We start from the raw sequence: 57,671 nt of genomic DNA, 5'->3' as shown, positions 1-57,671 counted from the left end.
TGTACGGGCACGACCAGGTCGACATCGCGCAGCGGCTCGCGGCGCTGTACGAGGGCTCGCTCGACGATCCGCGCGGCGCCGTCCGGGCGCTCGAGATCGTCCAGGCCGTCGAGCCGGACGACCTCGACGCGGTCGCCCGGCTCCTGCGGCTCGCCGAGCGGCTGAACGACTGGCCGAAGGTCGCGCGCCTGATGGCGATCCTGATCGAGGTGGAGGGCGACGACGACGAGGCGTCGCAGATGACCCGGCGCCTCGCCGAGATCCTCGACCAGCAGCTGGGCAAGAGCGACGAGGCGCTGGCGCTCCTGGAGCGGCTCGCCGATCAGGGCGACGAGCCGTGCCGAGAGGCGTACGTCGCGCTCGGCGATCGGAACGGGTGGAAGGGGATCGTCGCGACCAAGCTGGTCGCCTGGAACGAGTCGATCGCGCGCGCGGGGCGCGAGGTCGCCCTGCGCGGGGCCTTCGAGCGCTTCGTGGAGGTCGGTCGCCAGAAGGACGCCGCGCGCGTGGCGATGGAGCTCGCGCGCTCCCGCACCGCCGACGCCGGCCTCGCGGAGAAGCTCGAGGCGATCGCGGTGGAGCTCCAGGATCGCGAGGCCCTCACCGTCGCGCACGAGCTCCTCGCCAGGGATCTCGCGGGCGCGGCCCGGGCGGCCGAGCTCGTGCGGCAGGCCGAGGTCCGGGTCTCCGTGGGCGCCGATCCGCTGGAGTCGATCCACCACGGCGAGGGCGCGCTCGCGAGCGTGCCGACCGCCGAGGTCGAGCCGCTGCTCCAGCGGCTCGCGGCGCTGGCCGAGGCCCCGGGCCTCATCATCGATCTCTTCGAGCGCCAGGTCAGCCGGTGCCGCACGCCGGCCGATCGCCTCGCGGCGCTCGTCCGCGCCGCCCAGATCGCCTGCGAGCGCGGCGCCATCGACCGGGCGAGGAGCTTCTTCGAGCTGGCCCTCGGCGGCGGCGTCCAGGAGGAGACGATCGCCACGCTCGAGCAGGTGGCGCGGGCCGACGACGAGCGGTCGCGGTCGACGGCGCTGCGCACGGTCCTCGCCGAGGCGCTCGCGGCCGGCGGCCAGGGCTCGCGCGACGGCGGCCGCACCCGGGCGGCGCTCCTGCGGCGCGCGGCCATGATCGCCTACCAGGATCTCGGCGACGTCGACCGCGCCTTCGGCTGGCTGGGCGGCGCCGTGCTCACGCAGGTCGACGACGCTTCGCTCGACGCGCTCGAGGCCCTCGGGCGCGAGGTGGGCGACCTGCCGCGCGTCGGCGCGACGCTGGACCGCGCGCTCGACGAGGTCTTTGACGGCCCGCTCGTGCGCAAGCTCCTGCAGCGCCGCGCCAGGCTGCGGCGCGACGTGCTCGGCGACCGGCAGGGCGCCGCGGCGGACCTGAAGAAGCTTCACGACCTGTCGCCCTCGGATCAGGACGTGATGAACGACCTGTCGGGTCTCCTGCTGGAGCTCGGCGATCACCGCGGCATGATCCAGCTCTACGAGGACCAGATCCTCCGCGGCCGCGATCCGGCGCAGCGGGCGGAGCTCGCGCGCAAGGTGGCGCGCCTCTGGGAGGAGGAGCTCGGCGAAGCGCGCGAGGCGGCGGACGCCTGGCGCCGTGTCCTCCGCATGAAGGCGGGCGATCCGGACGCGACCGCGGGCCTCGAGCGGGCCAAGACCGGCAAGCTCAAGCGCACCCCGCCGCCTCCTTCGCTGCCGACGCGCGCGCCGGGCCCGCCGCTGACCGAGCCGCCGCTCGCGCCCCGGGCGCCGGCGCTCGAGACGCTCGGCCTAGAGGCTGGCGCGGTGGCGGCGGTGAGCAACGGCTACGCGGGCTCCGAGGCGCACGACGGCGTCGAGGCGCAGCCGGCCGCGGAGGCGCAGCCCGTTGCGGAGGCGCAGCCGGTCGAGGCGTACCCGGCGGCGGAGGCGTACCCGGCTGTGGAGGCGTATCCGGCTGTGGAGGCGTACCCGGCTGTGGAGGCGTACCCGGCTGTGGAGGCGTACCCGGCTGTGGAGGCGGTGTACCCGGCTGTGGAGGCGTACCCGGCGGCGGAGGCGCTGTCGGCTCCCCAGGCGCAGCCCGCGGACGCCGCCGCCTCGCAAGCGCTGCCGGTCGAGCCGGAGCAGCAGGTCTGGGCCTACGGCGTCGCTGCGCACGCCGACGCGGCTGACGCCGGCAGCGGCGCGGCCCATGGCGATGTGGTCCTGCGCGAGGGGCAGAGGCTCCCTCTGGATAGCGCTACCCAGGTCCTCCACGTTGCTCCGGCTGCGTATTCCGATGCGCCAGCCGCTCCCGCGCAGGGGTCGGAGTTCGACGCTCACGCAGGGACGCCGACGCTCGGCGACGTCGACAACGGCGAGGCCCATCGAGCGCACGATGAGGCGCCCCTCTCGGCCCCTGCGCTGCCCGTCGCGCCCGCTGCCCCCATGGCGCCTGTCGCGCCGCCCTTGCCTGGCTCCGACGCGATCGACGTCGACACCGACGTGGAAGACGTGGAGTTGCTCGACGACGACCCTGGTGCTCGCTAGCTCTCCCCCGCCGATCCTGCCTCCGGCGTTACGACCGGGCGATACCGTCGCGGTGATCGCCCCTTCCAGCCCGTTCGAGCACGTCCTCGCGCGGGTCGGCATCGGCTGGCTCGCCCAGCGCTACCGTGTCCTCTTCGACGCGGGGGAGGGGCCTCCGTTCGACGGCGACGGCCGGCGCAGCGGGCCGCCATCGCTGTCGGCGCCCTCCCATCACGGGCTGTTCGCGCGGGCCGGGTACCTGGCCGGCAGCGACGCCCGGCGCAGCGGCGAGCTCGCCCGCGCGCTCTCGCACCCCGACGTCAGGGCCATCTTCGCGGCCCGCGGCGGCTACGGCGCGAACCGGTTCGTCCACCGGCTCGACTGGAGCGCCCTCGCAGCGCGCCCCCGCTGGATCGTCGGCTTCTCCGACGTCACGGCCCTCCACGTCGAGGCAGCGCGCGCGGGCGTGGCGTCGCTCCATGGCGTCCATGTCACCGCGCTCGGGCGCGGCGACGCCCGCGCTCGCGCCGCGCTGATCCGCGCCCTCGAAGATCCGCTGGGTGAGCGCCGCTTCGACGGCCTCACCACGCTGCGCGCCGGCGTGGCCGAGGGGCCGCTCTTCGGCGGCAACCTGGCCCTGCTCCACGCCTGCGCCGCCGCGGGGCGGCTCCGGGTCCCGGAGGGGTGCATCCTCCTGCTCGAGGACGTCACCGAGCGGCCCTACCGCATCGATCGCATGCTCGCGACGCTGGAGGTCGGCGGCCACCTCGCCCCGGCCGCGGCCGTGGTCCTCGGCGACTTCGATCAGTGCGCGCCGGGCCCCGACGGCATCACGGTGGACGAGGTCCTCCGCGACAGGCTGCTCCCGCTGGGCATCCCGGTCGTCGCGGGGCTGCCGATCGGCCACGGCCATCGCAACGAGCCCGCCATCCTCGGCGGCCACGCGCGCGTGCTCGCTCACGGCCCCGACGCCGCGGTCACGCTGGCGGGCGCCTGAGCGCCCGCGCGGTCACGCGATCACGCGGTTACGCGATCACCAGAAGACGCTCTTCCGCTCCTTCAGGCCGCGGTTCAGCATCGACTGGATCCGACCCTTCACGAGCGCCACCTTCTCCTGGATCACCGCGTCGTCGTCGTCGGGGTCGCCGTGGAACGTCATCGGCTCGCCGAAGTAGATCCGGTATCGGGTCGGCAGCGGCAGCTGGCCGCCGGGGAGCAGCAGCTGTGGGATGATCGGGAACGTCGGCATGCCGAGCGCCTTCGAGACCGACTCGAGGTTGCCGAGCGAGATGTACTGTTCCTCGCCCCCGATGACGGCGATGGGCACGATCGGCGTGTCGGTCTCGAGCGCGAGCCGCATGAACCCGAGCCCGAAGTCGAGCAGCTGATAGCGGCTGGAGAACCCCTTCGAGATCCCCTTCGTCCCCTCCGGGAACACCAGGATCGCCGCGCCCATGTCGAGCAGCCGGCGCGCGTTCTCGGGGACGCCGACCACCTGGCCCACGCGCGAGAAGAAGGTCGCCACGAACGGCAGCGTCTGCGTCCACTTCTCGACCATGCTCCGCATCACGCGCGGCGGCTCCGCGTCCAGGAACAGCGAGGCCGCGATGAGCATGCCGTCGAACGGGAGCTGGCCCGAGTGGTTCGCGATGAGGAGCACACGGCCGGGCGGGACGCGCTCGATGCCGAACACCTCGGTCCGGAAATAGAAGCGATGAAAGAACGCGGCGACCCCGACCGCGTACTTCGCCCACTCCCGGTCGAGCCCGAACGGGTCGACCCCGTCCGCCGCGTGAGGCAGCGCGACCCGGCGCAGCCGGTCCTCGAAGTCCTGACCGAGCAGCCGGATGGTCGCGTCGTCGATCGTGCCGCGCAGGCTGTCGACCCCGACGCGCGCCAGCGGCAGCGCGCTGTGGGTGACGAAGTGGCTCAGCCTGGCGAGCGTCGTTCTGCTGGCCATGAGCGGCGGACGATAGCAAAACTCGCGTGCGCCTGCACCGGCACGAAGGGCTTGACCATCGGCCTCCTCGAAGCGACCGTCGCTCCGATGAGCGAACGAATGCTCGGTCGAGGCCGCCGTCCCGCCGCGGACACCGATCCGTCCCTCCGGTCCATCCTCATCACCGGCATCTGTGGTCGCCTCGGGCGGCGCCTGGCGCGGCGCCTCCACCGCGAGCGGCGCGTGATCGGCGTCGATCGGCGCAGCTTCGATGGGCGCCCCAAGGACATCGAGCATCACCAGATCGACATCCGCCGCAAGAAGACCCAGGACATCTTCCGCCAGGAGCAGCTCGCCGCGGTGGTCCACCTCGGGGTCATGCACGATCCGCGGGTGAGCCAGATGGAGCACCACAGCTGGAACCTCGCCGGGTTCCAGCGGCTGCTCGAGTTCGTCGCGCAGTACGACGTGCCCAAGCTCATCGTGCTGTCGAGCGCGAACGCCTACGGGCCGCGCCCCGACAACCCGCAGTTCATCACCGAGGACGCCCCGCTGCTCGGCGGCGCGTCGTTCAGCGAGATCCGCGACCTCATCGAGGTCGACATGCTGGCGCAGTCGTTCTTCTGGAAGCACCCCCAGACCGAGACGGTCATCCTCAGGCCGGTCCACATCCTCGGCTCCGTGCGGAACGCGCCGTCGAACTACCTCCGGCTCAACGTGATCCCGACCCTCCTCGGCTTCGACCCGATGGTGCAGGTCATTCACCAGGACGACGTGGTCTCCGCGATCCTCGCGGCGCTCCGCCCCGGCGTGCGCGGGATCTTCAACCTCGCGGGGCCCGCGCCGCTGCCGCTCTCGCGCGTCATCGAGATGACCGGCCGGGCGCGCGCGGCGATCCCGCACTTCGTCATGCAGACGATCATCCCGCGGCTCTGGCGGTTCAGGGCGACCTCGTTCCCGGCCCCCGAGCTCGATCACATCCGCTACGTGTGCATGGTCGACGATCGGCGGGCGCGCGACATCCTCGGCTACACGCACGAGCACGACATCCAGGAGACCGTGCAGGCGGTCGACGACATCACCTGAGAGGCGTCATGAAGCGAGCGACCCGGATCGAGCGGCTCGTCGACTACTACGAGGACTTCGCGCCCGACTACGTCTCCACCTGGAAAGACATCCAGCACTACGAGAAGCCCGTGCGCGCGTTCCTGCGCGAGGCGGTCGCCGAGGGCGCCCGCGTGCTCGACGCGGGCTGTGGCCCGGGACACCTCTCGCGCGATCTCCCGCCGTCCGTCGAGGTCGTGGGCTTCGACATCGCCGAGGGGATGCTCGAGATCGCGCGCGAGAAGCGGCCCCAGGGCGCCTATCACCGGCACGACTACCACCTCCCGATCCCCCGCTCCTGGGGGCGGTTCGACGTCGCCCTCGCGCTCGGCACCCTCGAGTTCTGCGACGATCTCCCGCTCGTGCTCCAGAACCTGGCCGGCGCGATGCGCCCCGGCGGCCGCTTGCTGGTGAGCATCGTCGAGCGGAGGCCGAACGTCCGGCTCCACGATCGCCACGCGCGCCCGCTCTCCGACGCCGAGCTGACCGGCGTGAAGATGTATCTTTACACCTTCGCCGAGCAGACGGACGCCATCCTGGCTTCTGGCCTGCTCCCGCGCAGCTACCGGCTCCACCCCGGCTGGCGACACACCGAGTACGACGTCGACGTGCTCTACGCGCTCTGGGACCTCGAGGTCTCACGCGGCGGCCGGTGATCACCCTGGACAGCGCGGCGAGCCTTTCCGCGCCGCGCTGTCCAGGGTATCTCGTGGAGAGTCGTGGAGAGGAGAGCCACGGTTCGATGGACGTGAAGCTCGGCGGCACCTTCCTGACCTGCGCGATGGGGCCGCTGCACCACGCCGGCGCGTGCATGCAGGCGAGGCGGGTGCCGGAGGGGCTCCGCGAGCTGGCGCCGGAGGGGCTCCTCGGAGGCTTCCAGCGCGGCGTCGATCAAGCCGCGAAGCTCGCGGGCGTGCGCCGGGAGGACGTCGAGCGCCTCCTCCCGATGGCCGACGTGCGCGAGGCCATCGATCGGCTCGGCGAGAGCCAGTCCGAGGCGCTCCTCGCCTGGGACGTCTACGCCGGGCGCATCGGCGGGCTGCTCGAGGGCGTCGCCGAGGTGACCGACCACGGTCGGGCCCCCGACGCCGGCATGTGGCTCGAGCGGCTGGCGAACAAGGTCCGGCGCGATCGCCCGTTCGCGGAGCCGCTCCAGGTGCTCGCCGAGGACATCGCGCAATGGCAGGCGATGATCGGCCGCTGCCGCAAGCTGCTCGACGAGAGCGGCGGCGGCGCGCTCGCCAAGGCGTATCACCGGCGGAGGCTCCGCAGGATCGCGTCGATCGTGGTGTCGGCGCTCGTGATCGTCGCGGCGCTGTCGGTCATCGTGCGGCTCCGCGCCGCCCGCGCGCGCGTCGATGCCGTCCTGGAGCGCCCGGAGGTGTGCGCGGTCCGCGACATCGCGGAGGACGATCTCGGCCGCGCGGCGAGCGAGCAGCAGCGGCGCGTGGCCGCGCGGCTCGAGCAGTGCGCCGCGGTGGAGGCCCGCGAGGCGCGCGAGCGCGAGGAGCGGCTGCGCGCCGAGGAGCGGGCCCGCGAAGAGCAGCGGCTGCGCGCGGAGCGCGACGAGAAGTGCGCCGCGCTCGCCGTGCGGTTCAAGGCGGGGGCGTTCTCGGACGACGACGGCAAGATCGCCGGCGTGGAGAAGGATCTGCTCCGGCGGATCGCGGGGCGGAGGCTCCTCGCCACCGACGTCGGACCGGCCGGTCCCGCGCTGCCGTGCGAGGGCGCGCGCGGCGGCGACGAGCTGCGCGCCGCCTTCGCGGACGCCCTGGTCGCGTCGGTCTGGACGTGGGCGCCGGCCGCCGATCCCGGCCCGAAGCTCGGCGATTTGCTCGTGGCGCGGCGCGCGGAGCTGCCCCCCCGCGCGCAGACGATGCTCGCGGTCCGGACCGGATACGAGTCCAAGCGGGCCATCGTATCGGGCGATCCGGCGGCGCTCGAGCGGGCGTCGCGCCTGTGCGCGCTCACGGTGAAGCTCGAGATCGCGAGCGGGGCCGGCTGCGCGGCGCTGGCGAGGCTGGCCGTCAAACCCGCGCCGTGAGCCGGCGGTCCGAGGGATCGCGGCGTGAGCTGCGCTGACCTCGGGGCCGCCGGTCGAGCGCGTCGTCGCGGACGCTCATTCTCGCTCGACCGTCGACCCTCACCGGCGCCGCGCGGCGAACGGGGGCTCTTCGAGCACGCCGCCTTCGGACGACCAGGGATGCGCCTGGCCGACGGCGTTTCACGGGAGGTGAGGGGAGAGGGGCCGGAGGAGCGCGGGCGGGACGATGGGCGCCCCGCCCGCCAGGTTGCCTATTTCAGGGCGGGGATGGAGTCCGCGTCGAGCACGCACAGGCCCGCGCCGGCGTCGCACTTCACCTTGAGCTCCGGGGAGATGCGAGCATTCACGCAGAGGGCGTCATCGCCCTTGTCCGTGGGGATCGGATCGCCCCCGGGCTCGGGATTCGGGGCGTAGACCCGGCAATCGATGGCCGGCCAGACGCCGACGACCTTGTACGTCGCCGAGCAGCTCTCCTCCGAGTAGGTGACCTCTGCCTCGAATTGATTGCCGAGGTTGGCGGCTGTCACGAACACGCGCATGTTGCGCCACTCGAGCTTGTGCGATCCCAGCGCCACCGGCGGTACGCCGCCATCCCCGCCGTCGCCACCGTCGCCGGCACCACCGGCTCCGCCAGCGCCGCCTTCCCCGGCACCACCGGCTCCGCCAGCGCCGCCTTCCCCGGCGCCACCGGCACCGCCGTCGCCGGTACCACCGGCTCCGCCAGCACCGCCGTCGCCGGTACCACCGGCGCCACCGTCGCCGGTACCACCGGCTCCGCCAGCACCGCCGTCGCCGGTACCACCGGCTCCGCCAGCACCGCCGTCGCCGGTACCACCGGCTCCGCCAGCACCGCCGTCGCCGGCACCACCGGCGCCGCCCTCGCCGCCAGCGCCGCCCTCGCCGCCGGGCAGCAACACCACCTCGGCGGGATCGAACGTCGGCACCGTGCAGATCTCGTTGTCATCCGGTTCGCGCGCCGCGAAGGCACCGATCGCGAACGGGTTGAGATCCGGGTTCGGGTCGATCGCGGCGCCGCCGCGGGACCAGGTGCCGAATTCCAGGGTCTGGATCGCGACGAGCTTCTCGCTGTCGGGGAGCTGGTCGCCATTCTCGTCCCGAGTGTACACCTGCATCCCGACCAGCTCGACAGTCCCGTCCTTCCGAGCACACGGGCCCTCGGCATCCCCGTCGATCCGGGTGAACCTCGTCGCGAACGGGGACGCGAGGGCGCCGCCGACCGTGCACTCGGGCTTGGGCTGCGAACAGCCCGGAGACATCGCCGCGAGCGGTGAGAGCGCCGCGAGCCCTGCCATCCAAACAAGCCATCGCTTCTTCATCGCTTGCATCCTTTCCCGCGCGCGACGCGCCTAGAACGTCACCCGCGCGCCGAACCGGAACTGCCGCGGCGTCTGGAACTGCGTCGGCTCACCGTAGTTCGGGTTCACGGCCTTGGGATCGAGCGGCTCGCCGGTGTTGTGGTTCTTCACGCACGTCGAGCCGCTGCTCGGGTTCAGATCTTCCTTCGTTCCACCGACGCAGGGGTCGACGTACTCGGCCGTGTAGCGCTCGTCCACCTGGACGGTCTCCTGGAAGTTGAAGATGTTGAAGACATCCATGGTGACGGTGAGCTCGCTGTCCTTCGCGAGCTTGACCGAATAGCCGATGTGACCGTCGACGTTGTGGATCCAGGGGAGGCGGCCGCCCTCGCCTCGAGGCAGGATGAACGCCTCGTCGGTGCCATACAGGTAGTGCGCTCCCCAGGCGCCGATGGGGGCGCCCGAGCGGGACCTGTACGTGAGGCCGAGGTCGAGGACCATGCCCTTCGGGAGCTCGATCGCCTTCGCGCCGTAGACCTTGATCTCGTGCGTGTTGTCGCCGGGCAGGGCCCCATCGCGGTTGACGAGGAGCGACGCCAGATCGAACTCCGTGTTCATGTTCGGATCGAGCTGGTCGGTCTCGGGCTTGAAGAGGCCCGGATAGTTGCCTCGCAGGTACGACAGCGTATAGCTCACCTGGGCGAGCCACAGGTCGGAGAAGGTCTTGTTGAAATAGAGGGTCAGCGCGTCGTAATCGCGCCTCGCCTCCGCGAAGTCCTTGGCGATCCCCTTCCCGGGGTTGCCGATGAAGTAGGTGTTCGCCTCGTCCCGGCTCATGTCCTCGATGACGTTGTTCATCCAGCGCTTCGTGTACAGCGCGCCGACACGCCCGTTCGGGATGACCTCGTACTCGCCGCCGATCACGATCTCGTCGGACGACTGCGGCTCGAGGTCCGGATCCACCGGGGCCTTGCCGCCGCCGAACGTGAACCAGTTCCTGTTCGGGTCGTGGTTGAAGGCCCCTGCGGCGCCGAAGGCCTCGTCGTAGGGAACCCGGCTGTCGTCGTTCCGGCACTGGCCTTCACCATAACCCGTCGCGTCCTCGGGGTCCCCAGGGTTACAGCCGCTGGCGCCCCCGCGGTGGGAGGAGCGGATGTACCGCTCGTCGCCGAACGTGCGATCCATGATGTCGAGGGGGACGCTCTCGTAATACCGCGCGTAGTTCGCGAACACCTTCGACCGGCCCTCCTGCGTGATGTCGTAGACGACGCCCACGCGCGGAGACCACTGGTTCGCGAGCGCCAGCCCGAGCGTGCCGTCGCTCGCGTACAGGTACTGCGCGTCGTAGCGCAGGCCGATGTTCAACGTCACCCGGTCGAGGATGCTCCAGCTGTCCTGCGCGAAGGCGCCGATCGTCGCCCCGAGCGACGACACCGTGAGCTTGTCCTGGATCACATAGTCCCTGGCGCCGGGGCCGGTCGTCAGGCCGTCCGGACCGGTCAGGAAGCCGAACTGTCGCTCGTCGCGGGACATGTCCCCGCCCGCCTCCTCCACGTAGGTGGTGCCGCCCGCGTACGCCTTGATGTGCTTGTACGTCGTGATCTCGCCGTCGATGCCGGCCTTGACCACGTGGTGCCCGAGCCCCTCGAAGATGCTCGTCACCATCGCCTTCAGCTGGAAGCGGTTGAGCGAGGCGTCATCGATGAAGTCGGGGCCGCCTTGCCAGTACTCGCGCACCGCGCAGGGCACCGCGGCGATCTCGCCGGTCTGCGTCGTCAGCGGCTTGCACATGGCCCGGGCCTCGGGCGAGAGCTTCTCGAAATCGTAGATCGAGTACGGGGTCGGGGCGTACCGCTGCCAGACCATGAGGGGCACGCCCGCCAGGCCCTCGTGCGTCCCGAGCTCCGAGCCGTCCGGGGGCAGCCGCGCGTTCCGCTGGCCGTGCCAGCCGAGGGTCGCGTCGAGCAGCAGGGTCTTGTTCTTGAACGCGGACGACCACTTCAGCGCGACGTCGGTGGACGACGCCACGTACTCGTGCGCCATCGCGCCATACTCGCCGGTGATGTTGGAGAGCTCGGTCAGGCCCCGCTGCGGGTCGAACCCGAACGTGCCCTTGCCGCCCGAGGTGGAGGGCGAGCCGTAGACCGAGAGCGCGACGCTGTGGTCCGGATCGATCTGGTAGGTCAGCTTCCCGAGGTACTGCAGCGTCTGCTCCTCGGCGCGGTAGAAGCGCTGCGTCCCCGGCAGCCGGTCGACGACGTTGAGCCCGGTCCTGGGATCCGTCACCGGCTCGAACGTGGTGGGGTCGTAGCGCGTGGCGAACAGGTTGCGCTCCAACGAGCTGCTCTTGAACGCGAGATCGGCGCCCGCGTAGAACCAGAGCTTGTCCTTCAGGATGGGGCCGCCGACCTCGAACCCGTAGTCGCGGATCGACGACAGGGTCTCGTCCGTCTGGATCGTCTCGCCCTGGCGGCGGACCGCCTTGGGCGCGCCCTCGAAGATGCCGGGCGCGATGTTGAAGAAGACCGAGCCCTGGAACGCGTTGCCGCCGCTCTTCGTGATGACATCGAGGACACCCCCGGTCGCGCGGCCGAACTCGGGCATGTACCCGCCGGCCACCACGTTGACCTCCTTGATGAACTCCATGGTGAGCGGCGTGCCGATGATCCCGTAGGCCGGGTCGTTCACCGACAGGCCGTCGATCACGTACTGGTTCTCGGGGGAGGAGGTGCCGGCGATGGACGTGCCGAAGTTGTCGGCCTGCGCCCCGGGCGTGGTCGCGGCGACCGACTCGAAGGAGCGGGTCGTGGCGCCCTTGCCCGTGGGGGGCGAGACGGCGATGCGCCGGGTGAAGTCCTGGGTGATGCTCTGGCTCACGCTGCTCGAGCCGACGTCGACCGTCGGCGCGCGGCCGACAACGACGATCTCCGCCGCCTTGAGCGCCTCCGGGAGCAGCTCGACGTTGACGCGGATGGTCGTCGCGGCGCGGACCGCGATCCCGCCGCGCGCGTACGGCTTGAACGTGTCCTTTTCGAAGCGCAGTGTGTAGTCGCCCGGCGGCAGGTTCGGGATACGGTACTGGCCAGTGCCGTCCGTGACGACCAGCTGCTCCCCTTGCAGCGCTGGCGATGTCGCCGTCACGACCACATCGGCGGCCGGCGCCCTGTTCGACGCGTCGACTACCCGCCCGAGGAGCACGCCGCTGCCCGTCTGCGCGAACGCAGGGTACGCGGTCAACAAAGTCATCGCGAGCAGCAGCAACGCCGCCCACGGCCCCAACGGCGCACGTGAGCGCCCTCCGTGTTCCAGCCTCTTTTCGAGAAACTTCACGGAATTCCCTCCAGAAATGTATGCCCCTCGAGTCCTTCCTTACCCTAGACAGGAATCGCGCCAGACAATAGACTTTTTTGTAGGACTCGCGCGCTTGTACACTCCGGGTAGGCGCCGCACGCTTCCATACGTCGCGGCTTCTCTACCTCGATCGGCTCGAGTCCTAGGAGTTACGACCCCTCATGTTCGACTCGGTACTCGGTCGCGCTACCGCCACCCAGGGGCGGCTAGGGACGGGGACAGCGCTCTCCATCATCGCCCACGTGGCGGTCGCGGGGGCCATCCTCTGGCAGGCCACGCGTCCTCGCACCGAGAAGCCGAAGGACGTCGAGGTCACATTTTTCGCCCCGGCGCCGCCGCCGCCTCCTCCTCCGCCACCGCCGCCTCCGGGCGGCGGCGCGAAGCGCCCGGCGAAGGTGGAGCGCATCGAGCAGCCGAAGCCCGTCAAGACGCCTGACACCATCTACGACATGCCGGAGAAGCCCAAGGCCAAGGCGCGTGAGCCAGAGCCAAAGCCGGAGCCGGTCAAGGAGGATGCGCCGGAGCAGCCGGACGGCGTCGAGGGGGGAGTCCAGGGCGGCGTTCAGGGCGGCACCGTCGGCGGCGAGGTCGGCGGCGAGGTCGGCGGTCAGCTGGGCGGCAAGGTCGGCGGCCAGGTGGGCAGCACGGCGCCGCCGCAGAACGTGGTGCTGGCGTTCGGCGCCGGAATGACCCGCCCTTCGAGGATCGCGGGGCGCGACCCGCAGTACACGCGCGAGGCGCTCGCCGCGCGCGTCGAGGGGCTCGCGATTGTCAAGTGCATCATCAAGCTGGACGGCTCGCTGACCGGCTGCCGGATGGCCAAGTCGCTTCCTCACATGGATCGGGCGATCCTCGATGCGCTCGCGACGCATCGCTACACCCCCGTCATGTATCAGGGGCGCCCGGTCTCGGTGGACTACGTGTTCCCCATCCGGCTCAAGCTCCCTTGACGTCCGGGCGCGCAGGGGTGTTATTGAGCCGCTGGAGTATGTAGTGGAGAAGGGTACGGGTAGGTCGGCGCTGCGGTGCTGCCGAGTCCGCTCGGTATCCACAGAGGTGCTGCTCCAGCAGCACCAGGGGTGTTGCTCCAGCAGCACCAAAACCACCACGCGACATGGGGCGCCGGGAGGCGCGAGACGATGCAATTCACGTTGAACGAGCTATGGGGCCACATGGGGCTCTTCGCGAAGCTGATTGTCTTCGCGCTGGCCATCATGTCCGTTGCGTCGCTGATCGTCCTGGGCGAGCGCCTCGTCGTGTCGTTCCTGTCGCGCGCCGCCTCCCGCGCGTTCGCGGCGCGGGTCGGGCCGATGCTCGCCCGGGGCGAGCTCGAGGGGGCCTGGACCGCCGCGCGGCCTGGCGGCGAGATCGGCTATCTCGGGCGCGTCATCGGCGCCGGGCTCGCCGCTTATGCCTCGAGCGCGCCCTCGCGGCTTCCGGCGCAGGGGCACGAGCGCGACGGCGTGTTCGAGTCGGTCTCGCGGGCGCTCGAGCGGCAGGCGCAGCGCGAGGTGCTCAGCCTGAAGCGAGGTTATGGCCTGCTCGCCACGGTCGGATCCACGGCGCCTTTCGTCGGGCTGCTCGGGACGGTCATGGGCATCGTGACGGCGTTCCAGCAGATGGCGGCCGCTGGCTCCGGCGGCCTCGGCACCGTCTCGGCGGGTATCGCGGAGGCGCTCATCACGACCGCCTTCGGGCTGATCGTCGCGATCCCGGCCGTCATGGGCTACAACTATCTCCAGGGTTGGGTCGAAGCCCGGGCGATCGACATCTCGGAGTCGTCGAACGAGCTCCTCGACGTCGTGGCGAAGCGGCTCGACGGGCGCCTCGCGCCGGCCGCCGAAGAGGCTGCTTGACAGGGGACCCGCGCGACACCCCGCGCGCCTCTCCGCGGAGCGCGGCGCCCGGCGCCTCGCGCCCGCGGCGCGGCGGGCGGTGACGCGCCCAGCAGGGAAGCGAGCGTTCCGATGGGGATGGGTGTCGGCCCGCAGAGGGGCCCCAAGAGCGAGATCAACGTCACGCCGCTCGTCGACGTCGTCCTCGTCCTGCTCATCATCTTCATGGTCGTCACGCCGATGCTCCAGCGCGGCAAGGACGTGAAGCTGCCGCAGGCCGCGGAGGTGGACGAGGAGAAGAAGGAGGTGGACCCGCTGATCCTCTCCGTGACGCTGGAGAAGACGGTGTGGGTCGAGAACGACAGGTACGATGACGCCGGGCTCGCCGAGCGGCTCTCGCGCGAGTTCGCGGCGCAGCCGGGGCGCAAGGTGCTGGTCAAGGGGGACCAGCGCCTCTCGTTCGGCGACGTCCGCAGGGTGATGGAGACGGCGCGCAAGTCGGGCGCGAAGAGCGTCTCGCTGGCGGTCGAGGAGCGGAAGGGGAGATAGCGGCGATGAGCGCGAAGAGGAAGTTCGTCATCAAGCCGGCGGTGCCCCTGAACTCCGACATCAACGTGACGCCGCTCGTCGACGTCGTGCTGGTGCTGCTCATCATCTTCATGGTCGTGACGCCGCTGCTCGAGAAGGACATCGGCGTGCGCGTGCCGGACACCGAGCAGGTCAAGCAGGACACCCCGCCGCCGCCCGACCAGCTCGTCGTCCGGGTGAGCGCGCAAGGTGAGCTGCGGGTGAACGACGCGCGGGTCGAGCGCGCCGAGCTCGTGGGCGCGCTCAGGCCGCTGATCGAGCGCTACAGCAGGCCTCAGGACAGGATCGTCTTCGTCGTCGCCGACGACGGCGCCGTCTACGGCACCGTCGTGGAGGTGCTCGACGGCGCGAAGGCCGCCGGCGCCCAGACGCTCGGCATGATGACCGAGCTCCCCGAGGCGCCGCCGCCCTGACGGCGGCGCGCGCGTGGACAGCGGCGCGCTCGCGGCGAGCGCTGGGCGAGCGCTGGTGGAGGCGCGCTTTCTCGCCGCCTCGAGGTCGGGCGGCCAGGCGCGACGCGGCGCTTGCGTCGCGCGCGGTCGCGACCTAAACCGCCCACCTCGAAAGCGAGGTCGTCGATGTTGCGGTCCGAATGGGTGAGCAAGCGCGCCGGGAGCCCGAACCAGAGCCAGATGCACTTCGCGAGGAAGGGCGTCGTCACGGAGGAGATGGAGTACGTCGCCCGCCGTGAGAAGCTCGCGCCCGAGCTCATCCGCAGCGAGGTCGCGCGCGGCCGGATGATCATCCCCGCGAACAAGAACCACCTGAACCTCGAGCCGATGTGCATCGGCATCGCGTCGCTCTGCAAGGTGAACGCGAACATCGGCAACAGCCAGACCACGAGCGACGTGAGCGGCGAGCTCGAGAAGCTGCGCTACGCCATCAAGTACGGCGCAGACACCGTGATGGACCTGTCGACCGGGGGCGACATCGACGGCATCCGCCGCGCGATCATCGCGGACTCCCCCGTGCCGATCGGGACGGTGCCGATCTACCAGGCGCTCGAGGCGTGCAAGGGCACCGCCAAGATGACGGCCGCGGACCTCATCGACATGCTCGAGCACCAGGCGAAGCAGGGGGTCGATTACTTCACGATCCACGCGGGCGTGCTGCTCGAGCACCTGCCGCTCGTGAAGGGCCGGATCACCGGCATCGTCTCGCGCGGCGGCTCGATCATGGCGCAGTGGATGATCGAGCACCACAAGCAGAACCCGTTCTACACCCACTGGGACAAGGTGCTCGAGGTCTGCGCCAAGTACGACGTCACGATCTCGGCGGGCGACGGCCTCCGCCCCGGCTGCCTCCACGACGCCAGCGACGCGGCCCAGTTCGCCGAGCTGAAGACGCTCGGCGAGCTCACGAAGCGCGCCTGGGAGAAGGACGTGCAGGTGATGATCGAGGGCCCCGGGCACGTGCCGTTCGATCAGATCGCGATGAACGTGCAGAAGGAGATGGAGCTCTGTCACGAGGCGCCGTTCTACGTGCTCGGCCCGCTCGTCACCGACTTCGCGCCTGGCTACGACCACATCACGAGCTGCATCGGCGCGACGATGGCCGGCTTCGCGGGCGCCGCGATGCTCTGCTACGTGACGCCGAAGGAGCACCTCGGCCTGCCGAACCCCGAGGACGTCAAGCAGGGCCTCATCGCCTACAAGATCGCGGCCCACGCCGCGGACGTGGCGCGGAAGCGCCCGGGCGCGCGGGATCGCGACGACGCGCTGAGCCGCGCCCGCTACGCCTTCGACTGGAAGCAGCAGTTCGCGCTCTCGCTCGATCCGGAGACGGCCCAGGCGATGCACGACGAGACGCTCCCCCAGGAGTACTTCAAGACCTCGGAGTTCTGCTCGATGTGCGGCCCGAAGTTCTGCTCGATGCACATCAACCGGGTGGTCGACGAGTACAACGCGCGGCAAGAGCCCGAGAACGCGCCCACGAAGCGGTCGCTCTCGATCCTCGATCAGCCGTGACGCAGGGGAGGGGCCGCGAGGGCGTCCGCCGCGCGCGGCGGAGGGCGCCTGCCGCGGCGCGCCTCGCCTTCGTCGCGCCCGTCGCGCTCGTCCTGCTCGCGCCCTTCGGCTGTCGCCGCGAGCAGGGGAGCGCCGCTGCGTCGGGGAGCCCCGCTGCGTCGCCCGCCTCGGCCGCCGCCTCGCCCTCCCTGGCGCCGCGCCCGCCGAGCCCTCGCCTCACCGATCCGCGCTGGCGCCTCGCCGCGGGGGACGACCCGCTGGAGTGCGCCCGGCTGGCCGAGGCCGAGGGCGCCTCCGGCCTCCTCGCCGCGCTCGACGACGGCGGCGACATCGCGCTCACGGCCCTGCGCGCGCTGCCGCACGCCGATGACGCCGACCTGGCGCTCGGGCCGCTCGCCGAGCGCGCCCGCGCGGCGTCCGGGCCGTCGCTCCCGCCGCTGCTCGAGGCGCTCCTCGGGATCGCCGGGCGGCCGCCGCGCCCGCGCGAGCCGCTCGACCCGGACGGGGCGCGCGGCGCGGCCGCGGCCCTGGTCGAGCTGGCGGGCCGGCGCGACCTCCCCTCGGACCAGCGCGCGCTCGCGATCTCGGCGGCGCGCGCGCTCGCCGAGCGGGGGCTCGTCGATCCTCTCCGTATTCCGGCAGATCTGGATCCCGAGGGCTCCGTCTCGGGCGCCGCGGGAGGCCCGGCGGCGCCGCGTCCCTGACGTCCCGCGCGGCGGCGCGGGCGCGCGGCCGTCCCGCGCGGCGGCGCGGCGCTCTGTGGGCCTTCGGTTCGTGCAGCCGCGCTTTGGGCCGGTCGGGTTCCAATTTGGTACCTTGCCCCCCGTGACGACGCCGTACACCTCCGAGGCCTTCCTCCATCAGCTCCTCGGCAAGGCGCTTGCCGCCCACGCCAGCGACATCCACCTCAAGGTCGGTCAGCCGCCGGGCGCGCGGGTGCGCGGCGACATGGTCTACTTCCGCGTCGACAGGATCCGGCCCGAGGACAGCGAGGCCGCCGCGCGGGTGCTGCTCGCCGGGCGCCCTTCGCGCGAGCTGCTCGCCACGCTCCAGGAGCTCGACGCCGCGTACGTCGTCCCGGGCCTCGGCCGGTTTCGCGTCAACATCTATCGCCAGCGCGGCTCGCTCGCGATCATCCTGCGGAGCATTCCGCTCAAGATCCCGACGTTCGAGGAGCTGGGCGTGCCCTCGGCGGTCCGGGCGATGGCGGAGCACGATCACGGCCTCGTCCTCGTCGCGGGCACGGCCGGCAGCGGCAAGAGCACGACCCTCGCCGCGTTCGTCGGGCACATCAACGCGACCGTGCCGCGCCACATCGTGACCCTGGAGGATCCGATCGAGCACGTGCACGAGGACAACCGCTCCAGCGTGAGCCAGCGCGAGATCGGCGTCGACACCGCGGATTTCCCGACCGCGCTGCGCTCCGCGCTGCGGCAGGACCCGGACGTCGTGCTCATCAGCGCGCTCCGCGACGGCGAGTCGCTGGATCTCGCGCTCCACGCCGCGGAGACCGGGCACCTCGTGCTCGCGGCGGTCAGCTCGGCGGACGTCACGCGCGCGCTCGGGCGGCTGATCGCGCTCGGCAAGAGCCCGAGCGAGGTGCGCGACCGGCTGGCCGACTGTCTCCAGGGCGTCGTCGCGCAGCGCCTGCTCCCTCGCCGCGACGGCGCGGGGGAGGTCCTCGCCGCCGAGGTGCTCGTCGGGACGGCCGCGGTGCGCGAGGCGATCCGCCGGCCGGAGGGGAGCCCGTCGCTGCGCGAGCTGATGGAGAAGGGGGTCACGCCGTACGGCATGCAGACCTTCGACGCGCACCTCAGGCAGCTCGTCGCCCAGGGGGCGATCGCCAAGGAGACAGCGAAGGCAGTGACGGCGCTCTAGAGGCGGCAATCGGGTCAAAGCCGCCGGAACGGAGCAGAATTTCGAACCGCCAAGCCCGCCAAGCCCGCCAAGACGCCGAGATATTTTCTGTTCTTGGCGCCCTTGGCGCCTTGGCGGCTCATTTCACGCTCGATCGCGCCTTGCTTGCGGCGGCGCCTCAAGCCCGGCTATGAGCGAGCCCATGCTCGAAGGGATCGAACGAGAGGCGGCGGAGCACAGGAATGGATGCAGCGGCCCGGCCGGGCACGCCCCGTCGGCGGGCGCGCCCCGCCACGACTGGACCGTCCAGCAGGCGGTGGCCCTGCACGACCTGCCGCTCTTCGAGCTGATCGACCGCGCCCGCGCGGTCCACCGCGCGTTCCACGGCGAGCACGAGGTCCAGCTCTGCACCCTGCTCAGCGTCAAGACGGGCGGCTGCCCCGAGGACTGCGCCTACTGCCCGCAGTCGAGCCACTACGAGACCGAGGTCGGGCCGGAGCGCATGCTCGACGTCGGCGCGGTCCTCGCCGCCGCGGAGCGCGCCCGCGAGGGCGGCTCGACGCGGTTCTGCATGGGCGCCGCGTGGCGCGAGGTGAAGGACGGCCCCGCCTTCGAGCGCGTCCTCGACATGGTGCGCGGCGTGAAGGCCCTCGGCCTCGAGGCGTGCTGCACGCTCGGCATGCTCACCGACGACCAGGCGCGCCGCCTGAAGGAGGCCGGCCTCGACGCCTACAACCACAACCTCGACACCTCGCGGAAGGCCTACAAATCCATCATCTCGACGCGCACGTACGACGAGCGGCTCGTCACCCTGCGCAACGTCCGGCGGGCGGGCATCACCGTCTGCTCGGGCGGCATCATCGGCATGGGCGAGTCGATCGCCGACCGCTGCGAGATGCTCGTCGAGCTCGCGCGCCTCGACCCCCACCCGGAGAGCGTGCCGATCAACGCGCTCGTGCGCTCGCCCGGGACGCCCCTCGAGAGCCTCCCCCCGGTCGATCCGATCGAGTTCGTCCGGATGATCGCGGTCGCGCGGGTCATGATGCCGCGCGCGATGGTGCGCCTGTCCGCGGGGCGGACGGAGCTCTCGCGCGAGACGCAGCTGCTCTGCATGTACGCGGGGGCGAACTCGATCTTCTACGGAGACAGGCTGCTCACCACGCCGAACCCCGGCCAGGACGAGGACCGCGCGCTCATCGAGAAGGCGGGGCTTCAGCCGATGGCGCCCGCCGCGGCGCGCGCCGCCCGTTAGCCGGGCGGCCCGCCGCGGCCGCTTCCGGCTGCGGGTGCTCCCCTCCGCGCGGCGCGACGTGCAGCGTCTGCGTCGGGTACGCGAGCCTCGATCCGGCCATGTCGATGATCTGCAGGAAGGTGATCAGCATCGCCTGCCGGAGCTCCCGGAACTCCCCGAAGTCGGTCGTCTGGAACCAGGCCATCACCTCGACGTCGAGCGACGAGGGCCCGACGCCGATGAAGCGCACGACGACGTCGTCGGGCCAGATCTTCGGGTGCTCCCGCAGCGCCCGCTCGCACTCCTCCACGATGGCGCGGAGCTGCTCGGGCGACGTGTCGCGCTCGATCCCCAGCACGCAGGCGAGGCGGATCCTGTCGCGCGCCGTGTACGACTCGATCTGGAGATCGGCCAGCTTGCCGTTCGGGATCGTGACGACGGTCCGATCGAGCGTGCGGATCCGCGTCGAGCGGAGCCCGATGCTCTCGACGGTGCCGAGGAGCGCGTCGACCTTCACGAAGTCGCCGACCTGGAACGGCCGGTCGATGCCGATCGCGACCGAGCCGAAGAGGTTCTCCACCGTCTTCTGCGCGGCGAGGGCCAGCGCGACGCCGCCGATGCCGAGGCCGGCGATGAGGCTCGCCACCGGGTAGCCGAGCTCCGAGAGCACGGCGATCACGCCGATGATCACGATCGAGACCTTCGCGATCCGCCCCATGAGCGGCACGAGCGAGCGCGCCGCGGGGTTGTCGCGCGTCGCGGGGGCGGCGAGCAGGCGGCCGCCGACGGCGTCGATCGTGCGCAGGGCGAACCAGAACACGGCGACGAAGACGCCGGCGCGCAGCACCTTGTCGAGGAACTCGTCGGCCGGCAGGTAGAGCCCGAGCCACGGGAGCGCGGCCGTGATCACGAGGAGCGCCGCCGCGAACGTGAGCGGACCGCGCGTCCCCCCGAGGAGCACGTCGTCGAGCGTGGACTCCGTCCGGACGACGAGGCGGCGGAGCAGGGCGCGGACGAGGTAGCTCAGCACCGCGCCGACGAGCCAGCTGGCCAGCGCGAGGACCGGCAGCGCGAGCCACTGCCACCAGAGCAGCTCGCGCGGGCCGGGGCGCAGGAGCGCCGGCGGCAGGTGATCGCGGAGCCAGCGATCTTCGAGCCGCGCGTACCACTCGTCGACGCGCTCCACCGTGGCGCGCGAGAAGATCCAGCGCACGCCGTCGGGCGTCGTGCGCCGCACGAGGCGCACCGGCTGGGGCCCCGTCCGCGTCGGGATCTTGCCGAGCTGCTCCACGCCCGCCCCGAGGTTGTCCTGCGTGTCCCCCTGCGGGTTCGGCGAGAGCGTCTCCACTTCCAGCCAGAGGTGCCGATCGAGCACCGCCTTGAGCTTCTGCGCGAGCGCCGCGCCGTTCGCCCTCGGCGGCACGTCCAGGTAGCGCGCGGCCTCGGCGTAGTCGCCCGCGCGGCACAGCTCGACGAAGCTGCGCATGGAGGCTCGAGGCGAGTCGGGCGCGACCGGGGTCGCCTCCGGCTCCGGGCCGACCTCGGCGTTCGCCGCGGGCGGCGGCGACGGCGGCGGCGGCGGAGCGGACAGCTCTCCGGCGCTCGCCCCCAGGAGGGCGCACCCGAACACGAGCGCGAAGGCGAGCGGGGCGCGGAGCCACATCGCCGGCGGCCAAAGGCGGAGCCGCCTCGGCGCCTTGGGATGATCGGTCGAGGGCATGGGCCCTGCTATTCCATCGCCCGGCGGCTCTGTCGACCGGGCGGCGCGCGCGCCACGTGCGCTCGCTCGCAGCGGGCTCCACGTGTCGGAGATCCCGCAGGGGATCGCGGACGCGCGGAACCGACCTGCTTAGCCGACCTGCTTGACCGACACGCGGAGCCGACGCGCGGCGCTACCTCGCGGCGGCAGGCGGCTCGCCCGGCTGCGCCGCGGCCACGAGCGCCGCGAGCGCGCGGCCGTAACGCGCGAGCCGTCCCGCGCCGAGCCCCGGGATGCGCGCGATCGCGGCGGCGATCGCCTCGTCCCCGGCGTGGCCCTCCGCCAGCGCGATCTCCGCGAGATCCTGCGCGCAGTGACCGGGCAGCACGACCTGCTCGTCCACCTTCCGCGCCTTCGCCTCGGCCCTGCGCCACGCCGCGATCCGGGTCTCCACCGCGCGCCGCGCGGCGAGCTCCTTCCTGGGCGGGCGGGCTTGCTGGAAGAGGGCGCGCTCGTCCTCGGGCACGTCGCCGTCGCTGCGCCCCTGCTCGACCGCGCGGAGCCACGCCGCGACGCACCCGGCCGCGCGGCCCGCCGCGGCCCCGCGGATGGCGCGCACGTCGTCTGCGCTGGCAGGCCTCCGCTGCGCGAGATCGAGCAGCACGTCGCTGGCGACGATCTTGAAAGAGGGCACGTCCGCCCCCTCGGCGGCGGCCTCGCGCGCCGCCACGAGCCGCCGCAGGATCGCCCGGCCCTGCGGATCGAGCGCCTGGGCCCCCTTGATGCGCGCGTACGCGGGCCGCGGATCGCGCGGCGGCCCGAGGGCGGTCGCGAGCTTGTAGGCGCACTCCTCCTCGATCTCCTCGTCGATCCCGAGGGCGCGGCTGCGCTCCGCGAGCCGCGCGCGGAGCGGGAGCAGGTGGCGCACGTCGTCGGCCAGGTAGCGCAGCTCGGCGTCCTCGATCGGCCTGCGCCCCCAGTCGTGCTGCTGGAGCTGCTTGTCGACCTTCACGTCGAGCTCCGAGAGGAGCAGCGCGGCGAGCCCCGTCGCCGCGCACCCCAGCATGCGCGCGGCGACCGAGGTGTCGTGCGCGCCACCGAGCGGCGCGCCCGCCTCGGCGAGCATGCGCGCGTCGAAGGTCAGGTCGTGCAGCACCTTGGGCGGGCCCGCGGCGCCGAGGAGCGGCGCGAGCGGCGCGACAGGCACGCGGAGCGCGTCGACGACCCCGACCGCGATGTCGTCCCCCTCGCGGAAGGCGAGCTGGACGGTGCAGAGCCGCGCCCGGTACGCGAACAGCCCGTCGGCCTCCACGTCGACCGCGAGCGCGTCGGCGCGGCTGGCGCGCTCGACCAGCCGGGCGAGCTCGCCTTCGCGCTCGACCAGGACAGGAGGGCTCTGGCTCAGCAGGCCTCCTCCCGGCCCGCCCGCGCGGCCGCGCCGCGCCGCGCCCGCACGGCAACGCCGACCAGCGCGAGCGCGGCGAGGACGAGCTCTCCGCCGCGCCCGCCCTGGCCAGCGTTGCCGCGCGGAGCCGCGGCGCAGCCCGACTCCTTCACCTCGGGCTGATCCGCGGCGCACAGGGCAGAGAAGCCGTGGCGCGGCGTGGGGTCGCAGCCCTTGATCGGCTCCCCGGGCGGGTACACCGCGCAGATCCCGTCGCGGTCGTCCTGGGAGAGGTCGCGGAGCCCCGGCCGGTAGCCCGCGACCATGGTCGCGCTGGGCTCGATCGAGTGCGAGAGCCCGAGGAAATGGCCGGCCTCGTGGGTGGCGATGCTCAGGAGGTCGAACGAGCCGCTTTCGTCGCCGTGCGAGAGCACCACGTCGAACGAGTTGACCTCCATGTCCGCGTCGTAGATCTCGCCGGTCTTGAGGTGGTAGGTGACGGTCGTGAGCGCGAGGGTGTTCCCGCTGTCGAGGTACGGCCACCCGTCGTCCCGGAACATGATGATGTTCGCGTTCGCCTTGCGCTTGTTGTACTCGTGCGCGTCGCACGCGACCGGGCCCAGGTAGGTGACCTCCATGCGCGGGGTCTGCCCGTCGCCGCAGTCGGCCTCCGTCCACGCGGCGAACGCCTGCTCGAAGATCGCCTCCGCCTCCTGGAGCGACACCTGGGCGGAGGCGTCCTCCTGGAGGGAGTAGCTCACGCAGGGCGAAGGCCAGGCGAGCGGGGTGCCGCAGTCGTTGCCCTGCGGCGGCGTGCAGACCGCCGCGGTCTCCGCCTTCCCCGACGCCGTCTTCTCCGGCGGGCAGACGCTCGTGCGGCAGAAGGCCAGGGCGTCCCCGGGGTAGGCGAGCGCCGCGGCGACGAGCGCGCTGCAGGCCGAGGCGATGGCGTGGGCGCGCGCGGGGCGGCGCGCGCCAGCGGGGCGCGGCGCGAGGTCACTTCTGCGCATGCTTCGCCTTCCATGCCTGGTTCACCGCGTCGATCGCCGTGTCGAGCGCCGCGCCGATGAGCTGCTCGCGGGCCGAGATCGCGGGGCCCGGCCGCGGCAGGACGGTCCCGCTGTCGGGGCTCGCGGCCAGCCGCCGCACGGCGACGCGCCGCGCGCCGGCCCCGCCTTCGACCCTCGGCTTGTCCTCGCCGTCGACGACGGGGTAGTGGCCCTGGGCCATCCCGGAGACGACCAGGGCCGAGCCCGCCCTGGAGACGAAGACCATCGCCTGCGCGCCGATCGCGAGCTGCGCGTCGCCCGACACGTGCTGTCCGACGTCCCCGACCACGCCCCCGAGCGTCCTGACCCAGACCTCGCCGTCGGGCTGTCCGGCCACGGCCCTGTCGATCGAGAGGCGGGTGTAGGTGACGATCCTCCTGGCCCCGCCGAGCTCTTCCCACTGGCTGCGCTGCTCGATCGCGGTCGCGACCACGACGTACGAGGCCGCGGCGACGAGCTCGTCCAGCGAGAGCTGAATGGCCACGGCCGCCTGCGCCGCGCGCGGACCGGACAGCAGCGCGCCGCGGCTCACCCCGGCGCGTTCCTGGCCGACCTGCGCATGGCTGTCCGCTGTCGGGAGGGGCGTGAGCGTGAGCGCTGGAGGCAACGCGACGAGGAGGGCTATGCCAAGAGCTCTGGGAGACATGGGCGCAAAGATACCATGCTGCCGAGCGAGGCGCGCCGGAAGCGCCGGTTTTCGTCGACGCGCTGGACCCTGTGTCCCGGTCCGACTAGCAGATCGTCTGGGTCGAGACCCGAGGAGCCTGCGATGACGAGCGACGCGTTGACGATCGGCAGATACACGTTCACTTCCCGCCTCTTCGTGGGGACGGGCAAGTACAAGGACCTGGATGAGACCCGTCGCGCGCTCGAAGCGTCCGGCGCGGAGGTCGTCACGGTGGCCCTCCGCCGCGTCAACCTGAAGGAGCGGGGCGAGGGGTCGATGATGTCGCTGCTCCAGCAGGGACGCGTCACGATCCTGCCGAACACGGCCGGTTGCACCACCGTCGAGGACGCGGTCCGCACCTGCCGGCTCGCGCGCGAGCTCGGCCTGTCCGATCTCGTGAAGCTCGAAGTCATCGGCGACGAACGGACGCTGTTCCCGGACAACGAGGCGACGCTCGAGGCGGCGCGGATCCTGGTGAAGGAGGGCTTCACGGTGCTGCCCTACTGCATGGATGACCCGATCGTCTGTCGTAAGTTGGAAGACATCGGGTGCGCGGCCGTGATGCCCCTGGCGGCGCCGATCGGCAGCGGGCTCGGCATCCGCAACCCGTACAACCTGATGATCATCCGAGAGACAGCGAAGGTGCCGGTGATCGTGGACGCGGGAGTCGGGACAGCGAGCGACGCCGCGGTGGCGATGGAGCTCGGGTGTGATGGGGTATTGATGAACACGGCCATCGCGGGCGCGCGGGACCCGATCTTGATGGCGCACGCGATGAAGGACGCGGTGAGGGCCGGTCGGATGGCGTATCTCGCGGGGCGGATGCCGAAGAAGCTCTATGCGACGGCGTCATCGCCGGAGCAGGGCAAGATCGCCGCGCTGTAGCGCGGCGCCGCGGGTGTGGCCCCGCACCACGATCTCCGCGCGCTCGCGTTCCCGGCATATTCCACCGATGCGGGAGGCGCTCGCGGGCGCGATGAGGGATGATGAACGAGCAACTCCGACGTCCAGCACGGCGCTCTTGCGGCGCCGCCACGTCAAGCGAACGGCATCCGCATGTCATGATACGCTCACCTACCTGAGCCAAAATGACACGGAACGCTCATCGCACGGTCGACACGCTGTCGTGGCGCGTCACGGCGCTCCGACGACGACCGCGGCGACCTGACGGTCCGCTCAGGAGAATATGAGCAAGCCCAACGTCTGCATGGTCGTGAACAACCTCGAGGTCGGCGGGCTCGAGAAGGTGGTGCTGAGCCTCCTCGATCGCCTCGGCGATCACGGCTTCGACCTCTCGTTGATCTGCCTCGACGGCGAGGGACGGCTGTTCTCGGAGGTCAAGCTCCCCCGCTCGAAGTGCCTCGTGATCACGAAGGACCTCCGGCCGGTGCTGCCGGGCCTCAAGAGCGATCCAGAGGCGCTGCTGTGGATCCGGCGCTTCTTTCACCAGCGCTCGGTCGATATCGTCCACGTCCACAACCGTGCTCCGCTCATCTTCGCTGGCTTCGCGGCGCGCCTGCTCCGCAATCGGCCGCTGGTCGTCTACTCGGAGCACAACCAGATCAACCGGGCGAAGGGCTTCGATCGGCGCAAGTTCGGCTACTACGCTCACCTCGCCGACGAGATGGTCGCCGTGTCGCACGACCTCAGGCGCATCCTTGTCGACGACGTGAAGGTCCGCGCGCCGGTCCGCGTCATTCACAACGGCATCGACGGGACGCGCTTCGCCCGCGCCCGCGAGAGCGGCGCGGGCGCGCGCGTCCGCGCGGAGCTCGGCATCGGCGAGCGGGAGTTCGTGTTCGGGTGCGCCGTGGTGCACATCGAGCAGAAGGGGCTCCGCTACCTCCTCGAGGCGGCGCCCGAGGTGCTGCGGCGCGCGCCGGAGGCGCGCTTCGTCATCGCCGGCGACGGCCCGCTCCGGCCGGAGCTGGAGCAGCGGGCCAGGGACGCGGGGCTCGGCGACCGGGTGATCTTCCCCGGGTATCGCTCGGACGTGCCGGAGCTCGTCTCCGCGTTCGACGCCTACGTGCTCCCGTCGCTCTGGGAGGGGCTGCCGCTCGCGCTGCTCGAGGCGCTCGCGCTCGGCAAGCCGATCGTGGCGAGCCGCGTCGGCGGCGTCCCCGAGATCGTCGAGCACGGCGTCGACGGGTTCCTCGTCCCGTCGAAGGACCCTGGTGCGCTGGTCGAGCACCTCTCGCGGGTCGCCCGCGACGGGGAGCTCCGCGAGCGAGCGCGCGCGCGCGGCCCCGCGAAGTTCACCGAGCAGTTCAGCCTGGAAGCGATGGTCGACGGGCACGTGCGCCTGTTCGACGAGCTCATCGCCAGGCGGCGCGGGGGCGACGCCCCGTCCCGGGCGCGCGCGTGGTCGACCCCCGCGGGGGCCTCCGGGCCGGCCGCTGGACGGGACGACGGCAACGGACGGGTCGGTCATCGGGTCGGTCTGGACGTGTAACGACATACGACACCAGGTGAGACTGAATCGAACCTGACCAGGGCGAATACGATGCTGAGCGAGGCAAAATGGGACATCGAACGATGCCGAGCGAGGCAAAATGGAACGCTGAGCCAGGCTGAGCGATGCTGAGCGATGCTGAGCGATGCTGAGCGATGCTGAGCGATGCTGAGCGATGCTGAGCGATGCTGAGCGATGCTGAGCGAGATGAGCGATGCTGAGCGTAGATTGGCGACATTGACGAGACCGAGCGAGACTGGCGAGACTGGCTAGACCGAATACGAGACCGAGCGCGAGCGACGTCCTCTTTCGAGGCGCTCGCTGGTCCGGCTCGCTCGGAGAGGAGGAGCTCTTGCGGCGGATGCGCGTTTTGCTGATCACGAAGATCTTTCCGAACGCGGTTCACCCGGACGAGGCGCCGTACAATCGGCGGCAGTTCGCCGCGCTGTCGCGCTACTGCGACGTCCGGGTGCTCGCGACGATCCCGTGGTTCCCCGGGATAGAGCGCCTCTCGAAGTGGCCTATCGGCGCCAGCGCGCCGCGCGAGGAGGTCATCGACGGGCTGCCGGTCAGGCACCCGCGGTACCTGTACGTGCCGAGGATCGTGCCCGCCCTGAACGGCCCGCTGTATGCGGCGTCGATGCTCCCGGAGCTCATCGGGCGCGGTCCGTTGCCCGACGTCATCGTCGGGGCCTTCGCCTACCCGGACGGCTTTGCCGCGGTCTGCCTGGGGCGATTGCTCGGGGTGCCGGCCGTGATCAAGACGCACGGCTCGGACATCGACGTGATCCCGCGCGACCGGCGGATGCGGCGGCCGCTCGGCTGGGGGCTCACGCGCGCCGCCCGGGTTGTCACGGTCAGCCGCAAGCTCGCGGACGGGGTCGCGGCGCTCGGCGTGCCGCGCGATCGCATCGACATCGTCATGAACGGCGTCGACGTGAAGACGTTCCAGCCTCGCAACCGCGCCGAGGCGCGCGCCGCGCTCGGCAAGTCGCCGAGCTCGCGGCTGATCGTCTTCGTCGGCCACCTGAGCCGCGACAAGGGCGTGCTCGATCTGATCGAGGCGTTCGAGCGGCTCGCGCCGGTCCACCCGGACATCGAGCTGGCGCTCGTGGGCAGCGGCGCCGAGGAGCAGGCGTGCAGGGCCGCCGCCGCCCGTCTGGGCGGCCGGCTGACGGTGACCGGCTACTTGCCGCACGATCAGGTGTCGCTGTGGCTCGGCGCGTGCGACGCCCTCGCCCTCCCGAGCAAGCACGAGGGCACGCCCAACGTCCTGCTCGAGGCGCTCGCCTCGGGGCGCCGCGTGGTCGCGACGAGCGTGGGGGGCATCCCCGACGTCCTGCGCAGCGCCGAGCTCGGCGAGCTCATCCCGCCGGGGAACCAGGGCGTGCTGATGGAGGCGCTGCTCCGCGCCGCCCGGGCCGACTACGATCCGGCGCGGATCGCGGAGCTCGCCGGCAGGCGCGACTGGGATGACAGCGCGCGCGCCCTCCACGAGTCGCTCCTGCGCGCCTGCGGCGAGCCCCTGTCGAGCTCCGGCGGTCAGGACGCGAGCGACGCGCCCTTCGGCGCCCCGGCCTCGAAGGGCGGGATCGAGAACGGCGCCGCCCGGACGGGCGCCTCCCTGAACTAGCCCCGTCACCGGCCGCCCGGCCGAGCGGGCCCGCGCGGCTCGGCCGGGGGAGCGGCGTCGCCGGGGCCGCGGCGTCCTCTTGACGCTCGCGCTCGTTCATCGGCGAATGCCGCTCGTGTTCACCGGCTTCCGCGCGGCCTTCGGCTCGATCGCGATCTTCGCCGCCGTCGCACAGGCGCCTTACCAGTGCGCGAGCGAGGTCGACCCGGATCGTCGCGTGTACGAGGACCCGAGCGAGGCCCTGTATGCGCTGGCCGAGCGCTTCAAGGCGAGCGGCGATCGCCGCGCCCAGGTGGACACCTTGCGTTTCCTCGTCGAGCGGTATCCTTCCAGCCGGTTCGCCCGGATGGCCCGGCAGGATCTCGAGGAGCTCGGCGAGGCGGAGCGCCCCCCGGGCGACGGAGCGCGATGACGCGCCGCCGCCGGCGCGCTGGAGGACGGCCATGCTCACCCCGAGGTTGACCCTCATCACCCAGGCGGCGGACGTCCCGGAGCCGGTCTTGCTCGCGCGGCTCTCGGCGTTCGGCGCCCTGCCCCCCGAGGCCCGCGCCCGCGTGGCGGTGCAGCTCCGCGATCCCGAGCTCTCCGGCGCGGCGCTCCACGCGCTCGGCAGGCGCCTGCGCGACGCCACCGCCGCGCTCGGCGCCTCGTTCCTGGTCAACGATCGCCTGGATCTCGCGCTCCTCCTCGGCGCGGACGGCGTCCACCTCGGCCGCCGCTCGGTCGCGGTGGCCGACGCGCGCGCGCTGCTCGGGGCGGGCGCCTTCGTCTCCGTCGCGTGCCACGGCATCGACGAGGTGCTCCGGGCGGCCGAGGCCGGCGCGGACGCCGCCGTGCTCTCGCCGATCTTCGCGACGCCGGGCAAGGGTCCGCCGCTCGGCCTCGCGGCCCTGCGCGAGGCGCGGGCCCGCCTTGCCGCGGCCTCGCGCGGCGTCGCGGTCCTCGCCCTCGGCGGCATCGACGCGGCCTCGGCGCCGGCCTGCCTCGAGGCGGGCGCGGACGGGGTGGCCGCCATCCGCGCCGACTTCGGCGGCGCGCTGCCGGCGCCGCGCGCTGGGTGAGCTGCGGCTCCGCGCCGCCCGTCCCGGCCGGCGGTTACCGCGCCCAGAGGTCGGCGAGCGGCAGCTCGATCGCGTCGAACGGCTCGGGCCGTACGGTCTCGTCGCCTTCGTACGTGTCGAGCAAGGACCACCGCCCGTCGTCGAGCCGGTAGACCTCGAGCGTCTGCGCGACCGGGTTGAGCAGCCAGGCGTGGCGGACCCCTTCGCGCCGGTAGATCCGCATCTTCTTGCCCCGATCGACGCGCTCGGTGCGCGGGGAGATCACCTCGCAGACCCAGTCCGGCGCGACGTCGTAGTGTGCGGGCGCGTCCTCGGGCCCGATCGCGTCGGGCATGCGCTCGCGGCGCCAGCCGGCGAGATCGGGCACGACCTTGTCGGGCCGTGGTCCCAGGTGGAGCTCGGGCTCGTCGAGGATCACCCATCCGCCAGGCTCGCCCGGATCGTCATCGAACGGCCCGAGGCGACGGCCCAGCCGCGACGCCGTCCGCGTGTGTGGCCGCGCCGGCCTCGGGAACGTGTACAGCTCCCCGTCGAGGATCTCGGCGACCATCTCGTCCGGCACGGCCTGGAACGCGGCCTCGACCTCGGGCGCGTTGCCTGGAAATAGCGGGTGCTGCGCGCTCATCGTCAGATCCTAGCACCCCTGCCGTTCGTCGCGCGCGCTCCGCGCCGGACCAGCGCTTCCCTCGACGCTGGCAATGGGCCTTGCTACTAGGCCGGGCCATGTCCGAAGCGTCCTCGAAGAACCCGACCGACGGCCCGCCCGAGCCCCTGTTCGACAGGGTGGCGACCGAGCTGAACTTCCCCGCCGACGAGGCGAAGATCCTCGCCTTCTGGAAGCAGCGCCGCATCTTCGAGAAGACGCTCCGCGCCGAGACCCGCGCCACCGGCCCCTCGCGGGGCACGTTCGTCTTCTACGAGGGCCCGCCGACCGCCAACGGCATGCCGCACAACGGCCACGTGCTCACGCGCGCCGTGAAGGACATCTTCCCCCGGTACAAGACCATGCGCGGCTACGACGTGCCGCGGAAGGCCGGCTGGGACACGCACGGGCTGCCGGTCGAGGTCGAGGTCGAGAAGGAGCTGCGCATCCACGGCAAGGCCGACATCGAGCGGTACGGCGTCGAGCCGTTCATCTCGCGCTGCGTCGACTCCGTCTTCCGATACACCGAGGCGTGGGAGAACCTGACCGACAAGATCGGCTTCTGGGTCGACCTCGACAGCGCCTACGTCACCTACCACCGGAGCTACGTCGAGAGCGTCTGGTGGGCGCTCTCTCAGCTGCACAGGAAGGGGCTGCTCTACCGCGGCCACCGCGTCTGCTGGTGGTGGCCCCAGGGCGGGACGGCGCTCAGCGCGGCCGAGGTCGGCTCGAACTACAAGACGGTCGACGACCCCAGCGTGTTCGTCGCGTTCCCGCTCGTCGACGAGCCGGACACCGCGCTCTGCGCCTGGACGACGACCCCGTGGACCTTGCCGTCGAACGGCTACGCCGCGGTCCGGCCCGAGTTCGACTACGTCGTCGTGGACGCGGGCGCGCCCGCGGGGGGCGCGGCGCCCGTGGCCGGCAAGCTCATCGTGGCCGCGGCGCTGCGCGAGGAGCTCGCCAAGAAGTTCAAGCGGGACCTGCCCGTCCTCCGCGAGCTCAAGGGGAGCGAGCTCGTCGGCAAGCGCTACCGCCCGCCGTTCGACGCCTTCGCGAGGTCGCTCGAGGGCGCCTCCCTGCGCAGGAAGGACGGCAAGGCGGAGCCGCTCTACTGGATCGTCCTCGGCGCGGATTTCGTCACGCTCGACTCCGGCACCGGCATCGTCCACGTCGCGCCCGCGTTCGGCGAGGACGACTGGAGCGCGCACCGGCGGCGGATCGCGGAGCTCGCCGAGCCGGGCGCCGACGTCCCGATGCTCTGCGCGGTGCGGCCGGACGGCACGTTCGAGCCGGGGCTCACGGCGTTCTCGGGCCTCTGGGTGAAGGACGCCGATCCGCTGATCATCAAGGATCTCGCGGCCCGCGGGCTGCTCGTCCACGAGGAGAAGTACCGCCACGACTACCCGTTCTGCTGGCGCGCGGACGACGATCCGCTGATCCAGCTCGCGCGGCCGGCCTGGTACATCAGGACCCGGGACAACATCGACAAGGCGATCGCCAACAACCGCGCGGTCCGCTGGCACCCGTCGCACATCCAGGAGGGCCGCTTCGGCGACTTCCTCGCCAACAACGTGGACTGGGCGCTCTCGCGCGAGCGGTACTGGGGGACGCCGCTCAACGTCTGGGTCTGCGCGAACGACGAGGAGCACCAGCTCGCCCCGGCCTCGGTCGCCGAGATCGAGGCGCTGAACCCGCGCGCCTTCGACCACTTCCGCGACGCCAAGAGGGCCGACCCCGGCCTGAACGAGCACCTCATCGTCCACAAGCCGTGGATCGACAAGGTGACGTTCCCCTGTCCGACGTGCGGCGGCGAGATGCGCCGCGTGACCGAGGTCATCGACGCCTGGTTCGACAGCGGGAGCATGCCGTTCGCGCAGTGGGGCTACCCGCACGCGGAGGGCTCGAAGGAGCTGTTCGATCGCGCGTTCCCGGCGGACTTCATCAGCGAGGCGATCGATCAGACGCGGGGCTGGTTCTACTCGCTGCTGATGGTCTCGACGCTGGTCTTCGACGAGGCCACGCAGGAGAAGCTCGGGCTGTCGCGGGTCCGGAGCTACCCGCACCCGTACCAGACGTGCGTCGTGCTCGGGCACGTCTGCGACCGCGAGGGCAAGAAGGAGAGCAAGTCGAAGGGCAACTACACGCCGCCCGAGGTCATCCTCGAGCGCGTCCGGATGGAGTTTGCGGCGGCCGACGGCGGAGGCGCCGGCATCGGCGCGATGAAGGACGGCGTCGCCTACATCGCGCGCGAGGACTACGAGGGGCTCGATCTCACGGGCGACTCGGCGAAGGTGCGGGTCTACCGCGCCGATCGCGAGGGCGCGGCGGTGACGCTGGAGCTCAGGCCCACGACGGGCAACAAGCGCCTCCCGCGCCGCATCGTCGCGCTCTCGCGCGGAGACCTCGATCGCCTGGGCCTCTCGCCGGCCGACAAGGCGCTCTCGGTGATGCCCAACGACGTGCCCAGGCTGCCGCAGGACCAGCGCGTCTTCATCGAGGACCCGGCGACGCCCGCGCCCGGGGCCGACGCGTTCCGCTGGTTCTTCTACGCGTCCTCCCCGCCGTGGACGAACACGCGCCACTCGCTCACGAACGTGCGCGCGTACCAGAAGGAGTTCGCGGTCAAGCTCCGGAACGTCTACTCGTTCTTCACCATCTACGCGAACATCGACGGCTTCTCGCCCGCGGAGGGGAACCCGGGCGCGACGGACACGTCGCCCGCGGCGCTCGCGGCGAGCGCCGGTTACCGGCCGGCGCGGGAGCGGTCGCTCCTCGACCGGTGGATCCTGTCGGAGCTCGCGCTCGCGACGCGGGAGGTGACGGCGCACCTCGACGAGTACCGGCTGTACGAGGCGGCGCAGCGGCTGGTCGACCTCGTGGACGCGCTCTCGAACTGGTACGTCCGCCGGAGCCGCGCGCGCTTCTGGGCCCCTTCTCCGACGTGGGTCGAGGATCGGCGTTCGCCGTCCTCTCCCGGCGATACGCTGGAGGTTGCGCCGGGGACTGTGCGCGCTGCCCAGGACAAGCGCGACGCGTACTTCACGCTGTACGAGGTGCTCGTCGCGCTCGCCAAGCTGAGCGCGCCGTTCACGCCGTTCCTCGCCGAGGCCATGTACCAGAACCTGGTGCGGCGGCCGTGGCCCGCGTCGCAGCCGGAGAGCGTCCACCTCGTGGCGTTCCCCGAGGCGGACGCCGCCGCGGTGGACGAGCCGCTCGCGATCGAGATGCGCGCGGTGCGCGAGCTCGTCTCGCTCGGCCTGCAGGTGCGCACGGCGAACAAGCTCAAGGTGCGGCAGCCGCTCTCGCGGGCCGACATCGTGCTGTCGCAGCAGGGGCTCGCGGCGGCGCTCGCCGAGCACGTGCCGCTCATCGCCGAGGAGCTCAACGTCCACGAGGTGCGCTTCCTGAAGCCCGGCGAGGAGGGGAGCGCGGTCCGCTACGTGCTCAAGCCGAACTTCCGCGCGCTCGGGCCGAAGCTCGGCAAGAAGGTGCAGCTCGCGAAGCAGGTCCTGGCGAAGGCCGACGCGGCGGCGCTCCGCGCGGCGCTCGCGACCGAGGGCAAGATCGCGATCGCGCTCGACGGCGAGCAGGTCGAGCTCGGCCCCGAGGAGATCGACGTCGCGGTCGAGGCGGGCGAGGGGTTCGCGGCGGCGGGCGGCCGCGCGGGGGTCGTCGTGCTGCACACGGCGCTCACGGACGCGCTCCGCGACGAGGGGCTCGGCCGGGAGATCCTCTCGCGGGTGCAGGGGCTGCGCAAGGAGCTCGACCTCGGCTTCACCGAGCGGATCCGGCTGGCGCTCGACGGCGGCGAGCGGGCGCGCAGGGTCGCCGAGGCGGCGCGCGAGATGCTCATGCAGGAGGCGCTCGCCGCCGAGCTCGTGCTGGGCGCGGCGCCCGCGGCGTGGGGGCAGGCCGAGCGGCGCGAGGTCAACGTCGACGGCGAGGCGCTCGTGATCGCGCTCGCGCGGACGGCGTGAGGGCGTGACGGCGCCGGGGGGGCGCTGGCGCGACGGAGACTCGGACGAGCGCCCCCGCCGGGGCGCTCGGCGCGTGTTCAGTACCGTCAGTACCGCTCGCCGTCGTTCTTCGGCGCCATCGGCCACGCCGGCGCGCTCTCGCCGTTGATCGTCATGCCGCCGTTCGTGAACGCGCCGGCCATGCGCAGGAAGCCGGCGGGGAAGTCGAGCGCCGGCGCCGAGAGCGCGTCGAGCGCGGCGACCTGATCGGGCGCGAGCTCGACCTCCAGGGAGGCGAGGTTGTCGTCGAGCTGCGCCAGCGTGCGCGCGCCGATGATGGTGGACGTGACGCCCGGCCGGGCCACAACCCAGGCGAGCGCCACGCGCGCGGGCGTGGTGCCGAGAGCGCTGGCGATCTCGACGAGCTTGTCGACGATGGCGTACGCCTTGTCGGTGAGCGCGGAGAGCACGAACGGGCCGCGATCGGCCTTGTGCTTGCCGGCGTTCTCCCGCGTGTACTTGCCGGTGAGCACGCCGCTCTTGAGGGGCGACCAGGGCGTGACGCCGAGGCCCAGCTCGCGCGCCATGGGGAGGAGCTCCCCCTCCACCGTGCGCTCGAGGAGCGAGTGCTCGATCTGCAGCGCGATGAACTGCGCCCACCCGCGGAAGCCTGCCAGGCCGTGCGCCTGCGCCACCTTCCACGCCGGCGTGTCGGAGACGCCGACGTAGCGGACCTTGCCGGCCGCCACCAGATCGTGGAGCGCTCGCACGGTCTCCTCGATGGGCGTGTGCTTGTCCCAGACGTGCATCCAGTAGAGGTCGATGTAGTCGGTCTGCAAGCGGCGCAGCGACTGCTCGCACTGCGCGAAGATGGCCTTCCTCCCGGCGCCGCCGCCGTTGGGGTCGCCGAGGTAGAGGTTCGCGGTGAACTTGGTGGCGATCACCGCCCGGTCGCGCTTGCTCGGGTGGCGGCCGATGTGGTCGCCGATGATCTTCTCGGAGTGGCCCTTGGTGTAGGCGTTGGCGGTGTCGATGAAGTTGCCGCCGCGCTCGATGAAGCGATCGAGGATCGCCTCGGACTCCTTGACGCTGGATCCGAAGCCGTGGTCTTCGCCGAAGGTCATGGCGCCGAGGCACAGGGGGCTGACGCGCAGCCCGGAGCGGCCGAGGGTGACGTAGTGGTCGAGGTTCATCGTGGTCCTCCTGGGGGCTCGGGCTGAAGAGCCCTCGCTGGACCGCACCGTGCGCCCGTGCCGGGGTGCAATCTTGGAGGAAACGGCCGGGACGGGGCCGGCTGGGTTGATGGCGGCCCGAGGCGAGCGCACGATGGCGAACGTGGTGGGATCGATCGAACAGGCCGTCGCGCGGCGCGCCCCGCGCCCGGAGGCCGGCGCGCCGGCGTCGCGTGTGCTCCGCAACTTCGTCGTCGCCGTCCGCGCCATCGCGCCGCCGATCACGAACCTCGACCTGCTGCCCGACGGCACGACGTCGCTGGTCTTTCGCCTGCTCGACGCGGAACGCGCCGACCTCGTCGTCCTCGGGCCCAAGACGCGCGCCGTGTACAAGCGCGTGCCGCGCTTCCTGCTCGCGGTGCAGGTGGTCTTTCGACCCGGCGGCGCGTACCCCTTCTTCGGCGTGCCGATGCACGAGCTCGCCGATCGCATCGTCCCGGCGCGCGATCTCTGGGGCCGGCGCGCCGACGCCCTGCTCGAGCAGCTGGTGGCGGTCGGGACCGGCGTCACGCGGGACCCCGCGCGAGCTCGCCTGGAGGCGATCGAACGCGCCCTCGAGGGACGCATGCTCGGTCCCGACGTGTTCGAGCCCGCATCGGCGGCCGTCGCGCGCGCCGCGCTCCGGAAGCTCTCGCTCGGAGGGATCACCGTGGAAGAGACGGCGAGCGCGCTCCACGTCAGCCCGCGGAACCTGCGGCGCGCCTTCGTTGCGACCGTCGGCGTCTCGCCGAAGCAGTACGCGCGCATCGCCCGCTTCCAGCGCGTCGTCTCGAACGCGCAGGTCGCCCGCGGGTCGTGGTCGGAGATCGCCCTTGCGAGCGGGTACTGCGATCAGCCGCACCTGGTCAGGGAGTTCCGCGAGCTCGCGGGGCTCTCGCCGGTGGCGTTCATGAAGCGACGCTCGACCGGCGAGCTCAGCGGCTCCGGCGGAAGCCGTGGGTGAACGCTCCAGGGACTCCAGGGCGTTCGATGCGACCGCGTGGAATGCGGGGCTCCTGCGCGATTACGTGCCGGGCCTTACGATCCTGCGGGTGTGATCGCCTCGCCGCGCGGGGCGGTGCTGCTTCCGCAAGGATCTTGTTGCGGACATCGCTGGCGAGGCGTTCGATGATCCTCGTCGGGTGGGGCGCATCGGAGATTTTCAGGACGGTACCGAGACCGAGGGCCGCGCATCGCCGGCCCGTGACGGGCGACAGCCTGCCCGGGCGGCAGGATCTCTCCGTGGCGTGAAGGAGATGGCGCTTCCGGGACCTCTCCCACGCCGTCCGGGTGTCCCTGGAGCCCGGCGTGCTGTCCCTGGAGCCCGGCGTGCTGTCCCTGGAGCCTGGCGTGCTGTCCCTGGAGCCCGGCGTGCTGTCCCTGGAGCCTGGCGACACGTCCCGGAAGCACTGTGCCATGTCCCGGAAGCGCGATGCGACGCGCCCCAGGAGTGCAGCGGCGTGTCCCGGGGGCTCGTTCGAGCGTCCCGGGAGGTCGTGCGAGCGTCCCGGGAGCTCTCTCCAGCGTCCCGGAAGCTCTCCCTGGCGCGCCTGGCCAGCGGACCCGCGGCGCGGGCAGGGGGGTGGACGTCCTCGGACCGAGGCTCCGCGCCGCGATGATCACCCACGTCTACGTCAGCAACTACGGCAGCGTCGGGGCTGGGCTCGAGCTCACGCTCGGGTCGCTGACCGCGCTCGTCGGTCCGCCCGGCTCGGGCAAGGGTTGCCTGCTCGACGCGGTGCGGTTCCTCGCCGAGTGCGCCAACGGGGCGTTCGATCTGGCGGCGGCGAACCGGCGCGGCGGCGGCGCGCTGGGGGGCGCGCGCGGCGACGGCGCGCTCACCACGCTCGGGGTCGCGGTCTCCAGGACCGAGGGCCACGGGTTCTGGCTCGTGCAGCTCGCGCCGGGAGAGCGGGAGGGCGAGGCGCGCGTCAAGAGCGAGACGGCCGCGTGGTGGCAGCGCAGCGCGCTCACGCGGCTCGTCAAGCCGGGCCTGCGCGAGGTCTTCGACGCCGGCAGCGACGCGCCCGAGGTCTCCTTCGACCGGCTGAAGGGCAGCCCGAAGGGGTTCTCGCGCAAGGACAAGGGGCGCAGCGGCACGCTCGCGTACCGCGGCGTCGCCCCCATCGCCGTGAGCGGCACGAAGCTCGTCCTGCCGCTGCTCTCCGATGGACCGCTCACCCCGATGCTCGACGAGCTGCGCCGGGCGGTCCTCTACTCCCTCGCGCCGCGCACGCTGCGCTCGCCCCAGAAGCTCAGCGCTTCCCGGCGCCTCAAGGCGAGCGGCGACAACTGGGGCTCGGTCCTCCGCGCGCTCGCGAAGGAGCGATGGCAGGACGAGTTCCTCGCGGGGCTGTCCCAGGTGATCGGCGACGTCGACGGCGCCCGCGCGTCCTCGTCCGGCGGGTTCCTCGTCCCGGAGCTGCGCCACGGCGTCGACGGCGACGGGCGCGAGCGCTGGCGCGCCGCCGCGGACGAGCCGGACGCCACGCTGCGGCTCGCCGCCATGGTCACGGCGCTCTCGCAGGAGCCCCCGCTCGTGCTCGCCGGCTTCGAGCACCCCGACGCGGGCGTCGATCGCGCCGCGCTCCCGGCGCTCCTCGAGTACCTGCGCGGCGCGTCCGCCCAGCGTCAGCTCCTGCTCACGACCGAGAGCCCCGCGCTCCTCGACCTCCTGCCGGCCGACGCCGTCTACTCGGTGGAGCGCCGCGACGGCGCGACCGCCGCGTCGTCCATCGACGAGGCGCAGCGGAAGGCGCTCCGGGAGCGGCTCGGCGCCGCCCCAGGGTGAGCGCGCTCCGGGCTCCCGCCCGGCGCCGCCTGAGCCCGCCCGAGCGCCGCTACGACGCGAGCCGCTCTCCCGGCGGCGCGAGCGGCGACGCGCCGTAGCGCGCGAGGAGGTCCTCCGGATCGAGGTAGATCGCCGCGCACCCGGCCTCGAGGAGCTCCATTTCAGGGAAGCCTCCGCAGAGGAGCCCCACCGAGAGGAGGCCGAGCTTCGCCGCGGCCTCGGCGTCCGACGGCGCGTCGCCGACGAGCACGACCTCGCGAGGATCGACGCTGCCGAGCCGGTCGAGCGCCGCCTCGATGACGTCGGGGCGCGGCTTCGACCTGTCCGCGTCGTCGGCCGAGACCGTCCACGAGACCAGATCGCCCACCCGGGCGAGCTCGACGCTGGCGTCGAGCTCGCCGCGCGGCGTCGGCGAGGCGAGCACGATCCGGCGCCCGTCGCGCGCGACGCGCTGGAGCAGCTCGCGCACGCAGGGGAACGCCCGGGCGCCCGGGAGGAGCTCGCGCCCGTAGATCTGGTCGCGCAGCGAGGAGATCCCGGCGCCGATCCAGCCGAGCTCCTCGGGCGAGAGGAACGTCTGCAGCAGCTCGTCCGCGCCCTTGCCGATCTGGCCGCGCAGCTTCTCCCGCGGGACCTCGCGGCCGAACCGCCGGAAGGCCTGCTGCCAGGCGGCCGCGTGCAGATCGACGGTGTCGAGGATCGTGCCGTCGACACCGAAAATGACGGCGCTGACGCTGACCATGGCGCGACACGTGGCGCAGGGCGGGACGCACCGCCATCGGAGGGCTCCCGACGGCCCCTCCCGCGCCGCGCCGGCTGCGCTCGGCCGGAGTCGCGATAGACTGGCCGGGGAGGGCGAGCGGGCAGGGTGATGACGACATGAACAGGCGGCTGTCCGCACTCGCGGTCCTCCTCGGCGGGCTGCTCGGCCCGGCCGGCGCCGCGGCGGCCGAGCCGGCGCTGATCGCGGTCGATCTGGACGACGACGACGCCGACGGCGTGCCGGACGGCGAGCAGCCCCGCGCGCCGTCCGCCCCGGAGCTCTTGGCGCTGCGCGCGCCGCGCGGCGCGAGCCAGGCGCCCGCGGCGATCCCCGCCGGCCTGCGGCTCCTCGTCGACGGCAGCCCGGTCAAGCCCGGCGCGGCGATCCCCGCGGGCGCCCGCCGCGTCGAGATCCAGGCGGTCCGCGCCGGGCGCAGCGAGATCGCGCTCTTCGGCGAGGCGCGGGCGATCAGCGCGTTCGAGGTGCGCGCGATCGACGGCGCCGGGCGGCGCATCGACATGGCGCGCTCCCACGCCTCGCTGCAGCGCACGCCCCCGGACCGGCTCGGCGACGATCCGTTCGCGAACCTCGACGATCCCGACGCGATCCGGCTGTTCGTCATCGGCGCGCCGGAGGATCTGCCGCTCACCCTCGACGTCCACGCCGCGGCGCCGTCCGGCGCGGCGATCGATCGCCTCTCCGACGTGCCGCTCGGCCACGTGCTGTGCCCGGAGGACGTGCCGCCGGGCCTCGTGTGCGGATCGACGCGCCCCCTCCGGGTGGTCGCGGACGACATCGATCGCAACCACCCGATGATCGCCGATCGCTCCGTGAAGGGCGAGGTCGGCGGGGCGCTCGTCGTCGCGCTGCCCGGCGGGCCGAAGGTCCAGATGATCCGCGTCGCCGGCCCGCGCGCCTCGCCGCTCGGGCCGCTCGGGCGCACGCGCGCGCGCCTCCGGATCGTCATGGTGCGCCCCCGCGCCGGCGGCCCGCCGCCGATGGGCGGCGACGACGCGGGCGCGCTCGCCATCGCGCGCGCGGAGGTCGAGCGGGCGAACGCCCTGTGGGGCGCGTGCGGCGTGAGCTTCGGCCCGCCCGAGGCGCTCGACGTCACCTTCGTCGATCCGCCGCGCCCGCACCTGCTCGCGATCGGCTGCGACCACGGCCTGCCGGCCAGCGGCGGCGCGATCCGGGTGCGCGTCGACGGCCACGAGGTGACCGCGGCGATCGCGCCCCGCGCGCGCCCCGACGCGGCGGCCCGGGCCGTCGCCGCGGCGATCGGCGCGGCGGGGTTCTCGGTGCGCCTCTCCGACAACCCGGCCATCGGCGCGGGCGCCTTCGGGACCACCGACGTGCTCGTGCGGCGGCCGGGCGGCGCGCTCGCGACCATCGAGCCGCCGGCGGCGGGCGCGCTGAGCACCGACGCGACGCTCACGGCGTGCATCGGCGCCGTGGATCTCGACGACGGCCTCCAGCACTTCAGCGACACGGACGCCATCGCCGGCACGGTCGAGGAGCGGGCGCTGCTCAAGGCGTTCGACGACGGCGATCCCTCGACCGTCGACGTCGTGATGGTCCCGAGCTTCGCGGGCGGCGGGCGGATCGGCGAGTCGTTCATCTTCGCCGACGGCGGGGCGATCCGGAACACGATCATCGAGGATCGCGCCGGCCTGCGCGCGGATCGCGCGTCGTTCGCGCTGGCGCACGAGCTCGGCCACGTGCTGCTCGACGAGCCGGGGCACCCGGACGATTTCGGGATCGACACGCCGACCCGGCTGATGGACGCCGACGCGGCCAACGCCTCCGCGTACGGGCCGCGCCGCCTGACCGTCGACGAGTGCGCGCGCGCGATCCGACAAAGCGGCGCGGCGGAGCCGCGTTTGGGCCGACAGCGCGCCCCGGTGCCGCTGCTCGCGCCGTGGCCGCTCGCCCCGCTCGGTCGAGAGAGGTGAAACGCCGCTTCGCGCTGTGGTAGGAGCGGGCCCATGCGGGTCCCCCAGCGGAGCGGCCTCTTCAGCGGCGTCGCAGCCCTCGCGTGCGCCTCGGTCCTGCTCGAGATCTCGCTCGCGCGGATCTACGCGGCGCTGTTCGGCGAGATCCACGCGTTCCTCGCGCTCTCGCTGTCGCTCGTCGGCGCGGGCGTGGGCGGCGCGCTGCTCTACGTCGTGCCGTCGCTCGCCCGCCCGCCGGCGCTCTTCGCCCGCATGGCGACCCTCGCCGCGCTCGCGTCGGGCGCGACCCTCGCCGCGGTCATCCTGCTCGCGCACCGCGAGCCCCTGTCCGTCCCCGCGCCGGGGTCGCTCCCGTGGCTCGCGCTGTGCTACGCGGCCTCCACCGTCCCGTTCGCGCTCGCGGGCCTCGCGCTCGCGGCCGCGATCCGGCACGCGGCGCCGGAGATGCCCCGGCTCTACCTGCTCGATCTCGTCGGCGGCGCGCTCGGCGGGCTCGCCGCGGCCGGCGCGCTCCGCGCGGGCGCGCCCCGCGCCGCGCTCGCGGCGGCGATCTTCTTCGCGGTGGCGGGCATCTTCTTCTACCTCGGGTCGCGCTGCTGCGAGGGCGAGGAGCGGGCGCCCGGCGGCCTCGTCGCCACGTTCGTGCTCGGCTCCTTCGTGCTGCTCGCCGGCGACGTCGGCGCCCCGTGGCTCCGGCTCGCCGGCATCCGCCGGCCGTCGCCCGATCGGACCGAGCACGAGGCCTGGACCGAGCGCTCGCTGATCTCCGTCGATCGACCGAAGGCCGGCGCGGCGCTGATGCGGCTCGGCGGCGCCGCGGCGAGCCCGATCCTCGACGCGAAGGCGACGCCCCCGCCGCAGCCCGAGGACATGGCGTACGCGCTGCACAAGGACCAGGGCCCCGCGCTCGTCGTCGGCGCCGGGGGCGGGCGCGACGTGCGCGCCGCGCTCAAGGCCGGGCAGAAGGACGTCGTCGCCGTCGAGGGCGACCGCGGCGTCCTCGAGGTGATGCGCGGGAGGTACGCCGCGTTCAGCGGCAACCTGTTCGACAAGCCCGAGGTCCGCCTCGAGGTGGGCGACGGGCGGAGCTTCGCCCGGCGCACGCCGCTGCTCTTCAGGAACATCGTGATCCCGTCGGCCGACACGGTCGAAGCGTCGGCGACCGGCGCGCTCGCGCTCTCGGAGAGCCGGCTCCACACGCTGGAGGGCGTCGGGGACTTCCTGTCGCGCCTCCTGCCCGAAGGCACGCTCGTCCTGGCCCGCGCGGACGCGGACTTCGATCGGCTGCTCTCGCTCGTGACCGCGGGGCTGCGCCGCGCGGGCGTGGCCGCGCCGAAGGACCACCTCTTCGCGTGCAGCGCGGCGCAGAGGACCGCGCTGCTCGCCCGGCGCACGCCGCTCGCGCGCGAGGACGTCGACGCGCTCCGCCGCCACTGCCGCAAGCACAGGTTCTCGGAGGTCCTCGCCCCCGACCGCCCGGCGACCCCGGTCCGCAGCCGGCTCGTCGCGGCGGCCGCGCCCTCGGCCTCCGCGGCGGCCGCGCGCGTCGCCGACGGCGCGGCCGCGGAGGCCGATCTGACGCCGCCCACCGACGACAGGCCGTTCTTCGCGTACACCGTCCCGGCGCGCCGCCTGCCCGCGGTGCTCGGCGACGTCGGGGCCCTCCGCGCCGGCCACACGGCCCTCTTCGCGCTCGCGCTGCTGCTCGCCGTCGGCGCGCTCCTCTCCGCGCTCGGCGTGCTGCTCCCGGCGCTCGCCGCGCGCCGTCGGCGCGGGCGCCTCGCGCCGCAGGACGTGCCCGTGCAGACCGCGCGGGCGTCGACCGCGCCGTCGACGCCGCCCGCCCGAGCGCTCGCGTTCTTCGCCGCGATCGGCGCGGGGTTCGCGCTCGTCGAGCTCGCCGTGTTCCGGCACGGTCTCCTCCTGCTCGACCTGCCCGCGCACGAGCTCCCGGCCGTGCTCGTGATCCTCCTCGTCTCGGCCGGCGTGGGCGGCTACCTCACCGCCCGTGTGGCCCCGGGCGCCGCGACGGAGGTCTCGGCGAGGGTGGCGGAGGCGCTCGCCGTGGCCGCGGCGCTCTCGGCGGTGGGCCTCGTGCCGCTCGCGCGGTGGGGCCTCGGGCTCGGGGCCTTCCCGCGCGCGCTGCTCGCCATCGCGATCCTCGTGCCGTTCGGCCTGCTCGCGGGCTCGCTCGCGCCGCTCGGGGTCAAGATCGTGGACTCGGTCTCGTCGGCGCTGCTGCCGTGGTGCTGGGCGCTCGGCGCCTTCGCGGGCGCGACCGCGATGGCCCTCGGCGCCCTGTGCGCGCTGAACCTCGGCTACAGCGCCCTGCTGCTCGGCGCGGGCCTCGCTTACCTCCTCGCCGCGGCGACCGTGCCGCCCGCCGCGGCCGGGGCGATCGCCGCGGGAGACGACGAGCGAGCGGCGTCGCCCGGAGGCGCCGCCGCCAGCGAGCCACCGTCCCGGGACGCCGCAGGGGCGCAGCCCGAGGCCCTCGAGGCGGCGCCGATCGCCTGAGCGCGCGCGTCGCCGGCGCCGCCGGCGTCACCGCCGCGCGGCCAGCAGGAGGTGCGCGAGCAGGCCCGCGATGTTGTGGGCGTCGTCGATGCCGCGGTGGTGCGTGCCCGCGAGCGGCAGGCCGGCGCGCTCCAGGGCCTCGGCCATCCCCACCTCCCGCGACAGCGCGTGCGTCACCGCGAAGAGGCTCTTCACGTTGAGGTGGCTCGGCCCGAACGGGAGCGGCACGCCGCGCGACTGGCACTGCCGCTCGAACATGCGCCGGTCGTAGTCGCCGTAGCTCGCCCAGAGGCGATCCTGCGCCTTGAGCTCGCTCCGGAGCGTCGCGCACGCCTCCCTGAACGACACGCCCGCGTCGACATCCGCCTGCGTCAGCGTCGTGAGCGCCGTACAGAACGGGCTCACGCGCGAGCGCTCAGGGCGCACCAGGATCGAGCGCCGCTCCCGGCGCCGGCACGAGGCGACCTCCAGCGGGCACACGCCGATCTCGATGATCTCGTTCTCCTCGCCCGGCGGCGGGTCGCCGTCCCAGCAGGTCGATTCCACGTCGATCACGAGAATGAGATCAAGACGCTTCGCCACGTCGTCGCCCTCGGCATGTAGTGAGGAGTGCGCCGCGAAGGTAACGGGGATCGGGACGCAATTTCCTTCAGGATTTTCCCGACCGTCCGAAAACGCCTTGGGCGGTTCGCTTCGTCCGGGCAAAAACTGAGTAGAAACGGGACATAAGCCGGAGGTGCACCCACACGACGTTGGTCGTTTCGGCACCCAATCCGCTTGCTTGGCGGGCCTGGTCCATGGACACTCGTCAGGTAATTTCCGACGAGGTTCTCTACGTGGATCCTGGCTCCCAACTGCGTTGCTCCTCCGGTTCGGCCAGGGAGAGGTCCGTGATCGCTGAGGCGTTGCCTGACGCTGCCGACCCGGGCCGCGGTCCAGCCGAGGAGCGACGGCTGCCGCCTCGTTCCGGGATCGTCCGCCACGCGGGCCGCGAGCGGGGGGCGCCGAAGGGGCTCCCGCCGGGGCATGGCGCCGGGGCGGTAGGCGGGATCACCATGGGGGCCCCGGCGTGTGGGCGGCTGGCCGTCGACCCGCTCGTCGGTCGTACAGAGCACGGACTGCACATCGAGCGGCTCATCGCCGAGGGGGGGATGGGCGCGGTGTACGCGGCCCGCCGCGCCGCGACGGGGGAGCCGGTCGCCCTCAAGGCGCTCCGGCGCGTGCACGCGGGGGACTCCGGGATCGAGAGCCGGTTCGCCCGCGAGGTGCGGCTCGCCCGCCGCATCGACCACCCGAACGTCTGCCCCGTGCTCGGCGAGGGGCGCCTCGAGGACGGGCGGCCGTTCTTCGTGATGCCGCTCTTCGACGGCGTGACGCTGAGCGAGGAGGTCCGGAAGCGCGGCCCCTTGCCGATCGGCCGCGCGCTCGCCCTCGCGGACCAGATCCTCGCCGGCCTCGCGGCGATGCACGCGGCGAAGGTCGTCCACCGCGACCTCCAGCCCGGCAACATCCTGCTCGTCCCCGGGGCGCGGGGCGCCGGGGCAGGGGAGGGCGCGACGACGGTCAAGCTCATCGATCTCGGCTTCGCGCACGAGCCCGGCGTCGACACGGGCGACGGCGTGACGCCGGACAGCCCCGGGTCGCTCGTCGGCACGCTGCTCTTCATGTCGCCGGAGCAGGCGATGCGGAGCCGCGCGATCACCGAGCGGAGCGACCTGTTCGCGGCCGCGCTGCTCATCTACTACGCCCTCTCGGGCAAGCTCCCCTTCCGGGGCCGGGGCGATCTCGACGTGCTCGTCGCGATCGTGCGGTCCGCGCCCGTGCCCCTCCGGCGGGAGCGCCGTGATGTCCCGCGCGTGCTCGACGAGGTGCTCGCGCGGGCCCTGTCGAAGCACCCCGACCACCGGTTCCCCAGCGCCTCGGCGATGCGCGACGCCCTCGCCGGCGTGCCGGTGTAGCCAAGGCCGCGCTCCGCGCGCCCCGGCGCCGGCCCGCTCCTTGCCACGACGGTGCCGCCTGCACCGCGCCGCCCGGCACCGCGATCCGGGGCTGTGCACGCGCTGCTCAAGCGCGGCGGCGCGGGGCGGTGAGCTTCACGCGAGGGGAACCCCATGGACGCACTCGATCTCTTGGAGCAGCAGCATCTCGAAGTCAGCGCCCTGATGGCGCGCATCGCCGCCGAGCCCAGCCCGGGCCTCCGGACGGCGATGGTCGCGCGGCTCTCCCGGATGATCGACGCGCACGTACGCATCGAGGAGACGTACCTCTACCCGGTGTGTGCCGAGCGGATGGCCGGCGACAGGAAGCCGCTCCACGACGCGTACGAGAAGCATGGCCTCGCGCGCTTCGCGGCGGACAACCTGCTGCGCACGCGCGTGACCGATGTGCGCTTCGAGGCGCGCCTCCGGCTCCTGCGGGACATTTTCGCCCACCACGCCGACGAGGAGGAGGACATCCTGTTCCCCAAGGCGAAGCGGGGCCTGACGGACGAGCAGCTCGACGTGATCGGCAGCGACTTGGAGCGCGCTTACGAGGTGCTGCTGCGCGTCGGCGTGCCCGCGGGCGCCCCGCTCGCGCGCTCGGAGCGCGGCTGGCCCCGGCGCGGCGCCCACGCCGTGCGCGCCCTGCGCCCCGTCTCACGGCGCCGGGGCGAAGCGCTCCGTGTCCGCGGCTGCTAGCTGCGCTAGACCGGCACGGGGCCGCCGAACGCGCCGAGGAAGCGCGCGATCCAGACGGCGAGCATCAGGGCCGCCAGCGCGATGCCGAGCCGCGTGATCCACGCGCCCTGCACCCCCTCGGCGGCCGCGATGCGGCCGTCCTTCACGTAGATCGCCGCGTTGTACGCGAGCGCGGCGATCACGAGCGGCGCCATGACCGGGGAGAGCGGGTGGAGGCGCAGCGCGTCGGTCAGGTGGCCCTGCGCGAGGGCGAGCGTCGCGCGCGTGAGCCCGCAGCCGGGGCAGGGGTGGCGGGTGACGATCGCGAACGGGCAGAGCGGGGCGCCGCACGCGACGAGGAGCCCGAGCACCGCCGCCGCCGTGCCCAGGCGCGCAGCGCGGCCGCGCACGTGCGCCGCGCTCCATCGGGACAGGGCCGACGGAGCGGGCGAACGGGCTTCGGTCGAGCTGGACGGCGACACGGCGGAGGACCGCGGCGCGGGTCAGGCGGCGTTCGGGTCCCAGACCTCGTTGAGGTCCTTCGCGAGGGCGTAGAGCGGGAGGAAGACGTAGAGCACGATGCCCTCGGCCTGCTGGTTGCGCGAGCCGGCCATCTGCTTGGCCCGGGTCACCTGCTCCGGCACCTTCACCCAGAGGAAGTAGTAGTTGAGGAACGGGACGAAGAGGTACCAGGGCTTGAACTCGGGGTCCTTCGTCGCCTGCTGGAGCTCGTTCAGCATCGCCCACATCTGCCAGAGGGCGTAGAGGAAGCAGACCATCCCGATCACACACACCGTGACCGGGTTGCGGATCTCACCCTTCGCGCCCGGGGCCATCGAGCCGCCGCCGCCGTACACGCCCAGGTTGCTGGCCGCCTGGCCGAACTGGCCGGGCGCCGACATCTGAGCGCCGCCGGGCGACCCGCCGTAGCCGGGATCGCTCACGCCCGGAGGGCTGCCGTAGCTGCCGCCGGGCGACCCGCCGTAGCCGCCGCCCGGAGGGCTGCCATAGCCGCCAGCCGGCGATCCGCCATAGCCGCCGCCCGGAGGGCTGCCGTAGCTGCCGCCCGGGGGGCTGCCGTAGCCGCCGCCCATCGGATCCTGGCCCGGAGGCGGCCCGTACCCGCTGGCGCCGTGCTGCGGAGGCTGCCCGTAGCCGGGAGGCGCGCCGCCAGGCGGCTGCCCGTAGCCGGGCGGCTGCCCGTAGCCAGGCGGCTGCCCGTAACCGGGCGGCTGCCCGTAGCCGGGAGGCGCGCCGCCGGGGCCGCCCATCGGGTCCTGGCCCGGAGGCGGTCCGAAAGGATTCCCACCCGGGCCGCCCTGCGGGGGCTGCCCGTAGCCGCCGGGCGGGGGCTGCCCGTAGCCGCCGGGCGGAGGAAACGCGCCGGGCGGCGCGCCCGCGGCCCCGCCCATGCCGCCGGGCGGCTGGCCCGGAGCGCCGTACCCGGGCAGCTGGTCGATCGCCATGGTGCCGCCGAGCGGGTTCACGCCCTGGGGCTGCTGGCCGAACGGCGCATAGCCGCCCGACGGGCTCGCGGCCGCGCCGCCGAAGGCCGGGCCAGACGGCTGCTGTCCGCCGGGAGACGGCGAGCCGTAGCCCATCCCGGGAGGCGGCGGGGCAGGGGGAGGCCCCGCCGAAGCGCCGAGCCCCGCCGGCGGGACGCCGACCACCGTGCCCGCGAGGCCCTGCGGCGGGCTCGGGATCGCGGCCATGCCCGGCGGCGCTCCGGCAGGAGGCGCCGGAGGCGGAGGCGCCCCCGGCGCGCGCGGACCCGCCGCGCCCGCCCCGGAGGACGGCTGACTCATCAGCATGGTGCCCTTGAACTTCGGCGCGGCTGCGCTCTTCAGGTTGTAGCCGCACTTCGTGCACGTGGACGCCGTTTCCGAGTTTTGCGTCCCACAATTCGGACAGAACACGCACCACCTCCGGCGGGGGGTTCGCTGCTACGGATGTCCGCGCCCCTGCGCGTCGTAATGGGCGCCGAGGGTAGTTGAAGCGCGTTCCGGTTCTCAAGTGAAAGACGAAGAACGCTGCGGACTTCTCGGCAGGCTACGCGGTCTTCGTCAGAAAACCCAGGGAGTACCGCGTGGCCACGTGCTCCAGGCGGAGGGAGGGGGGCGGGGGGACGTTTAGGACCACGACCACGACCACGTCCACGTCCACGTCCACGTCCACGTCCACGTCCACGTCCACGTCCACGTCCACGTCCACGTCCACGTCCACGTCCACGTCCACGTCCACGTCCACGACTAGGAGAACGATCGAGGGGACGGGCACCTCGGGGGGAGAGGTCCGGTTTCTGGGCAGGGGCAGGGTTTGTGTGGTCCGCTTTATGTTTCCCCCCCGGCGCGCCTTGACAGTGACCACCGTCGCTCACTAGCGTGCCCGCGCCTCGGGACGGCTCCGTACGACGGACAACCGAATGCCCGGCCGCCGGTGCGCGGGGCTGTCCGCCTCCGGCAGGCGCCTCCAGATCGGAGGCGCACGAGGGTGCGCCCGGTCTGCCGGGCGGACCCTCGCTGAAAGGGACCCGCGTTGCGGGGTCCCGACTGCATGTGGAAGCGGGCACGCCGCGAGCGCGGCGCGCCCAGGGAGCCAGCGGACCGTGCCAACAGCCGACATGACCGAACAATTTGCTCTGACCGCCGAGCGGCGAACCGAGTTCGAGAAGATCCTCGCGCGCTACCCGAACCGCCAGGCCGCGTGCATCCCCGTGCTCCACCTCTGCCAGGAACAGGAGGGGTGGGTGTCCGAGCGGGTGCTCCGCTGGGTCGCCGAGCAGCTCGGCCTCTCGGCGGCGCACGTCCAGGGGGTCGCGACCTTCTACACGCTCTTCAACAAGGAGCCCGTCGGCAAGCACCAGGTCTGGGTGTGCCGGACGCTGAGCTGCGCGCTGAACGGCGCGGACCAGGTGCTCCACCACTGCGAGAAGCGGCTCGGGATCCACGCCGGCGAGACCACGAAGGACGGGAAGATCACGCTGCGCACCGCAGAGTGCCTCGCCTCGTGCGGCACCGCCCCGATGATGCAGGTCGATCGCGACTACCACGAGGGCCTCACCCTCGAGAAGGTGGACGCGATCCTCGATCGGTTGACGAGGTGACGAGATGCTCCGGCTGACGCGCTATCTGACCAAGAACTACGACACGCCCGACGGCCACAAGCTGTCCGTCTACGAGAAGGGCGGCGGCTACCAGCAGGCGAAGCGCGCCCTCGGGATGACGCGCGAGGCGCTCGTCGAGGAGATGAAGGCGGCGAACATCCGCGGCCGCGGCGGCGCGGGCTTCGCGATGGGCGTGAAGTGGAGCTTCATGCCGTGGCCCCCGAAGCCCGAGCGGCCGCACTACCTCGTCATCAACGCGGACGAGGGCGAGCCCGGCACCTTCAAGGACCGCACCCTGATGGAGAAGAACCCTCACGCCGTCGTCGAGGGGTGCATCATCGGGTGCTTCGGGATCGGCGCCCACGCCGCGTACATCTACGTGCGCGACGAGCTGCACCTCTCGAAGGCGCGGCTCTGGGGGGCGATCGAGGAGGCGCGCGCGAAGGGCTACCTCGGCAAGCGCCCGTTCGGGATCGACTACCCCGTCGAGGTCTACGTCCACACCGGCGCCGGCGCGTACATCTGCGGCGAGGAGACGTCGCTCCTCAACTCGCTCGAGGGCAAGCGCGGCGAGCCGCGGCTCAAGCCGCCGTTCCCCGCCCAGTTCGGCGCGTTCGGGATGCCGACGACCGTGAACAACCTGGAGACGATCGCGGCCGTGCCCACGGCGCTCGAGCTCGGGGGGGAGAACTTCTCGAAGCTCTCCTCGCTGCACCACCTGAAGGACGGCGGCTGCCGGCTCTTCGGCGTGAGCGGCCACGTGAACAACCCCGGGATCTTCGAGGCGGCCGTCGGGGTCACGCTCCGCGACCTCATCTACGAGTACGGCGGCGGCGTGAAGCACGGCAAGCTCCTCGCGGTCATCCCGGGCGGCTCGTCGTGCCCGATCCTGCGCGCCGACGAGGTCGTCAACGCGCCGAGCGACAAGTCGCCGCTCCACCCGTGGCACGGCCAGAGCGTGCTCGACGTGCCGCTCGGCGTGGACACGTTCCGCGCGCTCGGGACGATGCTCGGGACCTGCTGCGCCATCGTGCTCAGCGACAAGGCGTGCCCCGTCCTCGCGATGCACAACCTGATGCGCTTCTACCGCCACGAGTCGTGCGGCCAGTGCACGCCGTGCCGCGAGGGCAGCGCCTGGATCCACCGGATCCTCGATCGCATCGTGCACGGCGAGGGGACGATCGAGGAGCTCGATCGGCTGCACGAGATCGCCGACAACATCATGGGCAACACCATCTGCGCCTTCGGCGAGGGCACGGCGATGCCCGCGCTCGGCTTCCTCCGGAAGTTCCGCAAGGAGTTCGAGGCGTACATCCAGACCAAGGGCCGCTCGTCGACAGGGGTGCTCACGCCGTGAAAATCTTCGAGTTCGCCTTCTTCGGGCTGGCGTCGCTGCTCGTCCTGCTCGGCGGCCTGGCCACGGTCGCGGCCAGGAACCCGATCCGCGGCGCGATGGGCCTGCTCACGTCGATCGTCGGCATCGCGGGGCTCTACCTGATGCTCTCGGCGGAGTTCCTCGCCGCGATCCAGATCCTCGTGTACGCGGGCGCGATCGTCATCCTCTTCCTCTTCGTGATCATGCTCCTCGGCCCGTCGGCGACGTCGCCGCGCGACGCCCGCACCGCGGTGCCGCGCTACGTGGGCGCCGGCGTCCTCGGGGCGAGCAGCGTCGGCGCGCTCGCCCTGGTCGCGAGCGCGTCGAAGCCCGGGGTCGTGGCCGTCCCGGCCGCCCCCGAGTCGCTCGGGACCATCGAGGCGCTCGGGCACGAGCTCTTCACGAAGGGGATCGTGCCGTTCGAGCTCTCGGGCGCGCTGCTCCTCGTCGCCGTGATCGGCGCCGTCGCCGTCGCCCGCGGCAAGCAGGTCGACCCGACGCTGCTGCCCGCCGGCGAAGGCCCGGACACCGCGCCGCCCGAGCCGGGCGATCAGGGGGCCGCGCAGCCGGGCGCCCTGGCGGGACACGCCACCCTGTCGGCGAAGGAGCCGCGCTGATGATCTCCGTCCCCATCGAGTACTACCTCGTCGTCGCGGCGGTGCTGTTCGTGATCGGGTCGATCGGCTTCCTGCTGCGCAGGAACCTCCTGGTCCTCCTGATGAGCATCGAGCTGATGCTCAACGCCGTGAACCTCACGCTCGTCGCGTACAACCGGGTGCACCCGCACGATCACGCCGGGCAGATCTTCACCTTCTTCGTCATCGCCATCGCGGCGGCGGAAGCCGCAGTCGGTCTCGCGATCGTGCTCGCGTTCTACCGCATCCGGAAGACGATGCGCTCGGACGACGCCGATCTCCTGAGGAGTTAGCGTGGAAGCCCTGAGAGTCTTATTCCCCGCGTCCGAGTTCGCGCTGCTCGCGGTCATCCTCGGCCTGCCGGCGCTCGGCGCGTTCGTGAACGGCCTCTTCGGCAAGCGCCTCGGCAAGGACGCGGTCCGGCTGATGGCGCTCGCCGCGCTCGGCGGCGCCTTCCTGGCGGCCGTCACGACGTTCCTGATGCTGCCGCACGAGGGCGGCAAGCTCACCTGGACGGCCTGGCGCTGGTTCTCGATCACCGGCCGGATGGGCCAGTCGATCCCGATCGACGTCGCCTTCAGCGTCGACGGCCTGAGCGGGACGATGATCCTCGTCGTCACCGGCGTCGGCTTCCTCATCCACCTCTACTCGTCCGCGTACATGCGCGAGGACCCTGGGTACTACCGGTTCTTCGCGTACCTGAACCTCTTCATCTTCTCGATGCTCGTGCTGATCATGGGCGACAACCTCGCCGTCCTCTTCGTGGGATGGGAGGGCGTCGGCATGTGCAGCTACCTGCTGATCGGGTTCTGGTTCAAGGACGACAAGAACGCGAGCGCCGGCAAGAAGGCGTTCGTCGTGAACCGCATCGGCGACTTCGGCCTCCTCGTGGCGATGGCGATGCTCGCCTACTACACGGGCACGCTGAACTTCGACGGCATCGCGGCGAACGCGGGCAACCTGCTCGCCGCGGTGAAGATCTGGCCGATCGGCAACATGTCGGCCGACACCGTGCCGGGCTTCCTGAGCTTCCTCATCCCGTCGCAGCCGGTGCTCGTCTACGCGGGGACGCTGGCCGCGCTCGCGCTGTTCCTCGGCTGCGCCGGCAAGAGCGCGCAGATCCCGCTCTACGTCTGGCTGCCCGACGCGATGGCCGGCCCGACGCCGGTCTCCGCCCTCATCCACGCCGCGACGATGGTGACCGCGGGCGTCTACCTCGTGGCCCGGCTCTCGGCGGTGTTCGTGCTGTCGCCGTTCGCGATGGCGGTCGTCGCGGTGACCGGCGTGGCCACGGCGCTGTTCGCGGCCTCGATCGGGCTCTTCCAGAACGACCTGAAGAAGGTGCTCGCCTACTCCACGGTGAGCCAGCTCGGGTTCATGTTCATCGGCGTGGGCGTCGGCGCGTTCGCCGCCGGCTTCTTCCACGTCCTCACGCACGCCTTCTTCAAGGCCTGCCTCTTCCTCGGCGCCGGCTCGGTGATCCACGCGATGCACGCCCGCATCCACGACACCGACCAGTCCCAGGACATGCGCAACATGGGCGGCCTCAAGAACTACATGCCGCTCACGCGCTGGACCTTCCTCCTCGCGTGCCTCTCGATCGCGGGCTTCCCCGGGTTCGCCGGGTTCTGGTCGAAGGACGAGATCCTGTGGCGCGCCTTCTCCGGCCGGATCGCGTCCGTCTCGACGCGCGGGCAGCCGGTGTGGCAGTGGCCCGAGTGGCTCGGCCCGGCGATCTACTGGGTCGGGATCCTGGCCGCGACGATGACCGCGTTCTACATGTTCCGCGCGTACTTCCAGACGTTCCACGGCGAGTTCCGCGGCTGGACGATCGTGCGCGGCTGGAAGGACCCGCACCCGCACGGCCACCACGACGATCACCACGGGCACGCGCACGGCGAGAAGCTCGAGGGCCCGGAGCCGCACGAGTCGCCGCTGCCGATGACGATCCCGCTGATCGTGCTCGGGGCGCTGTCGGTCTTCGCCGGCTTCCTCATGGCGGAGCCGCTCGTGCACCTCACCCACAACCACGCGTTCGCGCCGCTCGCGCACCTGCTCGAGCCGGTCTTCTCCCTGACGGAGCGGGCGGTGAAGGCGCGCGAGGGGGTGGAGGGGCTGCTCTTCCCGATGATGCTGCCCGGCGTCGCGGCCTGCTTCACCGGCATCGGCCTGGCGATGCTCGTGTACTGGAACAAGCGCGGCGAGCCCGAGCGGCGCTTCGCCGAGGGCTTCCCGGGGCTCTACCGGCTCATCTACGACAAGTGGCGGATCGACGAGCTCTACAACGCCACGGTCGTGGGCATGGTCGACGCGATCGCCGACATCTTCACGATGGCCGACAAGTGGATCATCGACGGCATCATCGCGAAGCTCTCCGCCGCGCTGGTCGGGTTCTTCGGCACGGTGCTGCGCGCGCTCCAGACGGGCCGCGTGCAGGTCTACGCCGCGTCGATGGTCATCGGCCTCGCCGGCGTCGGCTGGTTCCTCGTCAAGCCGCACGCGGACGCGAACGTCGACGACGCGGAGCTGCGCCGGTCCGGCGAGGTGAGGCTCTCGGCGGCGCCGGGGCTCGGCTACCGGTACCGCTGGGAGGCGCCCGGCCTGCCGGCGCGCGACTTCTCCGAGGCGGCCGACGTCACGGTGAAGCTCGAGCCCGGCGAGACCAAGGACGTCGTCCTCCGCGTGCGCAACGCGTTCGACCGCGAGGCGACCGAGACCTTCTCGTTCTCCAGGCCGACGGGGCGCAAGGCCCCCGCGGGCCCGACCACCATGCTGGGCCCGGACGTGCCCGCGCTGCCCTCGGGGGCGACCCCGGCGGAGCAGATCCATGACCTGATCCAGCCGAGAGGCCTGCAATGAGCGCGCTCGACCTCGTAACGCAGTACTGGCCGGCGCTCGCAGCCGGCGTCGTGGGGGCGATCCTCCCGCCGGGCGACGCGCAGGGCGCCGGCGGCGCCCACGCCGGCGACGATCACCACGGCGGCCACGGTGACGACCACCACGGCGACGACCACCACGGCGACGAGCACGGCGAGGCCCACGCCGCCGCGGGGTACACCCCGTGGCAGCGGGCTGGCCTCGGGCTCATCGCGGCGCTCACGGTGCTCTTCGTGCAGTGGCTCTGGCCGTCCGGCGCCGCGGCGGAGGCGGCGGGAGCGACAGACGAGTGGTCGTCGCTGCTCAACGTGCTCATCGGGCTGCCCTTCGTGGGCGCCGCCGCGGTGCTGTTCATGCCGCGGCAGCTGCTCTCGGTGCTCCGGGGCTTCACGCTGGCCGTGCTCGGCGCGGGCTTCCTCGCCTCGCTGTGGCTGCTCACCGTGCCGATGACCGAGGGCTGGCACTTCCAGTCGATCAAGGAGTGGATCCCTGCGCTGGGCATCCGGTGGCACGTCGCCATCGACGGCATCAGCCTCTGGCTCGTCCTGCTGACGACGTTCATCGCGCCCATCGCGGCGTACGCGTCGTTCGGCTCGATCAAGAGCCGGATCAAGGAGCTCTGCTTCTGCCTCCTGTTCCTGCAGGGGGCGATGCTCGGCGCGTTCGTCGCGCTCGACCTGTTCCTGTTCTTCCTCTTCTGGGAGCTGATGCTGGTGCCGATGTTCGTGATGATCGGCATCTGGGGCGGCGTCGAGAAGATCAAGGCGGCGATCAAGCTCTTCGTCTACACGATGGCGGGCTCGATGCTGATGCTCGCGGGCATCGTGTACCTCGTGTGGGCGAACCAGAAGCTCACGGGCGCCTACACGTTCGATTACCTGGCGCTGTCGCGCGTCGTGCTGCCCCGGGGCGCGCAGATGCTCTGCTTCTGGGCGTTCTCGATCGCGTTCTTCATCAAGGTGCCGATGTGGCCGGTGCACACGTGGCTGCCGGACGCCCACGTGCAGGCGCCGACCGGCGGCTCGGTGATCCTGGCCGCGGTGATGCTGAAGATCGGGACGTACGCGTACCTGCGCTTCTCGATGGGCCTGTTCCCCGGCCCGGCCTCCAGCCTCGCGGCCAACCTGGCCGGCATCGCGATCCTCGGCGGGGTGATCTACGGCGCGCTCGTCGCCTGGAAGCAGTCCGACGTGAAGCGCCTCGTGGCGTACTCGTCGGTCGCCCACCTGGGCTACGTGATGCTCGGGCTCTTCGGCGTCACGCCGAGCGGGATCCAGGGCGCGGTGATCCAGATGGTGAACCACGGCGTCTCCACCGGCGCGCTCTTCCTCCTCGTCGGCGTGATCTACGACCGCCGGCACACCCGGGAGGTCTCGGAGTTCGGCGGCCTGGCCAAGGCGATGCCGGTCTACGCGACGCTCTTCCTGATCGTGACGTTCGCCTCCGTCGGCGTGCCCGGCACGAACGGGTTCATCGGCGAGTTCATGATCATCATGGGGACCTACGCCTCCGAGCGCCTCGGGACGTTCAGCGGGATCCACACGATCGGCGCCGCGGCGGGCGTCATCCTCGCCGCCGTCTACATGCTGAGCGTGGTGCAGAAGATGTTCTTCGGGCCGCTCACGAACCCGAAGAACAAGCACCTGCCCGACGTGACGCCCCGCGAGGGCCTCGCGCTCGCGCCCCTGATCCTCATGATCTTCGTGATCGGCCTGTTCCCTGCGATCTTCCTCGATCGGATGAAGGAGTCGGTCCTGTCTACTTACAACCAGTTCAAGGTCGTCTCCGGGCAGGCGATCCTCTTCGCGGACGAACGGAACGCGAAGCTCCTGCCCGAGGACACGTTCTCCCCCGCCTTCCTGAAGGGGGCCCCCTCGCAGGGCTCCGGTGAGGGCGCGGCGGGGGCGGGTGAAGACGAGCAGGCTCGGCGCGATCGGGGCGCGCGCGGAGGAGACGGCGCGCTCGCGGCGCGCGCGGGGGAGGCGGCGCGATGATCCTCGGACCGTACATCGCTGTATCGCCGCTCATCGTCGTCTCGCTCGGCGGCGCGCTGCTGATGCTCGCGGAGGCGTTCTCGCACCGCCGCGAGGAGTCGCACGATCGCCGCTCGGGCCCCTCGTCCGACATGGCGCTCGGGACCGCGATCACGCTCCTCGCCGGGGCGGTGTTCTCGGGCGCTGTCGGGTTCGTCGGCCCCGAGACGCTGGAGGGGTTCGACTCGCTCGCCCCGTACCTGGTCATGGACCGGTTCACGCTGTTCTTCTCCTTCGTGCTCTGCCTGGGCGGCGCGCTGGCGGCGCTGCTCGCCGGGGGGTACCTCCCGGAGCACCGGCTCGATCGCGGGGAGTTCTATCCGCTGCTGACCTTCTCGACGGTCGGGGCGATCATCCTCGCCGGCGCGGGGGATCTGCTGACGCTCTTCCTCGGCCTGGAGACGATGTCGCTCGGGGCGTACGCGCTGACCGGGTTCCGCCGGACGTCGCCGCGGAGCACCGAGGCGGCGATCAAGTACTTCCTGCTCGGCTCGTTCGCGGCGGCGCTGCTGCTGTACGGCGGCGCGCTGATCTACGGGGCGACGGGGCACACCGACCTCGCGGGGATCGGCGAGGCCATCGCGGGCGCGAAGGGGGCGGCGGCGCCGAACCCGGCGCTGCTGCTCATCGGGGCGGCGCTGGTGCTCGTCGGGCTCGCGTTCAAGGTGAGCGCGGTGCCGTTCCACATGTGGACGCCGGACGCGTACGAGGGCGCGCCGACGCCGGCCACGACGTTCATGGCGGTGGCGGTGAAGGGCGCGGCGTTCGCGACGCTCCTGCGGGTGCTGCTCGGGGCGTTCGGTGGCCCGGCGCTCTCGTCGTGGGCCGCGGGCTGGCCGCCGGCCGTGGCGGTGATGGCGCTGCTCACGATGACGGTCGCGAACCTCATCGCGGGCCGGCAGGAGTCGGTGAAGCGCATGCTCGCGTACTCGAGCATCGCGCACGCCGGGTACCTGCTCGTGGGCGTGGCGGCGACGGTGCGGGCGAGCGAGGACGCGCAGGCGAGCGTGATGTTCTACCTGCTCGCCTACACCGTCTCGACGGTCGGCGCCTTCGGGACGCTCATCCTCTGCGGCAGCCGTGGGGCCGAGGCGGTGAGCTACGAGGACCTCTCCGGCATCGGCAAGCGGCACCCGGTGGCGGCGCTCGCGTTCTCGCTCTTCCTGCTGTCGCTGGCCGGCGTGCCGCCGACCGCGGGCTTCTTCGGCAAGCTCTACATCGTCAAGGCGGCGATGGGCGCGGAGCTGTACACGCTGTCCGTGGCGCTGCTCCTCAACAGCGTGCTGTCGGCCTACTATTACCTGCGGGTGCTCGTGTACATGTACATGCGCGAGCCGGCCCCGGGCGCTCCGATCGCGCGGCCGATGCGCTCGGGCTACGTCAACGCGGCCCTGGTGGTGTCCGCGGTGCTCGTGATGGTCCTCGGCATCTGGCCGACGACCTCGCTCGGGATCGCAGTCCGCGCCGTCCTCGCCTCCCG

General features: G+C 72.5%; 46 protein-coding genes and 1 pseudogene (2 of these 47 cut by a window edge). 32 read left to right on the top strand and 15 right to left on the bottom strand.

Features of this window, described 5'->3' with window-relative positions:
* Positions 1-2,519, top strand: the final stretch of a protein-coding gene (locus WMF22_RS23400; RefSeq protein WP_438037085.1) for a hypothetical protein. It extends 2,827 nt beyond the left edge of the window; only the last 2,519 of its 5,346 coding nucleotides appear in the window; its start codon lies beyond the left edge, outside the window; its stop codon occupies positions 2,517-2,519.
* A complete protein-coding gene (locus WMF22_RS23395) occupies positions 2,509-3,495 on the top strand; it encodes a S66 peptidase family protein (RefSeq protein ID WP_438037084.1) in 987 nt (328 codons plus the stop codon). Before WMF22_RS23400 ends, WMF22_RS23395 begins: the two co-directional genes overlap by 11 nt.
* Before the next feature lie 36 nt (positions 3,496-3,531).
* Here WMF22_RS23395 and WMF22_RS23390 read toward each other — a convergent pair whose 3' ends face one another.
* A complete protein-coding gene (locus WMF22_RS23390; protein ID WP_438037083.1) occupies positions 3,532-4,458 on the bottom strand; it encodes a lysophospholipid acyltransferase family protein in 927 nt (308 codons plus the stop codon).
* Positions 4,459-4,557: 99 nt separating this feature from the next.
* Between WMF22_RS23390 and WMF22_RS23385 the strand changes: the two genes are divergently transcribed.
* The 3 genes from WMF22_RS23385 (at position 4,558) to WMF22_RS23375 (ending at position 7,585) form a co-directional block, all read left to right on the top strand.
* Positions 4,558-5,523, top strand: a complete 966-nt coding sequence (locus WMF22_RS23385; protein WP_438037082.1) for an NAD-dependent epimerase/dehydratase family protein — start codon at positions 4,558-4,560, stop codon at positions 5,521-5,523.
* Between the two features lie 8 nt (positions 5,524-5,531).
* Positions 5,532-6,197 (top strand): class I SAM-dependent DNA methyltransferase, encoded by a 666-nt coding sequence (locus WMF22_RS23380; protein ID WP_438037081.1) that lies wholly within the window; start codon positions 5,532-5,534, stop codon positions 6,195-6,197.
* An 86-nt stretch (positions 6,198-6,283) separates the two neighbouring features.
* Positions 6,284-7,585 carry a hypothetical protein gene (locus tag WMF22_RS23375; RefSeq protein ID WP_437301296.1) on the top strand — a complete coding sequence of 434 codons (1,302 nt, stop codon included), beginning with the start codon at positions 6,284-6,286 and terminating at the stop codon, positions 7,583-7,585.
* Positions 7,586-7,836: 251 nt separating this feature from the next.
* Here WMF22_RS23375 and WMF22_RS23370 read toward each other — a convergent pair whose 3' ends face one another.
* The gene (locus WMF22_RS23370; RefSeq protein WP_437301295.1) at positions 7,837-8,922 is read right to left on the bottom strand and encodes a hypothetical protein; all 1,086 of its coding nucleotides are present in this window, start codon (positions 8,920-8,922) and stop codon (positions 7,837-7,839) included.
* A 30-nt stretch (positions 8,923-8,952) separates the two neighbouring features.
* Positions 8,953-12,147 carry a TonB-dependent receptor gene (locus WMF22_RS23365; protein ID WP_438037080.1) on the bottom strand — a complete coding sequence of 1,065 codons (3,195 nt, stop codon included), beginning with the start codon at positions 12,145-12,147 and terminating at the stop codon, positions 8,953-8,955.
* A gap of 266 nt (positions 12,148-12,413) precedes the next feature.
* Between WMF22_RS23365 and WMF22_RS23360 the strand changes: the two genes are divergently transcribed.
* From WMF22_RS23360 to bioB, 8 genes are all read left to right on the top strand, one after another.
* On the top strand, positions 12,414-13,202 hold the full coding sequence (locus WMF22_RS23360) for an energy transducer TonB (protein WP_437301293.1): 789 nt from the start codon (positions 12,414-12,416) through the stop codon (positions 13,200-13,202).
* A gap of 189 nt (positions 13,203-13,391) precedes the next feature.
* Positions 13,392-14,108 carry a MotA/TolQ/ExbB proton channel family protein gene (locus WMF22_RS23355; protein ID WP_437301292.1) on the top strand — a complete coding sequence of 239 codons (717 nt, stop codon included), beginning with the start codon at positions 13,392-13,394 and terminating at the stop codon, positions 14,106-14,108.
* 111 nt (positions 14,109-14,219) lie between these two features.
* Positions 14,220-14,636 carry an ExbD/TolR family protein gene (locus WMF22_RS23350; protein WP_437301291.1) on the top strand — a complete coding sequence of 139 codons (417 nt, stop codon included), beginning with the start codon at positions 14,220-14,222 and terminating at the stop codon, positions 14,634-14,636.
* 5 nt (positions 14,637-14,641) lie between these two features.
* A complete protein-coding gene (locus tag WMF22_RS23345; RefSeq protein ID WP_437301290.1) occupies positions 14,642-15,088 on the top strand; it encodes an ExbD/TolR family protein in 447 nt (148 codons plus the stop codon).
* 168 nt (positions 15,089-15,256) lie between these two features.
* Positions 15,257-16,642, top strand: a complete 1,386-nt coding sequence (gene thiC, locus WMF22_RS23340) for a phosphomethylpyrimidine synthase ThiC (protein WP_437301596.1) — start codon at positions 15,257-15,259, stop codon at positions 16,640-16,642.
* Positions 16,639-17,346, top strand: a complete 708-nt coding sequence (locus WMF22_RS23335) for a thiamine biosynthesis protein (RefSeq protein WP_437301289.1) — start codon at positions 16,639-16,641, stop codon at positions 17,344-17,346. The genes thiC and WMF22_RS23335 overlap by 4 nt, the downstream gene beginning before the upstream one ends.
* Before the next feature lie 121 nt (positions 17,347-17,467).
* The gene (locus WMF22_RS23330) at positions 17,468-18,520 is read left to right on the top strand and encodes a type IV pilus twitching motility protein PilT (protein WP_437301288.1); all 1,053 of its coding nucleotides are present in this window, start codon (positions 17,468-17,470) and stop codon (positions 18,518-18,520) included.
* A 181-nt stretch (positions 18,521-18,701) separates the two neighbouring features.
* Entirely contained in the window at positions 18,702-19,751 is a 1,050-nt protein-coding gene (bioB, locus tag WMF22_RS23325; RefSeq protein ID WP_437301287.1) for a biotin synthase BioB, read from the top strand.
* Here bioB and WMF22_RS23320 read toward each other — a convergent pair.
* The 4 genes from WMF22_RS23320 to WMF22_RS23305 all read right to left on the bottom strand — a co-directional run bounded on the left by WMF22_RS23320 (position 19,693) and on the right by WMF22_RS23305 (position 24,508).
* Positions 19,693-21,450, bottom strand: coding sequence for a mechanosensitive ion channel family protein (locus WMF22_RS23320; protein ID WP_437301286.1), 1,758 nt, complete (start codon positions 21,448-21,450; stop codon positions 19,693-19,695). The genes bioB and WMF22_RS23320 overlap by 59 nt on opposite strands.
* A 172-nt stretch (positions 21,451-21,622) precedes the next feature.
* Positions 21,623-22,813: an HRDC domain-containing protein gene (locus WMF22_RS23315; protein WP_437301595.1), complete on the bottom strand. Its 1,191-nt coding sequence runs from the start codon at positions 22,811-22,813 to the stop codon at positions 21,623-21,625.
* 17 nt (positions 22,814-22,830) lie between these two features.
* The gene (locus WMF22_RS23310) at positions 22,831-23,823 is read right to left on the bottom strand and encodes a matrixin family metalloprotease (protein WP_437301285.1); all 993 of its coding nucleotides are present in this window, start codon (positions 23,821-23,823) and stop codon (positions 22,831-22,833) included.
* Positions 23,810-24,508, bottom strand: coding sequence for a hypothetical protein (locus tag WMF22_RS23305; RefSeq protein WP_437301284.1), 699 nt, complete (start codon positions 24,506-24,508; stop codon positions 23,810-23,812). Before WMF22_RS23305 ends, WMF22_RS23310 begins: the two co-directional genes overlap by 14 nt.
* A 123-nt stretch (positions 24,509-24,631) precedes the next feature.
* On the opposite strand from WMF22_RS23305, the gene WMF22_RS23300 reads away from it, so the two are divergent.
* The 5 genes from WMF22_RS23300 (at position 24,632) to WMF22_RS23280 (ending at position 29,675) form a co-directional block, all read left to right on the top strand.
* The gene (locus WMF22_RS23300) at positions 24,632-25,414 is read left to right on the top strand and encodes a thiazole synthase (RefSeq protein ID WP_437301283.1); all 783 of its coding nucleotides are present in this window, start codon (positions 24,632-24,634) and stop codon (positions 25,412-25,414) included.
* Between the two features lie 301 nt (positions 25,415-25,715).
* Complete coding sequence (locus WMF22_RS23295) at positions 25,716-26,981, top strand: glycosyltransferase (RefSeq protein WP_437301282.1); 1,266 nt, start codon at positions 25,716-25,718, stop codon at positions 26,979-26,981.
* A 361-nt stretch (positions 26,982-27,342) separates the two neighbouring features.
* The gene (locus WMF22_RS23290) at positions 27,343-28,614 is read left to right on the top strand and encodes a glycosyltransferase family 4 protein (RefSeq protein WP_438037079.1); all 1,272 of its coding nucleotides are present in this window, start codon (positions 27,343-27,345) and stop codon (positions 28,612-28,614) included.
* Between the two features lie 106 nt (positions 28,615-28,720).
* Positions 28,721-29,026, top strand: a complete 306-nt coding sequence (locus WMF22_RS23285; RefSeq protein WP_438037078.1) for a tetratricopeptide repeat protein — start codon at positions 28,721-28,723, stop codon at positions 29,024-29,026.
* Between the two features lie 31 nt (positions 29,027-29,057).
* A complete protein-coding gene (locus WMF22_RS23280; RefSeq protein WP_438037077.1) occupies positions 29,058-29,675 on the top strand; it encodes a thiamine phosphate synthase in 618 nt (205 codons plus the stop codon).
* Positions 29,676-29,709: 34 nt separating this feature from the next.
* On the opposite strand, the gene WMF22_RS23275 is transcribed toward WMF22_RS23280, so the two are convergent.
* Complete coding sequence (locus tag WMF22_RS23275) at positions 29,710-30,300, bottom strand: Uma2 family endonuclease (RefSeq protein ID WP_438037076.1); 591 nt, start codon at positions 30,298-30,300, stop codon at positions 29,710-29,712.
* Between the two features lie 98 nt (positions 30,301-30,398).
* Between WMF22_RS23275 and ileS the strand changes: the two genes are divergently transcribed.
* Positions 30,399-34,298: an isoleucine--tRNA ligase gene (gene ileS / locus WMF22_RS23270; RefSeq protein WP_438037075.1), complete on the top strand. Its 3,900-nt coding sequence runs from the start codon at positions 30,399-30,401 to the stop codon at positions 34,296-34,298.
* An 86-nt stretch (positions 34,299-34,384) separates the two neighbouring features.
* On the opposite strand, the gene WMF22_RS23265 is transcribed toward ileS, so the two are convergent.
* Positions 34,385-35,470 carry an aldo/keto reductase gene (locus WMF22_RS23265; RefSeq protein ID WP_437301274.1) on the bottom strand — a complete coding sequence of 362 codons (1,086 nt, stop codon included), beginning with the start codon at positions 35,468-35,470 and terminating at the stop codon, positions 34,385-34,387.
* A 133-nt stretch (positions 35,471-35,603) separates the two neighbouring features.
* On the opposite strand from WMF22_RS23265, the gene WMF22_RS23260 reads away from it, so the two are divergent.
* Entirely contained in the window at positions 35,604-36,452 is an 849-nt protein-coding gene (locus WMF22_RS23260; protein ID WP_437301273.1) for a helix-turn-helix domain-containing protein, read from the top strand.
* 651 nt (positions 36,453-37,103) lie between these two features.
* Positions 37,104-38,279, top strand: a complete 1,176-nt coding sequence (locus WMF22_RS23255) for an AAA family ATPase (protein ID WP_438037074.1) — start codon at positions 37,104-37,106, stop codon at positions 38,277-38,279.
* A 49-nt stretch (positions 38,280-38,328) separates the two neighbouring features.
* Here WMF22_RS23255 and WMF22_RS23250 read toward each other — a convergent pair whose 3' ends face one another.
* A complete protein-coding gene (locus WMF22_RS23250; protein WP_437301271.1) occupies positions 38,329-39,021 on the bottom strand; it encodes an HAD family hydrolase in 693 nt (230 codons plus the stop codon).
* A 137-nt stretch (positions 39,022-39,158) separates the two neighbouring features.
* On the opposite strand from WMF22_RS23250, the gene WMF22_RS23245 reads away from it, so the two are divergent.
* On the top strand, positions 39,159-40,994 hold the full coding sequence (locus WMF22_RS23245; protein WP_437301270.1) for an ImmA/IrrE family metallo-endopeptidase: 1,836 nt from the start codon (positions 39,159-39,161) through the stop codon (positions 40,992-40,994).
* A 33-nt stretch (positions 40,995-41,027) separates the two neighbouring features.
* Positions 41,028-43,511, top strand: a complete 2,484-nt coding sequence (locus WMF22_RS23240) for a hypothetical protein (protein WP_438037073.1) — start codon at positions 41,028-41,030, stop codon at positions 43,509-43,511.
* 27 nt (positions 43,512-43,538) lie between these two features.
* Here WMF22_RS23240 and WMF22_RS23235 read toward each other — a convergent pair whose 3' ends face one another.
* On the bottom strand, positions 43,539-44,093 hold the full coding sequence (locus WMF22_RS23235; RefSeq protein WP_437301268.1) for an exonuclease domain-containing protein: 555 nt from the start codon (positions 44,091-44,093) through the stop codon (positions 43,539-43,541).
* Between the two features lie 308 nt (positions 44,094-44,401).
* Between WMF22_RS23235 and WMF22_RS23230 the strand changes: the two genes are divergently transcribed.
* Entirely contained in the window at positions 44,402-45,469 is a 1,068-nt protein-coding gene (locus WMF22_RS23230; protein ID WP_438037072.1) for a serine/threonine-protein kinase, read from the top strand.
* Between the two features lie 153 nt (positions 45,470-45,622).
* A complete protein-coding gene (locus tag WMF22_RS23225) occupies positions 45,623-46,189 on the top strand; it encodes a hemerythrin domain-containing protein (protein WP_437301266.1) in 567 nt (188 codons plus the stop codon).
* Positions 46,190-46,194: 5 nt separating this feature from the next.
* Here WMF22_RS23225 and WMF22_RS23220 read toward each other — a convergent pair whose 3' ends face one another.
* From WMF22_RS23220 to WMF22_RS23205, 4 genes and pseudogenes are all read right to left on the bottom strand, one after another.
* Complete coding sequence (locus tag WMF22_RS23220) at positions 46,195-46,578, bottom strand: DUF2752 domain-containing protein (RefSeq protein ID WP_438037071.1); 384 nt, start codon at positions 46,576-46,578, stop codon at positions 46,195-46,197.
* 93 nt (positions 46,579-46,671) lie between these two features.
* On the bottom strand, positions 46,672-47,979 hold the full coding sequence (locus WMF22_RS23215; protein ID WP_437301716.1) for a hypothetical protein: 1,308 nt from the start codon (positions 47,977-47,979) through the stop codon (positions 46,672-46,674).
* 39 nt (positions 47,980-48,018) lie between these two features.
* Positions 48,019-48,084: pseudogene (locus tag WMF22_RS23210) on the bottom strand (zinc-ribbon domain-containing protein); the annotation flags it as partial.
* Between the two features lie 133 nt (positions 48,085-48,217).
* On the bottom strand, positions 48,218-48,535 hold the full coding sequence (locus WMF22_RS23205) for a hypothetical protein (protein ID WP_438037070.1): 318 nt from the start codon (positions 48,533-48,535) through the stop codon (positions 48,218-48,220).
* 253 nt (positions 48,536-48,788) lie between these two features.
* On the opposite strand from WMF22_RS23205, the gene nuoE reads away from it, so the two are divergent.
* The 7 genes in view from nuoE to WMF22_RS23170 are tightly spaced (at most 4 nt apart) and all read left to right on the top strand, a layout consistent with a single transcriptional unit that may run on beyond the window.
* Positions 48,789-49,271 (top strand): NADH-quinone oxidoreductase subunit NuoE, encoded by a 483-nt coding sequence (gene nuoE / locus WMF22_RS23200; protein WP_044965469.1) that lies wholly within the window; start codon positions 48,789-48,791, stop codon positions 49,269-49,271.
* Between the two features lie 4 nt (positions 49,272-49,275).
* Entirely contained in the window at positions 49,276-50,628 is a 1,353-nt protein-coding gene (nuoF, locus tag WMF22_RS23195) for an NADH-quinone oxidoreductase subunit NuoF (protein WP_437747648.1), read from the top strand.
* Positions 50,625-51,263: an NADH-quinone oxidoreductase subunit J family protein gene (locus WMF22_RS23190; RefSeq protein WP_437301263.1), complete on the top strand. Its 639-nt coding sequence runs from the start codon at positions 50,625-50,627 to the stop codon at positions 51,261-51,263. The genes nuoF and WMF22_RS23190 overlap by 4 nt, the downstream gene beginning before the upstream one ends.
* Entirely contained in the window at positions 51,263-51,574 is a 312-nt protein-coding gene (nuoK, locus tag WMF22_RS23185) for an NADH-quinone oxidoreductase subunit NuoK (protein WP_272093012.1), read from the top strand. The genes WMF22_RS23190 and nuoK overlap by 1 nt, the downstream gene beginning before the upstream one ends.
* 1 nt (position 51,575) lies before the next feature.
* Positions 51,576-54,140: an NADH-quinone oxidoreductase subunit L gene (nuoL, locus tag WMF22_RS23180; protein WP_437301262.1), complete on the top strand. Its 2,565-nt coding sequence runs from the start codon at positions 51,576-51,578 to the stop codon at positions 54,138-54,140.
* The gene (locus tag WMF22_RS23175; protein ID WP_438037069.1) at positions 54,137-56,152 is read left to right on the top strand and encodes a complex I subunit 4 family protein; all 2,016 of its coding nucleotides are present in this window, start codon (positions 54,137-54,139) and stop codon (positions 56,150-56,152) included. Before nuoL ends, WMF22_RS23175 begins: the two co-directional genes overlap by 4 nt.
* Positions 56,149-57,671 carry the 5' portion of an NADH-quinone oxidoreductase subunit N gene (locus tag WMF22_RS23170; RefSeq protein ID WP_437301260.1) on the top strand. 4 nt of this gene lie beyond the right edge of the window, so only the first 1,523 of its 1,527 coding nucleotides appear in the window; the start codon lies at positions 56,149-56,151; the stop codon falls past the right edge of the window. Before WMF22_RS23175 ends, WMF22_RS23170 begins: the two co-directional genes overlap by 4 nt.

It is taken from the genome of Sorangium sp. So ce204 (genome assembly GCF_051526795.1).
GTDB classification, from domain to species: domain Bacteria; phylum Myxococcota_A; class Polyangia; order Polyangiales; family Polyangiaceae; genus Sorangium; species Sorangium cellulosum_B.
Note: the sequence above shows the minus strand (reverse complement) of the source record. Positions and strands in the feature narration are given on the sequence as shown.

What these genes read in the sequence shown, in the direction of transcription:
- WMF22_RS23390 (WP_438037083.1), bottom strand. Translation starts at nt 4,458, where the DNA reads ATGGCCAGCAGAACGACGCTCGCCAGGCTGAGCCACTTCGTCACCCAC.
- WMF22_RS23385 (WP_438037082.1), top strand. Translation starts at nt 4,558, where the DNA reads ATGCTCGGTCGAGGCCGCCGTCCCGCCGCGGACACCGATCCGTCCCTC.
- WMF22_RS23380 (WP_438037081.1), top strand. Translation starts at nt 5,532, where the DNA reads ATGAAGCGAGCGACCCGGATCGAGCGGCTCGTCGACTACTACGAGGAC.
- WMF22_RS23375 (WP_437301296.1), top strand. Translation starts at nt 6,284, where the DNA reads ATGGACGTGAAGCTCGGCGGCACCTTCCTGACCTGCGCGATGGGGCCG.
- WMF22_RS23370 (WP_437301295.1), bottom strand. Translation starts at nt 8,922, where the DNA reads ATGAAGAAGCGATGGCTTGTTTGGATGGCAGGGCTCGCGGCGCTCTCA.
- WMF22_RS23365 (WP_438037080.1), bottom strand. Translation starts at nt 12,147, where the DNA reads ATGACTTTGTTGACCGCGTACCCTGCGTTCGCGCAGACGGGCAGCGGC.
- WMF22_RS23360 (WP_437301293.1), top strand. Translation starts at nt 12,414, where the DNA reads ATGTTCGACTCGGTACTCGGTCGCGCTACCGCCACCCAGGGGCGGCTA.
- WMF22_RS23355 (WP_437301292.1), top strand. Translation starts at nt 13,392, where the DNA reads ATGCAATTCACGTTGAACGAGCTATGGGGCCACATGGGGCTCTTCGCG.
- WMF22_RS23350 (WP_437301291.1), top strand. Translation starts at nt 14,220, where the DNA reads ATGGGGATGGGTGTCGGCCCGCAGAGGGGCCCCAAGAGCGAGATCAAC.
- WMF22_RS23345 (WP_437301290.1), top strand. Translation starts at nt 14,642, where the DNA reads ATGAGCGCGAAGAGGAAGTTCGTCATCAAGCCGGCGGTGCCCCTGAAC.
- bioB (WP_437301287.1), top strand. Translation starts at nt 18,702, where the DNA reads ATGCTCGAAGGGATCGAACGAGAGGCGGCGGAGCACAGGAATGGATGC.
- WMF22_RS23320 (WP_437301286.1), bottom strand. Translation starts at nt 21,450, where the DNA reads ATGCCCTCGACCGATCATCCCAAGGCGCCGAGGCGGCTCCGCCTTTGG.
- WMF22_RS23310 (WP_437301285.1), bottom strand. Translation starts at nt 23,823, where the DNA reads ATGCGCAGAAGTGACCTCGCGCCGCGCCCCGCTGGCGCGCGCCGCCCC.
- WMF22_RS23305 (WP_437301284.1), bottom strand. Translation starts at nt 24,508, where the DNA reads ATGTCTCCCAGAGCTCTTGGCATAGCCCTCCTCGTCGCGTTGCCTCCA.
- WMF22_RS23300 (WP_437301283.1), top strand. Translation starts at nt 24,632, where the DNA reads ATGACGAGCGACGCGTTGACGATCGGCAGATACACGTTCACTTCCCGC.
- WMF22_RS23295 (WP_437301282.1), top strand. Translation starts at nt 25,716, where the DNA reads ATGAGCAAGCCCAACGTCTGCATGGTCGTGAACAACCTCGAGGTCGGC.
- WMF22_RS23290 (WP_438037079.1), top strand. Translation starts at nt 27,343, where the DNA reads ATGCGCGTTTTGCTGATCACGAAGATCTTTCCGAACGCGGTTCACCCG.
- WMF22_RS23285 (WP_438037078.1), top strand. Translation starts at nt 28,721, where the DNA reads ATGCCGCTCGTGTTCACCGGCTTCCGCGCGGCCTTCGGCTCGATCGCG.
- WMF22_RS23280 (WP_438037077.1), top strand. Translation starts at nt 29,058, where the DNA reads ATGCTCACCCCGAGGTTGACCCTCATCACCCAGGCGGCGGACGTCCCG.
- WMF22_RS23275 (WP_438037076.1), bottom strand. Translation starts at nt 30,300, where the DNA reads ATGAGCGCGCAGCACCCGCTATTTCCAGGCAACGCGCCCGAGGTCGAG.
- ileS (WP_438037075.1), top strand. Translation starts at nt 30,399, where the DNA reads ATGTCCGAAGCGTCCTCGAAGAACCCGACCGACGGCCCGCCCGAGCCC.
- WMF22_RS23265 (WP_437301274.1), bottom strand. Translation starts at nt 35,470, where the DNA reads ATGAACCTCGACCACTACGTCACCCTCGGCCGCTCCGGGCTGCGCGTC.
- WMF22_RS23260 (WP_437301273.1), top strand. Translation starts at nt 35,604, where the DNA reads ATGGCGAACGTGGTGGGATCGATCGAACAGGCCGTCGCGCGGCGCGCC.
- WMF22_RS23255 (WP_438037074.1), top strand. Translation starts at nt 37,104, where the DNA reads ATGATCACCCACGTCTACGTCAGCAACTACGGCAGCGTCGGGGCTGGG.
- WMF22_RS23250 (WP_437301271.1), bottom strand. Translation starts at nt 39,021, where the DNA reads ATGGTCAGCGTCAGCGCCGTCATTTTCGGTGTCGACGGCACGATCCTC.
- WMF22_RS23245 (WP_437301270.1), top strand. Translation starts at nt 39,159, where the DNA reads ATGAACAGGCGGCTGTCCGCACTCGCGGTCCTCCTCGGCGGGCTGCTC.
- WMF22_RS23240 (WP_438037073.1), top strand. Translation starts at nt 41,028, where the DNA reads ATGCGGGTCCCCCAGCGGAGCGGCCTCTTCAGCGGCGTCGCAGCCCTC.
- WMF22_RS23225 (WP_437301266.1), top strand. Translation starts at nt 45,623, where the DNA reads ATGGACGCACTCGATCTCTTGGAGCAGCAGCATCTCGAAGTCAGCGCC.
- WMF22_RS23215 (WP_437301716.1), bottom strand. Translation starts at nt 47,979, where the DNA reads ATGCTGATGAGTCAGCCGTCCTCCGGGGCGGGCGCGGCGGGTCCGCGC.
- nuoE (WP_044965469.1), top strand. Translation starts at nt 48,789, where the DNA reads ATGACCGAACAATTTGCTCTGACCGCCGAGCGGCGAACCGAGTTCGAG.
- nuoF (WP_437747648.1), top strand. Translation starts at nt 49,276, where the DNA reads ATGCTCCGGCTGACGCGCTATCTGACCAAGAACTACGACACGCCCGAC.
- nuoK (WP_272093012.1), top strand. Translation starts at nt 51,263, where the DNA reads ATGATCTCCGTCCCCATCGAGTACTACCTCGTCGTCGCGGCGGTGCTG.
- WMF22_RS23175 (WP_438037069.1), top strand. Translation starts at nt 54,137, where the DNA reads ATGAGCGCGCTCGACCTCGTAACGCAGTACTGGCCGGCGCTCGCAGCC.